This window comes from Streptomyces sp. NPDC001714, assembly GCF_042892755.1.
Lineage (GTDB): Bacteria > Actinomycetota > Actinomycetes > Streptomycetales > Streptomycetaceae > Streptomyces.
In genome coordinates, this window is record NZ_JBIAUL010000002.1 from 166,430 (window position 1) to 224,100 (window position 57,671).

General features: G+C 72.0%; 48 protein-coding genes and 1 pseudogene (2 of these 49 running past the window's edge). 21 read left to right on the top strand and 28 right to left on the bottom strand.

Annotated elements, in window-relative coordinates:
• A protein-coding gene (locus ACFY0P_RS05350; protein WP_388907609.1) for a SpoIIE family protein phosphatase crosses the window boundary here: on the bottom strand, positions 1-743 show its 5' portion. It extends 1,642 nt beyond the left edge of the window; the window shows 743 of its 2,385 coding nt (coding positions 1-743); the start codon lies at positions 741-743; its stop codon lies off the left edge, out of view.
• 272 nt (positions 744-1,015) lie between these two features.
• Between ACFY0P_RS05350 and ACFY0P_RS05355 the strand changes: the two genes are divergently transcribed.
• The gene (locus ACFY0P_RS05355) at positions 1,016-4,099 is read left to right on the top strand and encodes a glycoside hydrolase family 2 TIM barrel-domain containing protein (RefSeq protein ID WP_388907610.1); all 3,084 of its coding nucleotides are present in this window, start codon (positions 1,016-1,018) and stop codon (positions 4,097-4,099) included.
• A gap of 18 nt (positions 4,100-4,117) precedes the next feature.
• Here ACFY0P_RS05355 and ACFY0P_RS05360 read toward each other — a convergent pair whose 3' ends face one another.
• Both ACFY0P_RS05360 and ACFY0P_RS05365 read right to left on the bottom strand, forming a co-directional pair.
• Positions 4,118-4,840 (bottom strand): 2OG-Fe(II) oxygenase, encoded by a 723-nt coding sequence (locus ACFY0P_RS05360; RefSeq protein WP_388907611.1) that lies wholly within the window; start codon positions 4,838-4,840, stop codon positions 4,118-4,120.
• Between the two features lie 39 nt (positions 4,841-4,879).
• Positions 4,880-5,368 carry a methylated-DNA--[protein]-cysteine S-methyltransferase gene (locus ACFY0P_RS05365; RefSeq protein WP_388907612.1) on the bottom strand — a complete coding sequence of 163 codons (489 nt, stop codon included), beginning with the start codon at positions 5,366-5,368 and terminating at the stop codon, positions 4,880-4,882.
• Between the two features lie 185 nt (positions 5,369-5,553).
• Between ACFY0P_RS05365 and ACFY0P_RS05370 the strand changes: the two genes are divergently transcribed.
• From ACFY0P_RS05370 to ACFY0P_RS05380, 3 genes are all read left to right on the top strand, one after another.
• A complete protein-coding gene (locus tag ACFY0P_RS05370; RefSeq protein ID WP_351486516.1) occupies positions 5,554-5,796 on the top strand; it encodes a hypothetical protein in 243 nt (80 codons plus the stop codon).
• 3 nt (positions 5,797-5,799) lie between these two features.
• A complete protein-coding gene (locus ACFY0P_RS05375) occupies positions 5,800-6,177 on the top strand; it encodes a toxin Doc (protein ID WP_388907613.1) in 378 nt (125 codons plus the stop codon).
• A gap of 474 nt (positions 6,178-6,651) precedes the next feature.
• On the top strand, positions 6,652-8,283 hold the full coding sequence (locus ACFY0P_RS05380) for an RICIN domain-containing protein (protein ID WP_388907614.1): 1,632 nt from the start codon (positions 6,652-6,654) through the stop codon (positions 8,281-8,283).
• Between the two features lie 124 nt (positions 8,284-8,407).
• On the opposite strand, the gene ACFY0P_RS05385 is transcribed toward ACFY0P_RS05380, so the two are convergent.
• Positions 8,408-8,938 (bottom strand): hypothetical protein, encoded by a 531-nt coding sequence (locus ACFY0P_RS05385; RefSeq protein WP_388907615.1) that lies wholly within the window; start codon positions 8,936-8,938, stop codon positions 8,408-8,410.
• 323 nt (positions 8,939-9,261) lie between these two features.
• On the opposite strand from ACFY0P_RS05385, the gene ACFY0P_RS05390 reads away from it, so the two are divergent.
• Positions 9,262-9,684, top strand: a complete 423-nt coding sequence (locus ACFY0P_RS05390; protein ID WP_388907616.1) for a protease inhibitor — start codon at positions 9,262-9,264, stop codon at positions 9,682-9,684.
• A gap of 131 nt (positions 9,685-9,815) precedes the next feature.
• Here the strand turns inward: ACFY0P_RS05390 and ACFY0P_RS05395 are convergent, their stop codons facing one another.
• Together ACFY0P_RS05395 and ACFY0P_RS05400 are read right to left on the bottom strand one after the other, a co-directional pair.
• Positions 9,816-10,199, bottom strand: coding sequence for an STAS domain-containing protein (locus ACFY0P_RS05395; RefSeq protein WP_388907617.1), 384 nt, complete (start codon positions 10,197-10,199; stop codon positions 9,816-9,818).
• 284 nt (positions 10,200-10,483) lie between these two features.
• Positions 10,484-11,989 carry an MFS transporter gene (locus ACFY0P_RS05400; RefSeq protein WP_388907618.1) on the bottom strand — a complete coding sequence of 502 codons (1,506 nt, stop codon included), beginning with the start codon at positions 11,987-11,989 and terminating at the stop codon, positions 10,484-10,486.
• Positions 11,990-12,112: 123 nt separating this feature from the next.
• On the opposite strand from ACFY0P_RS05400, the gene ACFY0P_RS05405 reads away from it, so the two are divergent.
• The 3 genes from ACFY0P_RS05405 to ACFY0P_RS05415 all read left to right on the top strand — a co-directional run bounded on the left by ACFY0P_RS05405 (position 12,113) and on the right by ACFY0P_RS05415 (position 13,926).
• Positions 12,113-12,928, top strand: coding sequence for an alpha/beta fold hydrolase (locus ACFY0P_RS05405; protein ID WP_388907619.1), 816 nt, complete (start codon positions 12,113-12,115; stop codon positions 12,926-12,928).
• 126 nt (positions 12,929-13,054) lie between these two features.
• Positions 13,055-13,396, top strand: coding sequence for an ArsR/SmtB family transcription factor (locus ACFY0P_RS05410; protein WP_388907620.1), 342 nt, complete (start codon positions 13,055-13,057; stop codon positions 13,394-13,396).
• A 5-nt stretch (positions 13,397-13,401) separates the two neighbouring features.
• The gene (locus ACFY0P_RS05415) at positions 13,402-13,926 is read left to right on the top strand and encodes an SRPBCC family protein (RefSeq protein WP_388907622.1); all 525 of its coding nucleotides are present in this window, start codon (positions 13,402-13,404) and stop codon (positions 13,924-13,926) included.
• A 4-nt stretch (positions 13,927-13,930) separates the two neighbouring features.
• Here the strand turns inward: ACFY0P_RS05415 and ACFY0P_RS05420 are convergent, their stop codons facing one another.
• From ACFY0P_RS05420 to ACFY0P_RS05440, 5 genes are all read right to left on the bottom strand, one after another.
• A complete protein-coding gene (locus tag ACFY0P_RS05420; RefSeq protein WP_388907624.1) occupies positions 13,931-16,747 on the bottom strand; it encodes an NHLP bacteriocin export ABC transporter permease/ATPase subunit in 2,817 nt (938 codons plus the stop codon).
• A gap of 1 nt (position 16,748) precedes the next feature.
• Positions 16,749-18,971, bottom strand: a complete 2,223-nt coding sequence (locus tag ACFY0P_RS05425; RefSeq protein WP_388907626.1) for an NHLP family bacteriocin export ABC transporter peptidase/permease/ATPase subunit — start codon at positions 18,969-18,971, stop codon at positions 16,749-16,751.
• Positions 18,968-19,774: an HlyD family efflux transporter periplasmic adaptor subunit gene (locus ACFY0P_RS05430; RefSeq protein WP_388907628.1), complete on the bottom strand. Its 807-nt coding sequence runs from the start codon at positions 19,772-19,774 to the stop codon at positions 18,968-18,970. Before ACFY0P_RS05430 ends, ACFY0P_RS05425 begins: the two co-directional genes overlap by 4 nt.
• A 100-nt stretch (positions 19,775-19,874) precedes the next feature.
• A complete protein-coding gene (locus ACFY0P_RS05435) occupies positions 19,875-20,090 on the bottom strand; it encodes a type A2 lantipeptide (RefSeq protein ID WP_293991413.1) in 216 nt (71 codons plus the stop codon).
• 492 nt (positions 20,091-20,582) lie between these two features.
• Positions 20,583-20,996: a PaaI family thioesterase gene (locus ACFY0P_RS05440; RefSeq protein WP_388907630.1), complete on the bottom strand. Its 414-nt coding sequence runs from the start codon at positions 20,994-20,996 to the stop codon at positions 20,583-20,585.
• A gap of 207 nt (positions 20,997-21,203) precedes the next feature.
• Between ACFY0P_RS05440 and ACFY0P_RS05445 the strand changes: the two genes are divergently transcribed.
• Positions 21,204-22,601 (top strand): S1 family peptidase, encoded by a 1,398-nt coding sequence (locus ACFY0P_RS05445; RefSeq protein ID WP_388907632.1) that lies wholly within the window; start codon positions 21,204-21,206, stop codon positions 22,599-22,601.
• Between the two features lie 90 nt (positions 22,602-22,691).
• Here the strand turns inward: ACFY0P_RS05445 and ACFY0P_RS05450 are convergent, their stop codons facing one another.
• A complete protein-coding gene (locus tag ACFY0P_RS05450; protein ID WP_388908817.1) occupies positions 22,692-24,848 on the bottom strand; it encodes a PP2C family protein-serine/threonine phosphatase in 2,157 nt (718 codons plus the stop codon).
• A 318-nt stretch (positions 24,849-25,166) separates the two neighbouring features.
• Between ACFY0P_RS05450 and ACFY0P_RS05455 the strand changes: the two genes are divergently transcribed.
• Complete coding sequence (locus tag ACFY0P_RS05455) at positions 25,167-25,403, top strand: hypothetical protein (protein WP_388908875.1); 237 nt, start codon at positions 25,167-25,169, stop codon at positions 25,401-25,403.
• Here ACFY0P_RS05455 and ACFY0P_RS05460 read toward each other — a convergent pair.
• Positions 25,376-25,678: pseudogene (locus tag ACFY0P_RS05460) on the bottom strand (lantipeptide synthetase); the annotation flags it as partial. The gene ACFY0P_RS05455 and the pseudogene ACFY0P_RS05460 sit on opposite strands and share 28 nt — an antisense overlap.
• A gap of 197 nt (positions 25,679-25,875) precedes the next feature.
• On the opposite strand from ACFY0P_RS05460, the gene ACFY0P_RS05465 reads away from it, so the two are divergent.
• The 6 genes from ACFY0P_RS05465 to ACFY0P_RS05490 all read left to right on the top strand — a co-directional run bounded on the left by ACFY0P_RS05465 (position 25,876) and on the right by ACFY0P_RS05490 (position 32,753).
• A complete protein-coding gene (locus ACFY0P_RS05465; protein WP_388907634.1) occupies positions 25,876-28,323 on the top strand; it encodes a SpoIIE family protein phosphatase in 2,448 nt (815 codons plus the stop codon).
• Between the two features lie 53 nt (positions 28,324-28,376).
• Entirely contained in the window at positions 28,377-28,652 is a 276-nt protein-coding gene (locus tag ACFY0P_RS05470; protein WP_388907636.1) for a hypothetical protein, read from the top strand.
• 138 nt (positions 28,653-28,790) lie between these two features.
• A complete protein-coding gene (locus tag ACFY0P_RS05475; RefSeq protein WP_388907638.1) occupies positions 28,791-29,858 on the top strand; it encodes a glucose-1-phosphate thymidylyltransferase in 1,068 nt (355 codons plus the stop codon).
• Positions 29,855-30,853 carry a dTDP-glucose 4,6-dehydratase gene (rfbB, locus tag ACFY0P_RS05480; RefSeq protein WP_388907640.1) on the top strand — a complete coding sequence of 333 codons (999 nt, stop codon included), beginning with the start codon at positions 29,855-29,857 and terminating at the stop codon, positions 30,851-30,853. The genes ACFY0P_RS05475 and rfbB overlap by 4 nt, the downstream gene beginning before the upstream one ends.
• Positions 30,853-31,734, top strand: coding sequence for a dTDP-4-dehydrorhamnose reductase (gene rfbD / locus ACFY0P_RS05485; protein WP_388907642.1), 882 nt, complete (start codon positions 30,853-30,855; stop codon positions 31,732-31,734). The genes rfbB and rfbD overlap by 1 nt, the downstream gene beginning before the upstream one ends.
• A 215-nt stretch (positions 31,735-31,949) precedes the next feature.
• Positions 31,950-32,753, top strand: coding sequence for a hypothetical protein (locus tag ACFY0P_RS05490; RefSeq protein ID WP_388907644.1), 804 nt, complete (start codon positions 31,950-31,952; stop codon positions 32,751-32,753).
• Between the two features lie 52 nt (positions 32,754-32,805).
• Here the strand turns inward: ACFY0P_RS05490 and rfbC are convergent, their stop codons facing one another.
• The 5 genes from rfbC to ACFY0P_RS05515 form a co-directional block, all read right to left on the bottom strand.
• On the bottom strand, positions 32,806-33,399 hold the full coding sequence (gene rfbC, locus ACFY0P_RS05495; RefSeq protein ID WP_388907646.1) for a dTDP-4-dehydrorhamnose 3,5-epimerase: 594 nt from the start codon (positions 33,397-33,399) through the stop codon (positions 32,806-32,808).
• A 5-nt stretch (positions 33,400-33,404) separates the two neighbouring features.
• Positions 33,405-35,420, bottom strand: a complete 2,016-nt coding sequence (locus ACFY0P_RS05500; RefSeq protein WP_388907648.1) for a glycosyltransferase family 2 protein — start codon at positions 35,418-35,420, stop codon at positions 33,405-33,407.
• A 172-nt stretch (positions 35,421-35,592) separates the two neighbouring features.
• Positions 35,593-36,177 (bottom strand): hydrolase, encoded by a 585-nt coding sequence (locus ACFY0P_RS05505; RefSeq protein ID WP_388907650.1) that lies wholly within the window; start codon positions 36,175-36,177, stop codon positions 35,593-35,595.
• An 8-nt stretch (positions 36,178-36,185) separates the two neighbouring features.
• Positions 36,186-37,598 (bottom strand): MFS transporter, encoded by a 1,413-nt coding sequence (locus ACFY0P_RS05510; protein ID WP_388907652.1) that lies wholly within the window; start codon positions 37,596-37,598, stop codon positions 36,186-36,188.
• Positions 37,595-38,032 carry a MarR family winged helix-turn-helix transcriptional regulator gene (locus ACFY0P_RS05515; RefSeq protein WP_388907654.1) on the bottom strand — a complete coding sequence of 146 codons (438 nt, stop codon included), beginning with the start codon at positions 38,030-38,032 and terminating at the stop codon, positions 37,595-37,597. The genes ACFY0P_RS05510 and ACFY0P_RS05515 overlap by 4 nt, the downstream gene beginning before the upstream one ends.
• A 96-nt stretch (positions 38,033-38,128) precedes the next feature.
• Here ACFY0P_RS05515 and ACFY0P_RS05520 point away from each other — a divergent pair, with 96 nt between their 5' ends.
• A complete protein-coding gene (locus ACFY0P_RS05520) occupies positions 38,129-38,629 on the top strand; it encodes a metallophosphoesterase family protein (RefSeq protein WP_388907656.1) in 501 nt (166 codons plus the stop codon).
• Between the two features lie 9 nt (positions 38,630-38,638).
• Here ACFY0P_RS05520 and ACFY0P_RS05525 read toward each other — a convergent pair whose 3' ends face one another.
• From ACFY0P_RS05525 to ACFY0P_RS05560, 8 genes are all read right to left on the bottom strand, one after another.
• Positions 38,639-40,093 (bottom strand): hypothetical protein, encoded by a 1,455-nt coding sequence (locus tag ACFY0P_RS05525; RefSeq protein WP_388907658.1) that lies wholly within the window; start codon positions 40,091-40,093, stop codon positions 38,639-38,641.
• 121 nt (positions 40,094-40,214) lie between these two features.
• On the bottom strand, positions 40,215-40,871 hold the full coding sequence (locus tag ACFY0P_RS05530; protein WP_388907660.1) for an SRPBCC family protein: 657 nt from the start codon (positions 40,869-40,871) through the stop codon (positions 40,215-40,217).
• Positions 40,872-40,899: 28 nt separating this feature from the next.
• Positions 40,900-42,006: an XdhC family protein gene (locus tag ACFY0P_RS05535; RefSeq protein ID WP_388908819.1), complete on the bottom strand. Its 1,107-nt coding sequence runs from the start codon at positions 42,004-42,006 to the stop codon at positions 40,900-40,902.
• On the bottom strand, positions 41,999-43,171 hold the full coding sequence (locus ACFY0P_RS05540; RefSeq protein ID WP_388907662.1) for a VWA domain-containing protein: 1,173 nt from the start codon (positions 43,169-43,171) through the stop codon (positions 41,999-42,001). Before ACFY0P_RS05540 ends, ACFY0P_RS05535 begins: the two co-directional genes overlap by 8 nt.
• A gap of 6 nt (positions 43,172-43,177) precedes the next feature.
• On the bottom strand, positions 43,178-44,053 hold the full coding sequence (locus ACFY0P_RS05545) for an AAA family ATPase (RefSeq protein ID WP_388907664.1): 876 nt from the start codon (positions 44,051-44,053) through the stop codon (positions 43,178-43,180).
• 15 nt (positions 44,054-44,068) lie between these two features.
• A complete protein-coding gene (locus ACFY0P_RS05550) occupies positions 44,069-44,923 on the bottom strand; it encodes an FAD binding domain-containing protein (protein WP_388907666.1) in 855 nt (284 codons plus the stop codon).
• Positions 44,920-47,406 carry a xanthine dehydrogenase family protein molybdopterin-binding subunit gene (locus ACFY0P_RS05555; RefSeq protein WP_388907668.1) on the bottom strand — a complete coding sequence of 829 codons (2,487 nt, stop codon included), beginning with the start codon at positions 47,404-47,406 and terminating at the stop codon, positions 44,920-44,922. Before ACFY0P_RS05555 ends, ACFY0P_RS05550 begins: the two co-directional genes overlap by 4 nt.
• A complete protein-coding gene (locus ACFY0P_RS05560; protein WP_388907670.1) occupies positions 47,403-47,915 on the bottom strand; it encodes a (2Fe-2S)-binding protein in 513 nt (170 codons plus the stop codon). The genes ACFY0P_RS05555 and ACFY0P_RS05560 overlap by 4 nt, the downstream gene beginning before the upstream one ends.
• A gap of 255 nt (positions 47,916-48,170) precedes the next feature.
• Here ACFY0P_RS05560 and ACFY0P_RS05565 point away from each other — a divergent pair, with 255 nt between their 5' ends.
• Both ACFY0P_RS05565 and ACFY0P_RS05570 read left to right on the top strand, forming a co-directional pair.
• Positions 48,171-50,156, top strand: coding sequence for a GTP-binding protein (locus tag ACFY0P_RS05565; protein WP_388907672.1), 1,986 nt, complete (start codon positions 48,171-48,173; stop codon positions 50,154-50,156).
• Positions 50,157-50,223: 67 nt separating this feature from the next.
• Positions 50,224-52,080: a cellulase family glycosylhydrolase gene (locus tag ACFY0P_RS05570; protein WP_388907674.1), complete on the top strand. Its 1,857-nt coding sequence runs from the start codon at positions 50,224-50,226 to the stop codon at positions 52,078-52,080.
• Between the two features lie 60 nt (positions 52,081-52,140).
• Here ACFY0P_RS05570 and ACFY0P_RS05575 read toward each other — a convergent pair whose 3' ends face one another.
• Entirely contained in the window at positions 52,141-53,382 is a 1,242-nt protein-coding gene (locus ACFY0P_RS05575) for a YncE family protein (protein ID WP_388907676.1), read from the bottom strand.
• A 175-nt stretch (positions 53,383-53,557) separates the two neighbouring features.
• On the opposite strand from ACFY0P_RS05575, the gene ACFY0P_RS05580 reads away from it, so the two are divergent.
• Positions 53,558-54,217, top strand: a complete 660-nt coding sequence (locus ACFY0P_RS05580; RefSeq protein WP_388908821.1) for a TetR/AcrR family transcriptional regulator — start codon at positions 53,558-53,560, stop codon at positions 54,215-54,217.
• 136 nt (positions 54,218-54,353) lie between these two features.
• Here the strand turns inward: ACFY0P_RS05580 and ACFY0P_RS05585 are convergent, their stop codons facing one another.
• Positions 54,354-55,583 carry a glycosyltransferase gene (locus ACFY0P_RS05585; RefSeq protein WP_388908823.1) on the bottom strand — a complete coding sequence of 410 codons (1,230 nt, stop codon included), beginning with the start codon at positions 55,581-55,583 and terminating at the stop codon, positions 54,354-54,356.
• Positions 55,584-55,799: 216 nt separating this feature from the next.
• Between ACFY0P_RS05585 and ACFY0P_RS05590 the strand changes: the two genes are divergently transcribed.
• Positions 55,800-57,671: the 5' portion of an RICIN domain-containing protein gene (locus tag ACFY0P_RS05590; protein WP_388907678.1), read on the top strand. It continues 108 nt past the right edge of the window; only the first 1,872 of its 1,980 coding nucleotides appear in the window; its start codon is at positions 55,800-55,802; the stop codon falls past the right edge of the window.

Sequence of the window (57,671 nt, forward strand, 5' to 3'; positions counted from 1 at the left end):
CTGCCGATCCGCACGCTCGCCGCGTTGACCAGCTGGAGCCGCTCCCGGGCCAGGTAGTTCTCGGTGAAGTCGTGGGCGGCCAGACTCACGCCCCGCACCCGCCCGGCGGCGTCGGTGACCGGCGCCATCCGGGCCAGCCAGGCGTGCGCCCGGTCCTCGCCGCCGGTCCGCATATGGGTCTGGACGTCCAGCGCCCGGCCCGAGGCCAGCACCCGGAGCATGTTCCGCTCCAGGTCCGCGCTCTCCGGCTTGCCGCCGATCTCGGTGACCCTGAGCCCCTGGACCCGCTCCTCGGCCAGCCCGATGACCTCGGCCATCGCGTCGTTCATCCGGCGCAGCCTGAGCTGGTCGTCGTAGACCGCGATGGCGCACGGTGACTGCGTCAGCGCGGCCGTCGCCAGCGGATCGCCCGGAGTGCGCGGTCCGCCGCCGTCCAGCGGGGAGACCACCAGCCAGTGGCCGGGCCGTTCGTCGTGTGCCGGGTTGTGGTGGGCGAGCAGCCAGACCGGGATCGTCCGGCCGTCCCGGTGGCGGAGCCCCAGGGTGCCGTCCCAGCGGGCGCCGACGGGCGCGCGCGGTGCGACGTCCCCGGCGAGCAGCAGCGCCGCGGACCTGCCCACGACCTCCTCGGCAGGGTGGCCGAGGAGCCGTCGCGCACCCTCGCTCCACTCGGTCAGTGTGCCGTCCTCGTCGATGACAGCCCGGGCCGTCGCCGCCTCGTCGAAGGGATAGACCCGGCTCATCTCGCCACTCCCAAGCGCACACTCACAGTCAACAGGTGCACCACTCGTGTTCAGGGTAGTGCTTCGGACCCTCCCACGACCGGCAAGCGGCGGCGGCCGGTCGGTCGGGGCCGGGGTCTGTCCGGGGTGCCGAACGGGGATTGGCCGATGGGACGAAAGGGGCGGCCGGAGGTTTCCGGACCCTTGACGGACACAAGTGCCACCCCGTCAGAATCTGTTTGTTCACGATCAGTTGTGAGTAGTTCTGGGCCCTGATGAGGGAGAGCCGCACCATGACGGTCACACGCAGATCGGTTCTGGCAGCCGCCACGGCAGCCCCGACGGCCGGCGTCCTGCTGGGCGCCCCGGGCGCCGGTACGTCCTCGCAGGTCACCGGCCGCCACACGGTCGCCCTGCGGGACGGCTGGCGGTTCGCGCTGGTCAACCCGGGCGGGATCACCGACCCGACCGGCGCCTACGCGGACGCCGCCGACCCCGGGTACGACGACTCGGCCTGGCGGCAGGTCGCCGTACCGCACGACTGGAGCATCGAGCAGACCCCCACCACCGACCACGGCACCACCAGCGGCACCGGCTTCTTCCCGGGCGGCCTCGGCTGGTACCGGCTCGCCTTCACTTTGCCGCCCGGCTACGCCGGCAAGCGCATCGCGGTGGAGTTCGACGGCGTCTACATGGACTCGTATGTGTTCTGCAACGGCACCCAGGCCGGCCGTCACCCCTACGGCTACACCGGCTTCGCCTTCGACCTCACCGACCTGCTGCACACCGACGGCAGCACCGAGAACGTCCTCGCGGTCAAGGTGCAGAACCAGCTGCCCAGCAGCCGCTGGTACTCGGGCAGCGGCATCTACCGCGAGGCCCGCCTGGTGGTCACCGACCCCGTGCACGTGGCGCGCTGGGGGACGTACGTCACCACCCCGGACATCACCGCCGGGCGGGCGGTGGTGCGGGTGCGCACGGCGGTCGTCGACGAGTCCGGCGCGGGAGCGGACGTGACGGTGCTGTCCCGGATCGCCGACCCCGACGGCCGCACGGTCGCCCGCACCTCCTCCACGGTCACCGTGACCGGCTCCGGCGGGACCACCGCGACCCATGAACTGACCGTTGAGCAACCGAAGTTGTGGACCATCGAGGCCCCGCACCGCTACACCCTGCACACCGAACTCCGGGTCGGAGGCACCACCACCGACACCTACCGCACGGTCTTCGGTGTCCGCAGCTACCGCTTCGACCCCGACGAGGGCTTCTCCCTCAACGGGGTGTCCACCAAGATCAAGGGCGTCGACCTCCACCACGACCAGGGCGCCCTCGGCGCGGCGATCAGCGCCGACGCGGTGCGCAGGCAGATGACCATCATGAAGTCGATGGGCGTCAACGCCTTCCGCACCTCGCACAACCCGCCCTCGCCGCAGATGATCGAGGTCTGCGAGGAACTGGGCATCGTGATGATGGTGGAGGCCTTCGACTGCTGGAGGACCGGCAAGACCACGTACGACTACGGCCGGTTCTTCGACGAGTGGTGCGAGGCCGACGCCACCGAGATGGTCCTCGCCGCCCGCAACTCGCCCGCCGTCGTCCTGTGGTCCATCGGCAACGAGATCCCCGACTCCACCTCCACCGCCGGCCTCGCCATGGCCGACCGGATCATCGCCGTCATCAAGGCCGCCGATGACACCCGCCCGGTCGTGATCGGTTCGAACAAGTACCACGGCGTACCGGCCAAGGGTTCCGCCGCCGACCTCATGCTCGCCAGACTCGACGGACTGGGCCTGAACTACAACACGGCCAAGTCGGTGGACGCCCTGCACGCCGCCTACCCGCACCTGTTCCTCTTCGAGTCGGAGTCCTCCTCGGAGACCTCGACCCGCGGCACGTACCAGGAGCCGGAGCACCTCAACACCGGGGAGAACCACACCCCCGGCCGCCGCGCGACCTCCTCCTACGACAACAACCTGGCCTCCTGGACGATGAGCGGCGAGTACGGCCACAAGAAGGACCGGGACCGGAAGTGGTTCGCGGGCCAGTTCCTGTGGTCGGGCATCGACTACATCGGCGAGCCGACGCCGTACGACGTGTTCCCGGTGAAGTCGTCCTTCTTCGGCGCGGTCGACACGGCCGGTTTCCCGAAGGACATGTACCACCTCTTCCGCAGCCAGTGGGTGAGCGAGCCGATGGTGCATCTGCTGCCGATGAGCTGGAACCACGAGGAGGGGGAGACGGTCGAGGTGTGGGCGTACGCCAACGTGTCCTCCGTCGAGCTGTTCCTGAACGGAACGTCCCTGGGGGTGCGGGAGTTCGACACCAAGAAGACCACCGACGGCCGCACCTACCTGGAGACCACCGAGGCCACCGGCGACGACAAGACCTTCACCACCGGCCCCTACCCGGGCAGTTACACCAGCCCCAACGGCAGCGCGGGCAAACTGCACCTGACCTGGAAAGTGCCCTACCGGCCGGGCGAGTTGAAGGCGGTGGCCCGGCGCGACGGCAAGGTGGTCGCGACCGACGTCCTGCGCACCGCCGGCGCTCCGCACGCCGTCCGTCTCACCCCTGACCGCACCTCCCTGGCCGCCGACGGGCGTTCGCTGGTCTTCGTCACCGCCGAGATCGTCGACGCGCACGGCGTGCTGGTGCCCGACGCCGAGCACCTCATCTCCTTCGCCGTGACCGGAGGTTCGCTCGCCGGGCTCGACAACGGCCGCGAGGAGAGCGCCGAACGCTACCAGGCCGTCACCCGGACCGCCTTCCACGGCAAGGCACTCGCCGTCGTGCGCTCCGGCACGAAGCCCGGGGGCCTCAAGGTGACCGCCCGGGTGGACGGCCTGCGCAAGGGCGCCGTCACCGTGCACACCACCCCCGCCCGGACCGTGGCGAGCACCCCCGCCCCCGCCTTCGGCCCGGACCACCCGGCCCCGCCCGACTACCCGCACGCGGACGCCAGTTACTCCGGCCGTCCGGACACCCTCCCGGCCGCCGTGCTCGACGGCGACCCGGCCACCGGCTGGTCCAACGCCTTCGCCAAGTCGGCCACCGCCCTGCTGCCCGCGTTCGGCGGCGCCAGGACCGCGGACTGGGTGTCGGTCGACCACGGGCGCACCCGCACCTTCGACCGGGTGGAGGTCTCCTTCACCGTGGACGCCACCCACGCCCTCCCGGCGTCGGTCGAGGTGGCCGTCTGGGACGGCACGGCGTACCGGGCGGTGCAGGACACGGCGGTGGACTGGGCGACAGCCTCGGACACCCCGACCGTCATCACGTTCACCGCGGCACGCGGCTCCCGGATCCGGTTGTCGCTGACCAGCGCCCACCCGGGGAAGACCTCCGGCGCGGTACGGATCAGCCGCCTCGACACCTGAGGCGGTGTGTGACCTCGGCTAGGCCGCGTCGTGGAAGACCAGTCCCAGGGTGCGGCGGCGGCCGGAGCGGACCGTGCTCACACCGTGCCGCATCGCCCCGGCCGACCAGCCGCGCCTGGTGCGCACCGGGTGGTCGCGGGTGGTGAACACCAACCCGTGGCCCTGCCTCAGGGGCGTCGCGGTACCCCGGGACTGGGCGCGCGGGCGCTGTTCGACCATCAGGAACTCGCCGCCCGTGTAGTCCTCGCCGTACACGTCCAGCGCGACGACCACCTGGAGCGGGAAGACCAGGTCGCCGAAGACGTCCCGGTGCAGGGCGTTCCAGTCGCCGGGGCCGTAGCTCAGCAGGATCTGGGCGGAGCGGTCCTGGCCGGCCGCGTGGCAGCGCTCCAGCCACTCGTCCAGCGAGTCGGGCCAGGGGGCCGGGCGGTCCAGGCGGGCCGCCCAGTCCCGGGCGACGGGCAGCAGCCGCGGATAGAGCGCGGTGCGCAGCGCGGCCACCGCCGCGGGCAGCTGGTGGGTGAAGTAGCGGTACTCGCCGGAGCCGAACCGGTGCCGGGCGAGGTCGACCGTGGTGCGGAACAGCTCCGGCTTCTCGTACAGAGCGGCCAGTTCGCGGCACTCCGCCGGGGTGAGCAGGGGAGCGGTCGGGGCGCTGTCGAGCTCGTCAAGACCGGCGGCCACCGCCGCCCAGTCGGTGCCGGCCACGCGCCCGCGGGCCTCGGTGCGGGTGAGAGTCATGGCGGCTCCTTCCTCGTTCCTCTTTCCTCGACGTCGTCCTCAGCCGAGCATCGGCTGCAGCGCGCCCTCGTGCGTGAGCAGCCGTACCTTGTTCTCGACCCCGCCCGCGTACCCGCGCATCGAGCCGTCGGCTCCGATCACGCGATGGCAGGGCCGGACCAGCAGCAGGGGGTTGGCGCCGACCGCCGCGCCCACCGCCCTGATCTCGGTGCGGGGCACACCCAGCCGTGCGGTCAGTTCGCCGTACGTCGTCGTGGTGCCGTACGGGATGTCGTCGAGCGCCCGCCACACCCGCTGCTGGAACTCCGTGCCCCGGGCGGCGCAGGGCAGGTCGAACCGGGTGCCCCGGCCGCCGAAGTAGGCGTCCAGCTGACGCACGGCCTCGGCGAACGGGCGGTCGGCGTGGACGGCCTCGGCGTGGCGCCGCCCCGGCAGGGACAGTGACGTGAGGACGAAACCGTCGGCCGACTCCGCGCCGGTCAGGCGCAGCTCGCCGAGCGGGCTGTCGTACCCGGTGTACACGTCCATCGGACTTCCTCACTCTCGGGAGACCCCGCGGGATCCCATGTGGTCGTGACACCGAGTCTGTCGCCGCGGCGCCCCGCTGACCGGCGGAAAACGGACATGGCTCTCAGGCTCCGTAGGTACCGTGGTGGGTCCGTCTTGACCTGCGGGTATTTACGGTGGAGTACCCGCGCGGTACCGTGAAGGGCATGCCAGCTCTCAACGTGGAGTTCAGCGACCGCGAACTTGAGGACCTCAGGCAGATAGCCAAGGAGCGCGGTACGTCGATGAAGGCCCTCGTCCGTGAGGCGGCCGCCGCCGACATCGCCCGGCACCGGGCCCTGCAGGAAGGGGCGGAGGAGTTCCGCCGTTTCTTCGCGGCCCACGCCGCCGAGTTCGCCGCGGCGTTCCCGGACGACGAACAGCCGCCCGCGAAGGGCGAGGCCGCCTGACCCATGTCGCCGGTCATCCACATCGACGTGCCCTGGCTGCTCCAGCGCCACGAGGAAGTCATGCCGGAGCAGCCCACCATCAACGACTTCTCCGCGCTGGTCGCCGCCGTCGCCCGGCACCGGGTCGACCCGCCGCGGCTCGGCGTGGACTCCGATGCCGCCTGGCGGGCCGCGGCCCTGCTGCACACCCTCGCTCTGCTCAAGCCGTTGCCCTCGGCCAACGCCCGGTTCGCCTGCGCGACCGCCGTGGCCTACATGTACGTCAGCGATGTCGGCATCGACCCGCCCTACGGCGCCCTCGTCGACCTCGCCCGGGACCTGATGAGCGGTAAGGCCGACGTCTACGCCGCGGCGGACCGGCTCCGTTCCTGGCAGCTCTGACACCTGCCCGGACGTGCAGGGAGAGCCGCCCCCGCGGCCCTCGGGGCCGCCGGCCGAGGGCGGGAGGAACGGGGCCGGCGGCCTGTTTCGCGTGGAAGAGCCGCCGTTCCGCGCGGGGCCTCGTGAGGAGGGCCGGTCATCAGTGGACCACCCGTGCGGGCGGGCCGGGAGCGTGCGCGCGGGTCCGGCGCGGGCGTACGGTTCACACGGGGTGCGCGGAATGGTGAATGCGGCCATGAAGGGGCAATAGCCACCGCCGCCTTTCTGACTTTCTGTCAATGCTGTCGATGTTGTACGGGTACCTTGTTGCTTGTGTGAGACTTGTGCGAGGGTGAATACCCGCGCGGGGTAATGTCCCGGTCCAATTCGGCAGTTGAGGAACGCGACCGACACCGTACCGACACCGCGTCGGCGAATTCCCGCTCCCCGGCGCACCGACGAGGTACGCACCACCGCACCAAAGGAATCCGCTCCGTGCCCACCCCCCACCCGCCTCGCCCTTCCTATCCGCCGCCCGGCGGTGGTGCGGGGGAGTCCGACGAGTCCCTCGCCGCCCCGCTGCGAGCCGGATCGGACATCGAGGCCTCCCGGTCCGCCGCGCTGCTCATGGCCCGGCACTGGCGGCCCGTTCAGGAATACGCGGTCATCTGCCTGGCCGCCTCCGGTCCCGTCGCGCACATGGTCGCGGCCGCAGCCTTCCACCAGGTGCTCGACCGGGTGGCCCTCGGCGAGACGGCCGACGCGATCCGGCCGCGCCTGCTGGTCTCCGTCCGCGACACCGTCGCCAACTGGGCCGTGGAGGACCGAATAGCGGAGGTTCTTCCGGACCTCGGGAAACCGGCCGGCGGCCGCGGTATGCGCGCCACGAAGTCCATGACACCGGAAAACCGCACCCTCGCGGAGCGCTCATTCCTGGGCCTCCCGGCGCTCGCCCAGAGCCTGCTCTGGCATGCCGAGGTGGAGGCCGAACCGATAACCGTACCGGCCGGTCTGTTGGGCATGGACACGGCAACCGCATCGGCGGCTCTGGATGACGCCCGGGAGAAATTCCGCGAGGGCTGTGTCCGCGCCCACCGCGAACTCGCGCCGTCCCAGGAGTGCCGCTACTACAACCGGCTGCTGGACGTGCCGCTCCGCCGCGGCGGCGCCCTGCTGCCGGACGTCCAGGAGCATCTGGCGCAGTGCCCGTACTGCAGGGCCGCCGCCGAACAACTCGGCCATGTCGAGGGCGGACTGGGCGTGCTGCTGGTCGAGGCGGTGCTCGGCTGGGGAGCCCGCCGCTACCTCGACTCGCGCCCGGGACGCAAGGGCGGCGAGGACGTTCCCCGCACCCGCGCGGCGGCCCGGCGCGCCGGAGGAGGCGGGCGACGGCGTGCGTCCGCGGGGACCCGGATCCTCGCCCGCATCCCCGTGGCGGTGCGCCGCCCGCCCGGCTCCTGGTCGTCGAAGACGCTGCTGACCAGCGTCGGCGTGGCCGGTGCGGGACTGCTCGCCTCCGTCCTCGCGGTGAGCACGCTGTCCGGCGGTGGCGACAGCAGTGACGCCGTCGCCACCGCGGGCCTGGTGCCCGGCGACTCCGAGCCCGAGGCGACACCCACCTCCGGCACGGCCGGGCTGCCCTCCGCCGACCACACCACCCGGTTGCGCAACGCCGCCGCCCAGCTCTGCCTGGACATCGACGGCGAGCCGAAGGCCGGGGCGAGCGTCGTGCTCGCGGTGTGCTCCACGGCCTCGAGCCAGCAGTGGACGTACGAGAGCGACGGCGAACTGCGCAGCGCGGCCGGCCATGACCTGTGCCTGGACTCGCACGCGGACGCCGGGGTGGTCATCCTCGGCACCTGTGCGGAGGAGGGGGCCGGGCGCGGCAAGGACGTGCGCTACGACCTCACGGTCCAGGGCGAGTTGCTGCCCCGCTGGGACGAGACCCTCGCGCTCGCGACGGGCGGGGTGGACCCCGGCTCGGACATCGTGGTCAAGGTCCGCGACCACACCAGCGGCCAGCACTGGCTGACCGACGCCCCGGTACCGTCCCAGAGCCACGGCTCACTCTCCATCGCCGGAACGGGGGGCCCGTCGGCGCAGCCGGCGGAACTGGCCGGCCACTAGGCGCTCCGCGGGGGCGCCGTGGGTCGTCCGCGGCGCCGTCGCGGCTGGGCGCGCAGTTCCTCCCCCAGCCTTCGGCCGGGGGTACCCCCAGCGCCTCTTCGGGGCGCGCTGCCGAGCGGCCGGTTCAGTCCTGGGCGGCGTCCGGGCCCTGGGCGCGGACGCGCTCCACGTGCTCCAGGGATTCGCGCAGTTCGGTCAGCCAGTCGTCGGTGTGCCGTTGGACCAGCCGCACGCACCAGGCCAGCGCCTCGCTGCGGCTGCGCGCCACGCCGCCCGCGATCAGGGTGTCCAGCACCTCGCGCTCGGGCTGGCGCAGCCGGGTCATCACCGGCGCAGCCACATGCGTGAACAGCGCCCGCTGCCCGGCACACTCCACGCCCCAGGAGACCTTGCGCCGGAACTGGTGCTCCGCCTCCTTGGCCACGGCCATCCGGCTCTCCCGGGTGCGCTCCCGGAACTCCTGGATCCGGCCCTGTACGGCCGCCTCCCGCTCGGCGTCCGACGCGCCGTCCTGCAGCTTGGGTCCGGGGATGCGCCCGATGACGGTGACCTCCTCGCGGTCGACCGTCACCTCCACCAGTTCCTCGAAGAGGTCGTCGGGCAGGCGGCCGGCGAACCAGCCGCGGAGCTTGTCTCGTTGCTCTTGAGTAATCATGTAATGACGATTACTCCGTTGCAGACCAAAGGCAAGGGCTTGCCCGGAAGTCCGCCGACAGCGGAAGCGGAATGTTTCAGGACGATTAACGAGGCGATGAGATCAGGCCATCTGGCCGCTTCGGGCGATCAAGAACCGCTCCGTTGAGCGGTCGACGCGTTCGAATTCCGTGACTTCACGCCACTGTTTCAATACGCAAGGTTACTGAAACCTGTGGGTTCGATGTGTGTTTCGGCGACGGACTCGGCAGAGTGGCGCCCGCCGCCCCGGCACCCACCGGGCCGAGGGCGGCACCCGTCGAATCGAGCGGAAGGATGCACACAATGCGAACCACCGCGCGCTGGGCAGCGACCCTCGGCCTTACGGCCGTCGCCGTCTGCGGACCCCTGACGGGGGCCGCCGTCGCCGCCCCGAGCTCGCTCTACGCCCCCTCGGCCCTGGTGCTCACCACCGGCCACGGCACAGACGCGGCCACCGCCACGCCCGAGCGCGCCGTCACCCTGAACTGCGCCCCCAGCGCCTCCGGGACCCACCCGGCGGCCGCCCAGGCCTGCGCCGAACTGCGCGGCGCCGGCGGTGACTTCGACGCCCTGGCGCCCAGGAACGATGTGTGGTGTACCAAGCTCTACGACCCCGTCGTGGTCACGGTCGAGGGCGTCTGGCAGGGCAAGCGCGTCTCCTACGAGCGCACCTTCGGCAACCAGTGCATGAGGGACGCCTACGGGGCGAGCGTCTTCGCCTTCTGAGCCCGGGATCGCACGGTCCTCGTGACTGCCGGACAGGTCCGTAACTGGGGAGTGCGGCCCCTGGAGCGGGAACCTGCGATCTCGCGAGGGGGTCGGACGGGCGGAGTGGGGCCGCCCGCCGACCCCCGGTGTCACCGCCGCTCCGCGGCGTTCCCGTCCCGGGGAATGCCGGGGAGCGGCGGGAAACGTCCCAGCAGTCCCGAGGCCCGTAACAGCCGCGGAATCCGGGGCCCTTCGCACACCAGCCGCAGCCGCCCGCCCCGCTCCCTGGCCCGCGCCTCGGCCCGGCACAGCACCCGCAGCCCCGAACAGTCGAGAAAGTCCAGCCGCCGCAGATCGACGAGCACATCCGGCTCGGCGCCGGCGGTCGCGGCCAGCAGATGCTCGGCAAGCAGCTCCTCGGTGGCGATGTCGACCTCGCCGTAGACCTCCACGACGAGCTGTGCCCCGCTACGGCGGGTCCGCGCACAGGAGTTGGCGGTGGGCAGCCCGGGGCCGTCGTTTTCCGGGGTCATCTCGGAGCTCCACCTCGCCGGGGCGGATATGGGCCGAGTTGTTACCCGCTGGGAGCGCCCGTCATCCCTGATACAGGCGGCGCAAGATCAGGTTCACCCGACAGTGTGAACTTCTATGGATGGGCTTGACCTGGCTCCCCTTTGGGAGCGCTGGGGGGGACCCCGGCCCAAGGCCGGGGGAGGAACTGCGCGAACGGCCCCCACCTGCCCGCAGACGACGAACGGCGAGGGGCCACCGTCTCCCTGCTGACGGCGACCCCTCGGTCCCTGCGGCTCCGCGGAACTCACATATGGACGACGGGCGCCGCGTCCGCGTCCAGCTCCGGCACCCCGCGCCGGAACAGCAGGAAGGCGATCACCGCGCCCGCCGCGAACATCCCGGCCGACCACCAGAACGCGGTCGTGTAGCTCTCGATCGTGGCCTGCGCCTGCACCAGCTTGCTGGTCGCGTCCTTCCCGGCCAGGTAGTCCGTCGCCGCGCTCGCCGCGAGCGTGTTGAGCAGCGCCGTACCGATCGAACCGCCCACCTGCTGCATGGCGTTGACCGTCGCCGACGCGACACCCGCCTCGTCGGCCGTCACCCCGCTCGTTCCCAGCTGCATGGCCGCCGGCATGACCAGGCCCAGGCCGAGGCCGGTGATGATCAGCTGCGGCAGCACCGCGCTGACGTAGCTGGAGCCGACGCCGATCCCGGTCAGCCAGGCCATGCCGGCCGCGGAGACCGCGAAGCCCAGCGGGATCACCACCTTCGGGCCGAGCCGCGGAACCAGGGCCTGGGTGCCGATCTGTGCCGTCACCATCAGGCCGCCGATCATCGGCAGGAACGCCACGCCGGTCTTCGTCGGGCTGAAGCCGAGGTTCAGCTGCAGGTAGTAGGTGAGGAAGAGGAACACGCCGAACATGCCGCCGGCGGAGATCAGCACGGTCAGGAGCGAGGCCGCCCGGTTGCGGTCCATCAGGATGCCCAGCGGCAGCAGCGGGTGCTCGGCCTTGGTCTGCCACCAGGCGAAGGCCGCGAGGAGCACGACGCCGGCGATCAGGAAGCCCCAGGTCAGCGGCGAGCCCCAGTCGTGGGTCTCGGCGTTGGAGAAGCCGTAGACCAGCGAGAACAGACCGGCCGCGACCAGGACTGTGCCGAGCACGTCGAGCTTGGAGTTACCGGCGTCCCGGTGGTTGTGCAGCAGGGCCATGCCGCCCGCGAAGGCGACGAAGGCGATCGCGACGTTCACGTACAGGGTCGAGCGCCAGTCGAACGTGTCGGTGAGGACACCGCCGAGCAGCAGGCCCACCGCACCGCCGGCACCGGCGATGGCACCGTAGACACTGAACGCCCGGGCCCGCTCACGGGCGTCGGTGAACGTGGTGTTGAGCAGCGAGAGCGCGGTCGGGGCGAGCAGCGCGCCGAAGGCACCCTGCAGGGCGCGCGCGGTGACCAGCATCCCGAAGCCGTTCGCGGCACCGCCCAGCGCCGACACGGCGGCGAAACCGACGACGCCTATGAGGAAGGCGGTCTTGCGACCGAACAGGTCGGCGATCCGTCCGCCGAGCAGCAGCAGGGAGGCGAAGCTGAGGGCGTACGCGGTGACGATCCACTGCCGGTTGCCGTCGGAGAACCCGAGGTCGGCCTGGGCGGACGGGAGGGCGATGTTCACGATGGTGGCGTCGAGGACCACCATCAGCTGGGCGACGGCGATGACCGCGAGGATCCACCACCGCTTCGGGGAGGCGGCGGCCGGAGGGGCCTCCGCGGCACCCACGCGGGCGTCGTCGGTCAGAGTCTTCTCAGACATGGGGGAACCACTCCAGGGAAGTCGTTCGGGATTTACGGAGCCGCGAACGAAACGGTTTCGTACACATCGAGCCTAGACCACTTTCAGCGAAACGGCAACGTTTCGCTGGGGAGGAGGACGATCATGGCCGAAGGGATGCTCGCGGTGGACGGCGCGCGGCTCCACTGTGAGGTGCGGGGTACCGGTCCGGCCCTGTTGATGATCAGCGGCGCGGGCGGCGACGCCGGCTACTACTCGGCGATCGCCGGGGACCTCGCGGACGCGTTCACGGTGATCACCTACGACCGCCGGGGCAACTCCCGCAGTACCGGCCGTGACGGCACCCCGACGACCCTCGCCGAACAGGCCGCGGACGCCCGCGCGGTCGTCGACGGCCTCGCCGGCGGCCGTGCCCTGGTGTTCGGCAGCAGTGCGGGTGCGATCATCGGGCTCACCCTGGCCGCCCGGCATCCGGAAGTGGTGTCGGGGCTCATCGCGCACGAACCTCCGGCCGTGAACGTCCTGCCCGACGGCGACCCGGCCCGCGACTTCTTCCCGGAACTGGCCGCGGTGTACGCCGAGGGCGGGGCGCCGGCCGCGGGCCGCCGCTTCGCGCAGGGGGTCCGCGGTGAAGGCACGTACCGCTGGCCGGACGACCTCTGGAAGAGGTTCCTCGGCAACCAGGACCACCTCTTCGCCGCCGAGTGGCCCGCCCTGGCGTCTTTCCTCCCTGACGAGGAGGCCCTGCGCTCGGCCCCCTTTCCGGTCGTGCTGGGGGCGGGCAGTGAGGACCGCGGCACGTACTACGCCCGCCCGTCGGCCGAGATCGCCCGCCGTATCGGAGCGCGGTGGGCGGAGTTCCCGGGGATCCACATGGAGTACCTGCGCGATCCGGCGAGGTTCGCGGCGGCGGTGCGGGTGCTGGCCACGCTCCTTCGCGGGAGAGGTGTGCCCGCCTAGGGGTGCGGGGCCGTGCGGACGTGCGGCTACGCCGCGTGGGCGCGACCGGCCGCCTCAGGTGTTCTTGGCGACCGTCGGCACATATATTCCTTGACGGGAATATAACCGTGCGGGCATATTAAGCCCATGTCCGCCGACACTCTCTGGACCGCCCTGGCCGACCCCCACCGACGTGCCATAGTCGGCCTCCTCCTCACCCGCCCACGCCCCGTCGGCGAGATCGTGGACGCATGCGGCCTCAGCCAGCCGAGCACCTCCAAGCACCTCAAGGTGCTGCGCGAGGCGGGCCTGGTCCGGGTGCGGCAGGACGCGCAGCGCCGCGTCTACGCCCTCGACCCGGCCCCGATCGCCGAGCTCGACGCCTGGCTGGCCCCGTACCGCCGGTTGTGGAACCGCAGCCTGGACCAGCTGGGCCGCCGCCTGGACGAGACGGCGGACGACCCGGAAGCCCCCTCCTCGAAGGACTGATCCCCATGCCCGCCGAACTCACCGGCACCTACCTCACCCTGGACGACGGCCGCCCCGCCGTCCGCTTCAGCCGGGTCTACGGCCACCCCGTCGACCGCGTCTGGCACTTCGTCACCGACCCCGACGAGCTCGCCGGGTGGTTCCCCTCCCGCGCCGAGTTCGACCTGCGCCCGGGCGGCGCCGTCAAGTTCACCGGCGACCCGAACATGCCCGAGTCGCACGGCACCGTGCTCGCCGTCGACCCGCCCCGGAACCTGACCTTCGACTGGGGCGGCGACGAGATCCGCTTCGACCTGGAGGACGCCGGGCCCGACGGGACCCGCTTCACTCTCACACACGTCCTGGGCGAGGAGAACACCGCCGCCCGCAACAGCGCAGGCTGGGAGGTCTGCCTCGCCGCCCTCGACGCCAAGGCCCGCGGCGAGCGCTTCCAGGGCCCGCACGCCGGCGTCACCGCGCCCTGGAAGGAGTACTACCAGGGCTATCTCGACGCCGGCCTGCCCTCCGGCGCCCCCGTCCCCGGCGCCTGACCCGTCAGGCGAGCTGCCGTCGTACCAGCTCGTGCAGCCGTCCGCCGGTGTCGGCGAGCAACTGGGCCGGCGGGCCCTGCTGGGCGACCTTGCCGTCCTCCATCACGATCACCCGGTCCGCGTCCATGACGGTGGACAGCCGGTGGGCGATGACGATCCGGGTGGCGTTCAGCTTGCGGGTGCTCTCGATGACCGTGCGCTGGGTGTCGTTGTCCAGGGCGCTGGTCGCCTCGTCGAAGAACAGGATGCGGGGCCGCCGGATCAGCGCCTGGGCGATCATCAGCCGCTGCCGCTGGCCGCCCGAGATCGCGCCGCTCCCGGCGACGATCGTGTGCAGCCCCATCGGCATCCGCTTGATGTCCTCCGCGAGCCCGGCCATCTCGGCCGCCGCCATCGCCTCCTCGGGGGTGTACGGCTCGGTGCCGCAGATGACGTCCAGGATCGAGCCGGTGAACGGCTGCGCGTGCTGGAGCACCACCCCGCACTGGCGGCGGACCGCCGACTGGTCGAGGGCGCCCAGGTCCTGGCCGTCGTACAGCACGCTCCCCGAGACCGGCTTGTCGAAGCCGATCAGCAGCCGCAGCAACGTCGACTTGCCGCAGCCGCTGGGGCCGACGACCGCCACGAACTCGCCCGGGCGGATGTCGAAGGAGACGTCGTCCAGGACCAGGGGACCGTCGTCGGTGTACCGGAAGGAGAGGCGGCGGGCCTCGACGGCACCGGACAGCGGGCCGGGGCGGGTGCTGGCGGTGCGCACCTCGGGGGCGGCCTCCAGGACCGGCTTGATCTCCTCGAGGAGGGGGAGCGCGGCCACCGCCGACACGAAGGAACCGGTCAGCGAGGTGACCGCGGTGAGCAGCATCGTCACCGACGTGTTGAAGGTGAGGAAGGCCGCCGCGTCCATGGCACCCCTCGCCGGGCCCGCGAGCAGCATGAACATCAGCAGCGTGCAGACCGGGAGGTAGACCGAGCCCAGCACACTGGTGAGGTTCTTGATCCGGCCCACCTTCTGCTGGAGTTCCCGGCTGCGCGCGAACTCGCCCGCCCAGGCCGCGTACGCGTAGTTCTCGGCCGCCGCCACCCGCAGCTTCGGCAGGCCCCGCAGGGTCTGGAAGGCCTGGTTGTTCAGCTTGTTGCCGAGCACCACGAGCTTGCGCTGCCAGCGCACCTGCCACAGCCCGAGCCCGAGGAACAGCGCGGCGATGACGACGAGCATGGCAAGGGCCGCCAGCGCCATCGGCACGCTGTACCAGAACAGCAGGCCCAGGTTCATCGCCCCGACGGTCACCGACTGGGCGACCACCGGGCCGACCCCCGCCAGCAGCCGGCGGATCGCGCTGACGCCCATCGCCGCACTGGCCAGCTCACCGGTCGAGCGCTGGGTGAAGAACTTGGTCGGCAGCCGCAGCAGCCGGTCCCAGACGGCCGGTTGGAGGGTCGCCTCGATACGGCCCTCCAGACGGAGGATGGTCAGGTTCTCCAGGAGCGTGAACGCGGCCGAGACCACCGCGCTGATCATCACCGCCAGGCAGACCTGCACGATCAGGTTCGTCTGGGCCTTCGGCACGTAGTCGCCCAGCACCTTGCCGGTGGCGATCGGTACAAGGGACCCGATCGCCACCGTCACCAGTCCGGCGAGCAGCAGACTGCCCAGGTCGCCGCGGGTGCCGCGCAGACTGAAGCGGAGCAGGCCGAGCGGGCTGAGCGCCTTGTCGGGCAGCGGCCGGTAGAACATCACCGCGCGCGGCTCGAACTCCGCCGCGTTCGCCTTCTCGACCGGGGTCTCGCGGCCGGTCGCCGGATGGACGGCCACGTAGCCGCCGCGCCGCCACAGCAGCGCGACGGGAGCCCCGGACAGGGCCCGGTGTCCGACCAGCGGGCCGACGTTGTCCCGCCACCAACGGCCGTCGAGCCGTACCGCCCGGGTCCGCACCCGGGAGGCGAGGGCCACCCGCTCGACCGGGTCGATGCGGTCGCTCTCGGTGCCGCTCTGCGCGGGCTCCGAGAGTGTGATGCCCGCGGCCTCGGCGACCAGTCTGCAGGCGGCGTAGGAGGCGTCGGCGTCGGCGGCCGTGGTGCGCTTGGCCGCCTTGCCGATGGAGGCGAGCAGGGTGCGGTCGGCCTGGGCGCGGACCGCCTCACCGGCCTTGATGCCGGCCGCCGTACGCGTCTCGTGGGTGCGCTCCAGCTGCTCGATCCACCGGTCCAGGGTGGTCAGCAGCCGGTACTGCTGGTCGACCATGCTCTGCCACAGCGCGGGATCCATCAGCAGGTCGGCGGCCGCCTCCGCCCCGTACAGCGAGCCGTACTGCACGCTGCCCGGCGGCACCTGCATCCAGAAGACGTCGTCGTCGGTGGGGGCCGCGGCGCGCTCGCTGGCCGTCATCGGGGCCTGGAAGAGGATGGACAGGCCGCGGCCGACGCCGAGGGCGAGGGCGTACTCCAGGGGGCTGGTGGCCGGCGGGACGTACTGGGGGTTGCCGTACTCGTCGTAGGACCAGGTCTGGGTGCCGGCGGGCTGGTACAGCTCGCGCAGGCCGATCCGGTGGACCACGCAGTCGCGCAACGGGCGGGCCACCAGGGTGTGCTGCGGTCCCGCGACCGGGCCGAGCAGGAGGGAGCCCGCTTCGAGCCGGCCCAGGTGGTGCCAGTGGCCCTGCTGTTCGGCGTCCACCGCGAACAGGTCCAGGGCGCCGGACGCCACCAGCCACAGCGTCTGCGGGCCTTCGAGGTCGAGGCGGTTGAAGCCGGTGCAGTCGATCCGGGCGCCCAGGGAGCCGAACGCGCCGAGTACGAGGTCGCCTTGGTCCACGGTCGTCATCTCATCGCTCCCTGACCAGCGCGGCGTACGCCCCGCCGTGTGCCACCAGCTCGTCGTGCCGCCCGCGCTCCACGATCGTGCCGTGCTGGAGCACCACGATCTCGTCGCTGTCGCGGACCGTGCTCAGCCGGTGCGCGATCACCACGCAGGCGCAGCCGCGGCGGCGGAGGTTGTCCATGACGACCAGCTCGGTCTCGGCGTCCAGGGCGCTGGTCACCTCGTCGAGGACGAGGATGCTCGGCCGTCGCACCAACGCCCGGGCGATCTCCAGGCGTTGGCGCTGGCCGCCGGAGAAGTTACGGCCGTCCTGCTCGACCCTGCTGTGGATGCCGCCGGGCCGCCGCGTCACCACGTCGTACAGGGCCGCGTCCCGCAGCGCCTCCACCACCGCCTCGTCCGGGATCGACGGGTCCCACAGCGCCACGTTGTCGCGGACCGAACCCTCGAAGAGGAAGACGTCCTGGTCGACGAACGAGACGGAGGCGGCCAGCGCGCCGCGCGGGATGTCCTCCAGGCGCTGTCCGTCGATGCGGATCACGCCCTCCCAGGGGGCGTACAGGCCCGAGATCAGCCGCGAGACGGTGGACTTGCCGCTGCCCGAGCCGCCCACCAGGGCGACCTGGCGGCCGGGGCCGACCGTCAGGTCGAAGCCGGTGAGCAGGGGCTTGTCCAGCGGGCTGTAGCCGAAGCTGATGTTCTCCAGCTCGACATGGCCCTGCAGCCGCCGGGTGGAGTCGCCGGCGCCGGGGCGGGCGTAGATCGGGTCCGCCTGGAAGTTCTCCACGTCCTTGAGGCGGGCCACGTCGGCCGCGAAGTCCTGGATGCGGCCCGCGACGCCGTTGAGCCGGGTCAGCGGGGCGGTGAAGCGGGTGACCAGGGACTGGAAGGCGACCAGGAGACCGACCGAGATGCCGCCCTCGACGGCCCGCATGCCGCCGATCCACAGAATCAGCGCGCTGTTGAGGGTCGCGAGCGTCGGCGCCACCACGCCCAGCCAGGCGCTCGGCACGCCGAGCCGCTGCTGCTCCTCCAGCGTGCTCGCGTGCTGCCCGGCCCACCTGCGGAAGTAGCCGTCCTCGCCGCCCGTCGCCTTCATCGTCTCGATCAGCTGGAGACCGGTGTAGGAGGTGTTGGTGAGCCGGGCGGTGTCCGCGCGCAGCTTCGCGGTCCGGGTCGCGCGCAGCCGAACGACGAGCCGCATCGCCACGATGTTCAGCAGGGCAACGCCGATGCCGAGGAAGGTGAGCTGGACGTCGTAGGTGTAGAGGAGCACCGCGTACAGGACGACGACCACCGCGTCCACGCCGGCCGCGGCGAGGTCGCGGGCCAGGGTCTCGGCGACCTGGTCGTTGGACTGAAGGCGCTGCACCAGGTCGGCCGGGCTGCGCTGGGCGAAGAAGGTCACCGGCAGGCGCAGCAGGTGGCGCAGGAAGCGGGCGCTGGTCAGGGTGGACGAGACGATCCGGCCGTGCAGCAGGTTCGCCTGTTGCAGCCAGGTCAGCACCAGGGTGAGCAGGACGCAGGTGCCCATCGCGGCGAACAGCACGGTGAGCAGCGAGGTCTGGCCGCCGATGAGGAACAGGTCGATGTACTGGCGGCTGAGCGCGGGCACCGCCGCGCCCACGACCACGAGGAGCAGGCTGGCCAGGACCGCGGCGGGCATGGTGCCGGCCGTGCCACGCAGCCGGGCCGGCATCGCGCCGAGGATGCCGGGACGCCGGCCGCCCTTCTCGAAGCCGTCGCCGGGCTCCACCACCAGCACGACACCGGTGAAGCTGCCGTCGAACTCCTCCATGGGCACGAACCGGCGGCCCTTGGCCGGGTCGTTGATGTAGACGCCCCGGCGGCCGAAGCGGCGGCCCATGCCGTCGTAGACGACGTAGTGGTTGAACTCCCAGAACAGGATCGCCGGCCCCTGCACGTCGGCGAGAGCGGCCAGGTCCATCTGCATGCCCTTGGCGGTGAGGCCGTAACTGCGGGCCGCCTTCAGCAGGTTGCTGGCGCGCGAGCCGTCGCGGGAGACACCGCAGGCGATGCGCAGTTCCTCCAGCGGGACATGGCGGCCGTAGTGGCCGAGGACCATGGAGAGGGAGGCGGCGCCGCACTCGACGGCCTCCATCTGGAGCACGGTGGGCGTGCGGACCGTCCGGCCGCGGCCCTTGGGGACCGGTCGTTTCGGCGGGGCGGCGCGCCGGCGGCCGCGGGTCTCCTGGGCGGTGGTCACGGCAGCAGCCAATCGACGGGACGCTGGTCGGCCAGCCGGATCGAACCCGAGGCCAGGGTCATGGAGTCGAGCAGGAACGGCGGCCCGTCGGCCGAGGACCACTTGTAGCCGCTCTTCGTCCTCTTCGAGGCGTCCAGCCGGACCAGTACCGCAACCGGGCGGCCTTTCTTGGTGAACTGGTCGCCGAGCTGGCTGTCACCGAGGAACGCCGAGATCGACTGCGCCGACTGGGCGGTGCGGTCCACCGACTTCACATGGCCGCGCAGCACGCCGTACTCCTGCGTCGACACCGACGACACGGTCAGGTCGACCGGGGCGTTCGCGGGGATGGACGAGGCGTTCTCGGCGGGGACGTAGACGGTCGCGTACAGCGGGTCAGAGGCGTGGGCGATCTTCTCCACGGCGGCGACGTTCGTACCGGTCTGGATGATCTGCCCGATGGTCGCGGCGAGCGCGCTGATCCGGCCCGCGGCGACGGTGCGCACGACGGAGTCGCCCTGGCTCGTGTGCACCTTCAGGACGGGGGAGTTCGCCGGCAGCCGTTCGCCCTGCTCGGCGAGGACCGCCGTGACCTGCCCGGCGACCGGGCTCTGCAGGATGTAACTGCCCTGCCCGTGGGTGAGGATGGCCTGTGCGCTCACCGTGGAGGCGACCGAGCCGGTCACCGCCCACACCGAGGCCGCCGCCATCACGACGACCGAGACGGACAGCGCGAGCCAGCCCTGCGGACGGGCGAACCGCACCGGGAGGTCGAGCTCCTCCGGGGACTGGAGCTTGGCGAGGGCCTGTTGGCGGAACTGCACGGAACTTCCCTCACCTAGGGGAGAGGCACTGGTGTTTCAGAACGTCCGAGAGTCCCGGGGCCGGGATCCGGCTCCGGGACTCAGCGGCAACGAGGTGCGATCAGAGACCGGCGACCAGGTTGGTGACCGGCTGCGTGTTCAGGCCGGTGACACCCTCGACGGTGCCGACGACCGTGTTGACCAGGCCGGAAACCGGGGCAACGCTGTCCACCAGGCCGGTGACGGTGCCGACGGCGTTCAGGGACAGGCCGCCGGAGACGTTGTCGAGCTCGGCGTCGGAGATCTCGACGGTCTCAACCTGGGGGGTGGAGTTCATGATGGAACTTCCCTTCATATGGATATTCACAAGGGGGAGAGCGGCCCCCCGACGCCCTTCAGGGACGAACACGGCCCTTGGGGGGACGAGCGGACGGCCGCGACCGCGAGCGCCGGGCGCCCGTTTCCGGAAGCCCTTCGCGGCCCCCGCGGTGCGATGGATCAAAGCACGCCCACGGTCCGCGCTTCCAATCAACCATGCGCCTCACCTGGGCACTTGAGTCTCACAAGGGCGCAACCGTGCAGGCGTGCGCACCGCTTGTCGGCCACTCCTTCACAAGCCGCACCACATCGCCCCGGCCGCACGGCTTGCCCACCCGGTGGCGAATCCGGCACTCCGGGCCAAGGGCACGGCAGGGGGCGCGCGGTTGTGCAGATCCGCCGCTTCCCGTGACCCGCGTGGGTGGTGGATGTGCAGATTCCCTGAAGCAAGGATTCCGGTCCGTGATCGCAACAGATCGTCGCTGACCGGTTGCCGACCGTGTCGGTTGGGTCAGCCCAGAAGTGCGTAGACCGTGCTCGCCCGGGCCGCGAGCGCCCCCGACCTCTGATCGCTCATCGTGACGTCGGCGAACGCCATCCGGCGGCCCAGTTTGGTCAGCACCGCTTCGATCAGGACATCCGAACCGGTCACCGCGCGCTGGAACGAGGTCGACTGCTGCACCGTCGTCATCGGCACGAAGCCGCCCCGGGCCGCCGAGACCGCGATCACCGTCGCCGTGTCGGCCGCCGCCATCAACGCCTGCCCCGACAGCCCGCCACCCTCCCGGGACAGCCGGTCCGACCAGGGCAGACGCAGAGTCGCCCGGTCCTCGCCCAGCGCCTCGACGGCCAGCCCGAGATCGAGCACCCAGGGAGCGAAGTTGGCGGAGAGGATCTTGTCGGCTTCGGCGGTGGTCATCGTCATATGGGGGATTGTTCCCGGGCCGGCGGCCCCGCACGCGGACCTGGTTCATCACGGGCGTGCCATGGCCGATTCATCACCGGGTCAAGGAAGTTGGCAAACGGAATTGAACGCACCACGTGACCCGCCCGTACCTATGGCCATCCAGGCGCCGCTCACGAACGACTGCCCTGTTACGGCAGACACTCCGTCCCTTGGAGGTCGAGAAGTTTGAGTCACAAGCGAATTCCGAAGCGCAAGGCCGCGATCGCGGTGGGCGGTGTCGCCGCGCTCGGAGCTGCGGCGTTCCTGCTGCCGATGGCCAACGCATCTCAGGACAACGCCTCCGGCGCCACCACCGCTGCCCCCAAGACCCTGAAGGCCACGGACGCCTCGGACCTTGCCTCGCAGCTCCAGGACCTGCTCGGCCAGGCCTTCGCCGGGTCCTACTACGACAGCGGCAAGCAGCAGCTCGTCGTCAACGTCATCAGCGGCGACAACAACGTCGTCGTCCAGGCGGAGAAGGCCGGCGCGGTCGTCCGCCAGGTGCAGAACAGCAACTCCGAACTGGCGGCCGTCGCCCAGACCCTGAAGGCCAAGGCGACCATCCCCGGCACCGCCTGGGCCGTCGACCCGAAGACCAACAAGGTCGTGGTCACCGCCGACTCCACCGTCACCGGCACCAAGTGGGACACGCTGCAGTCGACGGTGCAGAGCCTCGGCTCGAACATGGCGAGCCTCAAGAAGTCGTCGGGCACCTTCAAGACCCTGGTCTCCGGCGGCGACGCGATCTTCTCCCAGGTGCAGGACGGCACCGTCCGCTGCTCCCTCGGCTTCAACGTCACCGCCTCGGACGGCAGCCCCGCCTTCCTGACGGCCGGTCACTGCGGGGTCGCGGCCAAGGACTGGTCCGACTCCGAGACCGGCCAGCCCATCGCCACCGTGGACCAGGCCCAGTTCCCCGGCGCCGGCGACTTCTCGCTCGTCAAGTACAACGACGCCACCACCCAGGCGCCCAGCGAGGTCAACATAGGCAACGGCCAGACCGTCGCCATCAACCAGGCCGTCGACGCCACCGTCGGCGAGACCGTGTTCCGGATGGGCTCCACCACCGGGCTGCACGACGGCCAGGTCACCGGCCTCGACGCCACCGTCAACTTCCAGAGCGAGACCGACCCCAACGGCGTCGACACGGTCACCGGTCTCATCCAGACCAACGTCTGCGCCGAGGCCGGCGACAGCGGCGGCTCGCTGTTCACGCAGGACGGCGGCGCGGTCGGCATGACCTCCGGCGGCAGCGGCGACTGCACCTCCGGTGGCGAGACCTTCTTCCAGCCGGTGACCGCAGCCCTGCAGGCGACCGGCGCGACCCTCGGCGACGCGGGTGCGGGCGCCGGTGACGCCGGTGCCACGGCCGACCCGTCCGCCACCGCCGGTGACGAGAACGGCGCCGGAGACCAGGCCGGCGGCGACCAGATCGGCGGCACGGCCGACCCGTCCGCGACGGCCGGCGACCAGAGCGGCACCGGTGACGCGACCGGCACCGGCGACCAGTCCGGCACGGGCGACGCGACCGGCACCGGCGACCAGTCCGGGACCGGCGCGGACAACACCTCGTCGTCCCACTGACCCGTCGCGCGACCTGCCGGCGGTTTCCCCGCAGACGGTGGACGGTCCGGCCCCCCGCCGGGGGGCCGGACCGTCCACCGTCTGCGCAGGTCAGCCCTCGGCCTCGGCCCGCAGCAACAGCACCGCGACATCGTCGACACGCTCCTGCGCCGCCGCACTGTGCCGCACGAGCGTGTCGGCGAGCCTGTCCAGGGGCTGGTCGCCGTTCTCCGAGAGCAGTTTCCCCAGGTCGACCAGGGCGTCCTCGATGTCCACACCGGGGGACTCGACCAGCCCGTCCGTGTAGAGGGCGAGTACCGAACCCGGCGCGAGCGACACCTCGGTCGTCGGGTAGGTCGCCTCCGAGTCGATGCCCAGCAGTGGCCCCCCGGCCAGGTCGAGGACGCGTACCCGCCCGTCCGGACGTCTCAGCAGGGGCGGCGGATGCCCCGCGCGGGCCATCACCGCGCGCCCCCGCTCCGGATCCAGTCGCAGGTACAGACAGCTCGCGAACAGATCGGCGCCCGAGTCGATCAGCAGCCGGTTGGTGCTGCGCATCACCTCCTCCGGCGCCTGCCCGACGCTCGTGAAGGCCCGCACGCCGGTGCGGATCTGGCCCATCAGTCCGGCCGCCGTCACGTTGTGCCCCTGCACGTCCCCGATCACCGCCGCCGCCAGCGGCCGGCTGGGCACCAGGTCGTAGAAGTCGCCGCCGATCTCCATGCCGTGCATGGCCGGCAGATAGCGGGCGGCCGCCTCGATGCCGGCCGGCGGGGCCAGCGAGTGCGGCAGCAGGGCCGCCTGCAGACCGTGTGCCAGCTGGTTCTTCGCGTCGTAGAGCAGGGCCCGCTCCAGCGCCTGCGCGATCAGCCCGCCGAGGCTGGTGAGGACGGCACGCTCGTCGGCCGGGAAGGCGTGCGGCTCGGCGTAGGCGAGAACGCAGGTGCCCACCGGGCGGCCCGACGCGATCAGCGGCAGATACGCCCAGGCGGCGAACCACTCCGGGAGCTCGTCCAGGTCCGGATACAGCCGTTCCAGCTGCTGCCTCGACTCGAAGAACGCCGGCACGCCGCTGTTCAGGGCATGGGTGCCGGGCGTGCGTTCGGCCAGCGGGAGGCCGTCGAAGCGCTCCACGGTCCGCGGGTCCTCGTACCCGCGGTGGCCCAGCACGTGCAGCCGCCCGCCCCGCGGGCCGAGGATCACCACGGCCTGGCTGCCCACGGACGGGGCGACCTCGTCCGCCACCAGCTGCACCACGTCCTGCACCCCGACAGCTTCGGTCAGCGCCCCGGCCAGGCTCAGCACCTGCGAGATGGTGACCAGCCGCTGCGCGGGCGTCGCGTCCGCGCGCGGTGCCGCCCCCACCATCTCGGCGACCGCCCGCGCCCGGCTGATCCGGGTGGTCAGCCCGGTGGTGCTCGGATACATCCGGAACGACAGCCAGTCGCCCGGCGGCCGCAGCGCCACGAACGACGTCACATGCTGGCTGATCAGCGCCGCCCGGTAGCGGTCCTCGTACATCGGGTCGTTCAGCCACGGCACCGACACCCACGGCTGGGTGCCGAGCAGATCATCGACCGGCACACCGAGCAGTTCTGCCGCCGCCGCGTTGGCGAAGGCGACCCGCCCGTACAGATCGAGCGAGGCGAGTCCGTACGGCAGCCGCCCCACCATCCGCGCCGCCTCCACCGTGCCCAGCGTGCCCGCCACTCCCGACGGCGGTGCCGCCAGCAGATCCGGCTCGGTGCGCAGGGCATGGTGCTCCCGGGCGGCCCGCTCCAGCCGCACCGCCAGCCGGTCGCAGGCCGACGTCAGCGACTCCCGCTCCCGGTCGGACAGGACGGTCGGATGGGCGCCGGGCCAGGTCACGTACACCGCCCCGTACAAGGTCTCCGCCGTCGCCACGGGCAGCGCCGCCAGCGCGAACGGATACGGCAGCACCACCGCGATGCGTGGATACCGGCGGGCCATGTCCTCCTCGCCGCCCACCCACACCAGCCGCCGTTCGCGCGCCGCGTCCGCGACCGGGATCGGCGCGCTCAGCCCGACCCGCTCCCAGGGCGCCGCGAAGGCCCGGGGCAGCCCTGCCGTCACCGCCATCTCCAGGACCGGCTCGTCGGCCGCCAGCAGGTAGACCGCACCGGAGTGAGCGTGGACCTCCTCCATCATCGAGGCCAGCGCCAGCGACAAGAGCGGCAGGCCGGACCGGGTGCCGGCGGCCGCAGGCACCCGCACGTCCGGCTCCGCTCCCGCTGGAGGCGCCCCCATCCCGTCGGACACGCCCGACCACCTCCTCGTCCGGCCGCGCGTCGCGTCCTCGGGATCAAGGCTCCTCCCTGGCGGCGACCGGCGCACGGCGAGAGCGGCGCGGACCCCCGCACCGGGGCGGCCCGGCGTACCCCGTTCGCCCCGGCACATTCCCCCGCAGTCGAAGCGCGCGGCGGGGTACGAGCGCCGGGCGTGCGCCCCTGCGCACCCTGATGGCCGGATCTTCGCGCCCATGAAGGGTGGACGGCGCCAACAATGGGGCACGCGTTCCACACCTTGAACGGAAGAACCGACGTATGTCTTGCTGAGGGGGCGGCGGTGATCCGGGTACTTCTGGTGCACGACGTGTGTCTGGTGAGATCGGTCCTGGCGGAGTGGTTACGCCGGGAACCGGGGCTGCGCGTGGACGACACGCCGTGGCACGGCGCGCGGGTGCGGGTCCGGGCGGTGCGGCCGGACGTGTGCGCGGCGGACCTCGACAGCTCCGGTACCCAGGGCGTGCCACCGCTGGCGGACCTGCGCCCGGTGAACGGGATGCGGCGCGGTACGCAGTAGTCCCACACGATCGCCGCGATCCGCTTCGCGTTCGCCCGGGTGGCCGAGGAGTGGATCTTCCAGCCCTGGGCCGGGGACGGCAGCGGCGCGCCGTCCGCGCCGATCGGGGTCATGGTCAGCCAGTCCCCGGAGCGCGCCGCGCGCCAGCCCTCGGGCACCGCGCGCCGCGCCGTGGCGAACAGCGGTTCCGCCCGCGGTCCGCCGGCCCCGAGCCGGTCGGGCGTGTCGTAGAAGTGCCCGTCGGCGAGCGCGTACACCTCGTACCGTCCGTCCATCTGTGTCCCCCTCCGTGGGCCGGCCCCGACACTTCCAGGCGCCGCACGGTCGCGGACAGTCACGCCTGTCATGAGATCCCCGTGCGGAACGCACGGGGCAAGACATGTTCGGTGCGTTTCGAGCACGCCGGCCTCCCGCCCTCCTCGGAACGGTCACAGGGGCTGCGCAGACGCCTCATAAGCGCTGTAATGGCGGCGTGGTCAGTGAGGGTGCTGCGGTACGCGGAACGAGAACGGATCGCGCCGAAATCGCCCTCGAAACGTTCACTGGCGATCGCGGCGCACCCGATCGGCTCCGTCGCGTGCTCGAACAGGCCCTGGTGTTCGCGGGCGCGGCCTTCGCCGGGGTGTACACACCCGCCGACGACGGGACCGTCCTGCGCCTCGCCGAGTCGACGGGCGTTCCTCGCACCCTGTACGGGCTGCGCGACGCGTACCCGGCGATCGGGCGGTCCCCGGCGGCCGAGGCGTACGGCACCGGACGGCCCGTCTGGCTGGGCCCCGACGAGCTGGCCGACTGCCCCGAGGCGCGCCGGACCCCCGCGCAGGAGTTCTGGCTGGCCGCCCTGCCGGTGCCCGGCGGCGCCGGGCTCCTCGTCGCCGTCAGCGAGCGCGACGACGGATTCGGTCCCGAGGACCGCGCCTGCCTGGACCTGGTGGCCGAGGCGATCGCGCTGCCCGCCCCGCTCCCGCCGGCCGCGGAGACCGGCGAACTGCCCGCCGACGCCTTCAGTCTCGCCATGGACACCGGCCGGATCGCGGTCGGCGACGGCATCCTCGGCCTCTTCCGGATGAGCCGGAACGAATTCGACGGCAAGGTCGAGACGCTGCTCGGCCTGACCCTGCCCGAGGACCTGCCCGCCCTGATGTCGGTCGTCGAGGCCGACCACATGTCCATCGGCGACCGCGAACTGGAGTTCCGGATCCTCCAGCCCTCCGGCCCGCCCAAGTGGGTGCGGCTGCGCGGCCGGCTGGTGCCCGGCGGCGAGGGACGCCCGGCCCGGCTGGCCGGTACGGTCGCCGACGCCTCCACGCTCCGCTCGGACGTCACCGACGTGACCCGCGTGCAGCAGCTCGCCGCCGCCCTGGCCACCGCAGGCACGGTCAAGGACGTCAGCCAGGCCGTCGTCAAAGCCCTGCGCGGACCGCTCAAGGCCGACCGGATCGCCCTGGCCGAGCTGGAGAACGACCGCCTGGTCGTCACCGTCCTCGACCCGCCCGAGGCCGAGTCCTGGCCCGAGCTGTGGCGCAGCGAGTGGCGCGGCGAGTGGCCCGACGCCCCGGTGCGCGCCATGCCCACCCTCGCCGCCGCCCTGCGCGAGGGCCGCGCGCAGATCTGGCCGGCCCGGGCCGCCCTGGAACCCGCCCTCGCCGAGGTCGGTCCCGGCGGCCTCGCCATCCTTCCGCTGCCCGCCGGCGGCCGGATGGCCGGCGCCTGCCTGATCGGCTGGGACACCCCGCGCGACTTCGGCCCCGACGAACGCGCCCTGCTCACCGCCTCCGCCGGGCTCGCGGGCGAGGCCCTGATGCGCGCCCACGCCTTCGACGCCGAGCACGAACTGGTCGGGATGCTCCAGCGCGCCCTGCTGCCGCCCCGGCTGCCCCGGCTGCCCGGCGGCGAGGCCGTCGCCCGCTACCTGCCCACCAGCGAGGGCGGCCTGGAGGTCGGCGGCGACTGGTACGACGTGATCCCGCTGACCGACAACCACGTCGCCCTCGTCATCGGTGACGTCCAGGGCCACAACGCGAGCGCCGCCGCCCTCATGGGCCAGATGCGGACCGCCCTGCGTGCCTACGCGGCCGAGGGGCACACCCCCGACGTGGTCGTCTCGCACGCCAACCGGCTGCTCCTGGACATGGAGAGCGACCTCTTCGCCACCTGCTGCTACGTCGACGTCGACATGGAGGACGGCACCGCCTGGTGCGTGCGCGCCGGGCACCTGCCGCCCGTGCTGCGCCACCCGGACGGCACCACGCGGATCACCGAGACCGAGGGCGGGCCGCCGCTCGGCGTACTCGGCCGGACCGAGTTCCCGATGACCCAGCTCAGCCTGCGCCCCGGCACCGTGCTCGCGCTCACCACCGACGGCCTGGTCGAGTCCCCCGACGCCGACATCGACGACGGCATGGAGCGCTTCGCCCGCGACCTCGCCGGCTCCGACCCCGCCCACCTCGGCCTGGCCGCCGACGGCCTGCTCGGCAACGCCCACCGCGCCGACGACGTCGCCCTGCTGCTGATGCGCTACGACGGCATGGCCGTCCGCCCGCTGCGGGAGAGCTGGACGGTGTGGCGGGTCCCCGAGGCGGCCCGGCACGCCCGCCGCTTCAGCAGGCGCACCCTGCGCTCCTGGGGCGTGACCGACGAGGGCATGGACGTGGCCCTGCTGGTGGTCTCCGAACTGGTCACCAACGCCCTCATCCACACCGACGGACCCGTCCGGCTCGACCTGACCCTGGTCGAGCACCGGCTGCGGATCGCCGTGGCCGACGCCTCGCCACGCAGCCCGGTGAAACCCACCAACATCGGCTGGGAGGCCACCGGCGGGCGCGGCATCCTCCTGGTGGAAGCCGTATCGGCCGCCTGGGGGACCGTGCCGGCCAGCGGCGGCAAGCAGGTGTGGGCGGATCTCGTCCTGGAGGGCTGAGCCCCACCCGCTCTCGACAGGCGGCGCGGCCCGACCGTCCTTAGTGTCTTGACGTGGCACATACCTTCGAAGAACTCGTGGCCAAGCACCGCGCGGCCGACGCGGCCCACGAGAAGGTCCTGGAACTGCGGGACAGCTACGGGCCACCGGCACGGCAGCAGCCGGGCGGCGCCCAGTCGGCGACCTACGAGACCGCCCTGCGCGCCTGGCGCGACCTGGCCCGCGACGAACTGACCGCGGTGAACGAGTACGCCCGTGACGAGGGCCGGTCGAGGGCCGAGATCGAGGCGGAGGTGGAGCGCGCGGCGGCCCGGCCGGAGGGCTCCTGACCTGCGGACAAACCAGGCGGGATGCCGCTACGGGGCACCTCGTGGTCACATGGCATCCGCACCGAGGCCATACTGTCGTAACCAGTCAGGAAAACAGAAGAACGTCTCAATCAGATGTTCACCTATAAGGTGTAGCGAATGAAGGCTTTGGTGCTCTCCGGCGGTGCCGGAACCCGGCTGCGGCCGATCACCCACACATCGGCGAAACAGCTCGTGCCGGTGGCGAACAAACCCGTGCTCTTCTACGGGCTCGAATCCCTTGCCGCCGCGGGCGTCACCGAGGTCGGGATGATCGTCGGCGACACCGCCGCCGAGATCGAGGAGGCGGTGGGCGACGGGTCGAAGTTCGGCCTGGACGTCACCTACATCCCCCAGGACCGGCCGCTGGGCCTGGCCCACGCGGTGCTGATCGCCCGCGAGTTCCTCGGCGACGACGACTTCGTCATGTACCTCGGCGACAACTTCATCGTCGGCGGCATCAGCGGACTGGTCGACGAGTTCCGCGAGACCCGCCCCGACGCCCAGATCCTCCTCACCCACGTGCCCAACCCGCGCGCCTTCGGTGTCGCCGAGCTGGACGCCGACGGCCAGGTGATCGGCCTGGAGGAGAAGCCGCAGGAGCCCAAGAGCGACCTCGCCCTGGTCGGCGTCTACCTCTTCACGCCGGCCATCCACGACGCCGTACGCGCCATCAAGCCGTCCTGGCGCGGCGAGCTGGAGATCACCCACGCCATCCAGCACCTCATCGACCAGCGCGCCGACGTGCGCTCCACGGTGATCAAGGGCTACTGGAAGGACACCGGCAACGTCGTCGACATGCTGGAGGTCAACCGGACCGTCCTGGAGGCCCAGGAGCCGCGCATCGACGGCGAGGTCGACGAGGCCAGCCAGATCGTCGGCCGGGTGGTCGTCGAGGCCGGGGCGCGCGTCACCAACTCCCGGATCGTCGGCCCGGTCGTGATCGGCGCCGGGACCGTCGTCGGCGACTCGTACGTGGGCCCCTTCACGTCGGTCGCCGAGAACTGCCGGATCACCCAGAGTGAGCTGGAGTTCTCCATAGTGCTGCGGGACTCCTCCATCGACGGGGTGGGCAGGATCGAGTCCTCGCTGATCGGCCGGCACGTCGAGGTCACCCCGGCACCCGGCACCCCCAGCGCCCACCGCCTCGTTCTCGGAGACCACAGCAAGGTGCAGATCCGTTCATGAATCTCCTCGTCACCGGCGCCGCCGGCTTCATAGGCTCCACGTACGTCCGCGGCCTCCTCGCCGACAGCGCCCTCGACGCGCCGCACATCACCGTGCTGGACAAGCTCACCTACGCGGGCACCCTGACGAACCTGCCCGAGGCACATCCCCGGCTCACCTTCGTGCAGGGCGACATCTGCGACGCCGAGCTGGTCGACAAGCTCATGGCCGACGCCGACCAGGTCGTGCACTTCGCCGCCGAGTCGCACGTCGACCGCTCCATCGACGGGGCCGGCGCGTTCGTCCGCACCAACGTGGTCGGTACCCAGACCCTCCTCGACGCGGCCCTCCGCCACGGCGTCGGCCCGTTCGTGCACGTCTCCACCGACGAGGTCTACGGCTCCATCGAGACCGGCTCCTGGCCCGAGAGCCACCCGCTCCAGCCGAACTCGCCGTACTCCGCCTCCAAGGCCTCCTCCGACCTGCTCGCGCTGGCCTTCCACCGCACCCACGGCCTGGACGTCCGCGTCACCCGCTGCTCCAACAACTACGGGCCGCACCAGTTCCCCGAGAAGGTCATCCCGCTCTTCGTGAGCAACCTCCTCGACGGCAAGAGCGTGCCCCTGTACGGCGACGGCAGCAACGTCCGCGACTGGCTGCACGTCGAGGACCACTGCCAGGGCATCGACCTGGTCCGCACCGGCGGCCGGGCCGGCGAGGTCTACAACATCGGCGGCGGCACCGAGCTCAGCAACAAGGAGCTCACCGGCCTGCTGCTCGAGGCCTGCGGTGCCGACTGGGACCGCGTGGACCGGGTCGCCGACCGCAAGGGCCACGACCAGCGCTACTCCGTCGACTGGAGCAAGATCCACGACGAGCTGGGCTACACCCCCAAGCACGACTTCACCTCGGGCCTCGCCGACACCGTCGCCTGGTACCGCGACAACCGGGACTGGTGGGAGCCGCTCAAGGAGCGCGCCGCCCTGGAGTCCCGCAAGGAGCAGGAGAAGCGCTGATGAAGTGGCTCGTCGCCGGAGCGGGCGGCATGCTCGGCCACGACGTGACCGAGGAGCTCGCCCGCCGGGGTGAGGAGGTGGTGGCCCTCGGCCGCGCCGACCTCGACGTCACCAGCGCCGACTCGGTGGCCGCCGCGCTCGCCGGGCATCGGCCCGACCTGGTGGTGAACTGCGCCGCCTACACGGCCGTCGACGACGCCGAGACCGACGAGGAGCGGGCCCTGCTGATCAACGGCGAGGGCCCGCGCCTGCTGGCCCGCGCCGCCGCCCGGCACGGCGCCCGCCTCGTCCACGTCTCGACGGACTACGTCTTCGACGGCGAGGCGCGCACCAGCCCCTACCCCGAGGACCACCCGACGGCCCCGCGCACCGCCTACGGGCGCACCAAGCTCGCGGGCGAGCGGGCCGTCCTGGCGGAGCTGCCGGGCGCGAGCGCGGTGGTCCGCACGGCCTGGCTGTACGGGACCCACGGGAAGAACTTCGTGCGCACGATGATCGAGCTGGAGTCCCGCCGGGACACCCTCGACGTCGTCGACGACCAGCGCGGCCAGCCCACCTGGAGCGCCGACCTGGCCGCCCGGATCGCCGACCTCGGCCCCCGCCTCGGCCGGGACGAGCGCGCGCACGGCGTCTTCCACGGCACCAACTCCGGTGCGGCCACCTGGTGCGAACTGGCCCGTGAGGTGTTCCGCCTGCTCGGCGCCGACCCCGAGCGGGTACGCCCCACCACCAGCGAGGCGTTCGTCCGCCCGGCACCCCGCCCCGCCTACAGCGCCCTCGGGCACGACCGGTGGGCCGAGGTCGGTCTGGAGCCGCTGCGGGACTGGCGGCAGGCCCTGGAGGAGGGGCTCCCGCACCTCCGCAAGGAGATGTCCGCATAAGGCACTTCGCAGCAACGCGCCGCAGGGCGGCCGACATGCCCATCGAGCATGCCGGCCGCCCTGCGGCGTTTGGAAATACCGGAGCCGGCCAGTCTTTTTCATGGGCCATCGTGTTCGCCCCTTGTGGAGTGCCCCGCGTCACTACGATGATGCTTTGAATGCCTTGTGAGCCGGGTAGGGAAAGGATTTGTTCCGCGATGTCGATGCGAGCGACCGTGAAGTCCGTACTGGGTGAGAAGAATGTGCGGGTCCTGCGACGACTGAAGCGGCGGCTCTCCGTCCGGCCGGCCCAGCCGGTCACGTCGGCCAAGCCGACGGGGCTCGACGCGATCTCCGGCGATCTCAACAAACTCGCCCAGCACTTCAAGACGGACAAGTGGGGAATACACCGCTACACCCAGCACTACCAGCGCCACCTCGGACACCTGAGGAACGAGTCGTTCAACCTGCTGGAAATCGGCATCGGCGGCTACAACAGGCCAGGTCAGGGCGGTGCTTCGCTGCGTATGTGGAAGCAGTTCTTCCCGAAGGCGCAGATTTTCGGAATGGACATCCAGGACAAGTCATTTGTCGACGAGGACCGCATCACGACGTTCATCGGCGACCAGTCCGACCCGTCGTCCCTGAACTCCGTCGCCGACAAGATCGGTGAGCTGGACGTCATCATCGACGACGGAAGCCACCGCAGTCCGCATGTGCTCACCACCTTCGCCACGCTCTTTCCGCGGCTCAAGGACGGTGGCATCTACATCGTCGAGGACACGCAGTCCTCGTACTGGCCAGAATGGCAGGGCAGCGAGGACCTCGACGCCGCGCACACCAGTATGGGGATGCTCAAGCGGCTGACGGACGGGCTGAATTACGAGGAATTCGTGACCGAGAACTACCAGCCGACGTACACGGATCTCAATGTCGTCGGCGTGCACTTCTACCACAACCTGGTGATCATCGAAAAAGGCCGCAATGCCGAGGGCAGCAACAAGCGCAGCGCGCTGAAGCAGCGCTACGCGAAGTCCTGACCCCGCGCCGCCCACCGGGGAGCCGGGCCGTGGCCCGGCTCCCCGCCGTTGGCTAGCCGCGCAACTGGGCGTAGTAGGCCACGCAGTCGGCGTACGACGGCAGCAGCCCCGATTCGGCCGCCTCGGCCAGCGACGGCGCCTCGGCGTCCTTCTCCGACAGCACCGGCTCCAAGCCCTCGGGCCACTCGATGCCCAGCTCCGGGTCGAGCGGGTTGATCCCGTGCTCGCGGCCCGGCGCGTACCCGGCCGAGCACAGGTACACCACGGTGGCGTCGTCGGTCAGCGCCATGAACGCGTGCCCGAGGCCCTCCGACAGGAACACGGCGTGCCGGTTCTCGTCGTCGAGCCGGACCGCCTCCCAGCTCCCGAACGTGGGGGAGCCGACCCGGATGTCCACGATCACGTCGAGCACGGCCCCGCGCACGCACTTGACGTACTTGGACTGGCTCGGCGGCACGTCGGCGAAGTGGATGCCGCGCAGCACACCCCGCCGGGAGACCGAGCAGTTGGCCTGCGCGAGGTCGAGGTCGTAGCCGAGGGCCTCGCGGAACTCCCCGGCCCTGAACCACTCGTGGAAGCTGCCCCGGTCGTCGGGGAAGACCTTGGGCTCCTGGACCCAGGCGCCTTCGATGCTCAGCGGTCGCACGGTTCTTACTTGCCTTCCTGTCGTGCGGGCTTCCTGCCCCTGCCCAGAGCCCTGACCAGCGCACGGCGCACCGGCAGCGGGAGCTTGCGGGCCAGCCGGCGGGCGACGCCCGGCCGGGGCTTCGGCGCGGCCGCGGCCGCGGGCTTCTTCGCGGCCGGCTTGGCGACCTTCAGGCCCTCGGGGGAGTTGCGGACGACGAGCGGCAGCGTGAAGAAGCGCGGCTCGGTGGCGTCCGCGACCAGGCACAGCGCGATCCGCCAGCCGCCCTGCTGAAGCGAGCGCACCGGCAGCGGGGCGTCCAGCACGGCGTGGCCGCCCTCGGCGGGCGACAGCGTGGCCGGCACCTCCAGCACCTCGGCGGCGGGCTTCGGACCGGTCAGCCGGACCGCCGCCTTCACGTCACCGGTGACGTGGAACGGCAGCACGGCGCGCAGCCGGTCGCCGGCGACGGTGAAGTCCGCCGGCTTGAGCTCGCCGAAGCCGAGCCGCTTGCTCGCCTGGTCGATGTCCAGGGCGAAGTTGTTCTTGACCGTCCAGTACGGCAGCACCCGGTGGCCGCCGACGACACCCGGGACGGGCAGCTCGGGGAGCGGGTCCTTCGACACCGGGAACAGCCGGTGCTCCCGGGTCCAGCCGCCGATGGTCAGGCGGACGAACGCGTCCCACAGCCCGGCCGGCAGCGGGGTACCGCTGGCGGCGGTGGCCGGGGCCACGGCGGCGGTGGCCTTCACGACCAGGCGGACGCGGTCCGGCTCGCCCTCGACGGGGAGGGTCTCGCGGGTGATCTCGACCGGCTGGAAGAACTGCGCGTGCGTCTCGCGCTCGCGCATCATCAGGTCGACCCTGGCCCTCGCGAAGCGCGCGGCGGTGCCGCGCTCCAGCCGGGCGATCGCGTCCGCGGCCGTGGCGGCCGGGCCCTCGGGCTCGGCGCCCGAGGTGTCGGCCGGGTAGGTCTTGGGCGCGCCGTCGACGGCGTACTCGGCGCTGAACTCGATCTTCAGGGCGTCGCCGTCCCAGGTGACGCTCCGCGCGGCCGTCGAGGGGGCGATGGCCGCCTCCCACTCGGCGACGGCGAGCACGTCCTCGTAGCGGCCGGCGCCGGCCAGCTCGGTGACCACCCGGTGGGCCGGCTCGAGGAGGGCGAACACCGAGGGGCCCATGCGTTCGGCGATCACCTTGTGGATCTCGTCGAAGAGCTCCCTGCGGTAGTCGTCCGGCAGCTTGAGGAACCGCTTGCCGCGCAGCCGCTCGCCCATCTCGCTGCGCAGCCAGCGGCGGAACATCAGGTCGCGCGTGTGGCCGGGCTCGGTGTAGCGCTCGACGACGTCGAGGGCCTCACGGAGGTTCGCGAAGTAGCCGACCGGGTCGAAGCGCTGGAAGCCGGCGTTGGAGGCGTCGTCCCGCTTGATGTGGTAGTAGCAGACGTAGTCGCTGAGCACCGAGATGTTCGACGCGCGCAGGTACGCCTCGGCGACGAAGACGTGGTCCTCCAGCCGCCTGCGGCCCTCGGGGAAGCGCAGCCCGATGCGGTCCAGGAAGGACCGGCGCAGCATCTTGTGCGGGGTCAGGCTGTCCATCAGCGGAGCGTTCTCGACGGTGGCCCGCGGGTGGTTGCGGCGGAACAGCTCCACCGGCACCGGACGGCCCTTGCCGGCCATCTTGCCGATGATCAGGTCGGCCTCGTTCTCGACGCCGTAGTCGTACATCCGCTCCAGGGCCTCGTCGCCCAGGAAGTCGTCGTTGTCGACGAACATCACGAACTCGCCCTTGGACGCGGCGATGCCCACGTTGCGGGGCTTGCCGGACCAGCCGGAGGGCTCCTGGTGGATGACGTGGATGTGCGGGTGCTCGGCGGCGAGGGCGTCGAGCCGAGCCGGTGTCCCGTCGCTGGAGCCGTCGTTCACGAAGATCACTTCGTACTCGTCGCGCGGCAGCGACTGCCGCAGCACCGAGGCGATGCAGTCCTCGATATAGGGCCCTGGGTTGTACACAGGGACGACAACACTGACCTTGACCGGCATCCGGCTTCCTAGCCCCCTGGATAAGCCGCCCATTTGCCTGGACGGCACCTACATGTGGCCGAATGCTAACCCGGTCCTGTCCTCGGGCGTGTCCCGCCTCCGGGTAAGACCGGGTTGTGAAGCGTCATCCGTGCGTCGAAGAGCCTTCTCAGAGGTGAGCTGAGCCGCGGTCTCAGCCGTGCGTCTTGGCCAGCAGCTCCAGGACCTCCGCCGTGCTGCCGGACTCGCCGAGCCGCGGGAAGATCCGCTCGACGCTGCCCCGGTGCGCCTCGCCGTCGCCGTCGGCCATGGCGTCCGTGGCGAGCGTCACGTGGTAGCCGTGGGCGTAGGCGTCGCGGGCGGTGGACTCCACGCCGATGCTGGTGGCGATGCCGGTCAGCACGATCTGGGTGACGCCCCGGCGGCGCAGCTGGACGTCGAGGTCGGTGCCGTGGAAGGCGCTCCAGTTGTGCTTGGTGACCCGGATGTCGCCGGGGTGGCCGGACAACTCGTCGACGACGAGGTCCCAGCCCTCCGGGAAGGCGAGGCCGCGCGCCTGGCGCTCGGTGCGGCCCGGGACGGCGTCGGCGAAGTCGGCCGCGAAGGAGACCCGGACCAGGACGACGGGCAGGTCCCGGTCGCGGAAGGCGTCGGCGAGCTCCACCGTGCGGGCCACCACCTCGGCGCCGGTGTACGGCTGGGTGGGCATGCCCACGATGCCCTGCTGGAGGTCGATGACGACGAGGGCGGTGCGCGGGTCGAGCGTGCTCAGAGACATGGGGTGGATCAGGCCTTTCGGGGGGCTTGACGGGGTTCGGGGGTGAGCCGGGCCAGGGAGCGGTCCGGCAGGGTGATCGCCAGCAGCAGTGCCGAGCCGGCGAGCATGAACAGGGCCAGGCCGTGCAGCCCGCCCGTGTCGGCGCGGTGCGGGTAGAACGCCGCGGTGGCGGCGGAGGCACCCAGCGCGCCGAGGTACATGAACGTGCGCAGCAGTCCGGCGGCGGAGCCGATCCGCTCCGGGTCGGCCTGCCGGTACAGCGCGGTCTGCGCGGCGAGTCCGAGCAGGCCCTGCGGGATGCCGAGCAGCGCGCCGACCGCGAGCAGCAGCCAGACCGGGCTGCCGGCGCCGACCAGCAGCAGGGCGGCGCAGCCCGCGATCTGCAGCACGGAGCCGAGCACCAGCTTGGCGCGGACGGCCTCCCGGCGGCCGGTGAGCGTGGCGGTGACGAGCGCGGCCGCCGACAGCGGGAGCAACGCGAGCCCGGCCGTGGAGGCGCCGAGTCCACGGCCCTGCTCCAGCCACTGCGTGTAGCCGTACAGGAAGGCGTACGAGGTCGTGTACGCGAGCAGTTGGCGCACATAGGTGACGATGAGCGGGACGTTGCCGCCGAGGACCCGCAGGTCGACGAACGGATCGGGCACCCGCAGCTCCCGGGCCGCGAAGACGGCGGCCGCGACCGAGGTCAGCGCCGGCAGGTACCAGCGGTCGGGCCGCGGGCTCATCAGGAACAGCATCAGCGAGACCAGCTGGACGGCGAAGAGCGCCATGCCGGGCAGGTCCATGCGCTGCCGGTGCGCGGCGGTCGCGGTCCTCGGCAGCCACTTCACACCGAGCACCAGACAGGCCGCGGAGAGCGGCACGTTGACGGTGAACACCAGGTGCCAGCCGCCGGCGCCGATCAGTATCCCGCCCAGCGTCGGACCGATCACGGCCACGGTCTGGGCGGACACGGCGAGCGCGGTCAGCACCCCGGCCGGGCTGTCCTGCCCGGTGCGCTCGGCCTCGCTCCGGGTCAGCCGCATCGCCGCCGGGTACGCCGCCGAGGTACCGAACCCGAGCAGCACCCGCGCCGCGATCAGCACGCCCAGCGAGGGCGCCAGCGCACCCATCAGCCCGGCGACGCCCACCAGGCCGGTACCGGCGAGGTACAGCCTGCGCGGCCCGTACATGTCCACCAGCCGGCCGATCACCGGCTGGCCCACGGCGGTCGCCAGATACAGCGCGGTGACCAGCCACGCCGTCTCGGCGGGCGGAGCCCCGAAGGCGATGCCGATCGGCACCAGGGCCACCGCGATCATCGAGGAGTTGATCGGGTTCAGCACGGAACCCAGGACCATCGGCGCGATCAGCCGCCGGTCGAATCCGGTGGGGGCCGGGCGGGTGTCCTTGCGGGTTCCTGCGGTGAGCCTCGGTATCACGGGCGCGACAGCCGTTCGAGCAGCTCGATCGCGGTGCGGAGGGTCTGGCGCTCGTCCTCGGTGTACCGGTCCTGGAAGGCGCGGGCCAGCCATTCGTCACGCGCCTGCCGGTTGCCCTCGACGCGGGCCTGGCCGGCCTCGGTCAGCGTGACCAGCTGGCGGCGGCCGTCGCTCGGGTCGGGGCTGCGGCGGATCAGTCCCTGCTGGTCGAGCGCGGCCAGGGTGGCCGCCATCGACTGCGGCCGCACCCCCTCGGCGGAGGCCAGCGCACTGGCCGTGGCCGCGCCGTGCTTCGACACCAGGGTGAGGGCCGACTCCTGCGAGGGGGTGAGGTCCGCGTCCTGGGCGACCTCCCGGATGCGGCGGCGCAGCCGGCTGAACATCACGCGGAGGTCGCGTGCCGCGCGGGTCGCGGAATCGGAGATCTCTGCCATGCGTCCACCGTAGAACCATCAGTCAGAACTGTCCAGTCGAAACTGTTAAGTCTGAACTGAAGATCTCGAGAAGGCCCTCTGCCCTACGCTGGCCGGGTGCGCCTGCTCCTGACCTCCGACACGCACCTCCCACTGCGCGCCAAGCGGCTCCCCGACCAGCTCCTCGCCGAAATCCCGCGCGCGGACGTCGTCCTGCACGCCGGCGACTGGGTCGACGAGGCCACCCTCGACCTGCTGGAGAGCCGCAGCCGCCGACTCATCGGGGTGTACGGCAACAACGACGGTCCGGGCCTGCGTGCCCGGCTCCCCGAGGTGGCCTACGCCGACCTGGGCGGCCTGCGCTTCGGGGTGATCCACGAGACCGGTCCCGCCCAGGGCCGCGAGGCCCGCTGCGCCGCGCGCTTCCCGGACCTGGACGTCCTGGTCTTCGGGCACAGCCACATCCCCTGGGACACCACGGCCCCCGGCGGTCTGCGCCTGCTCAACCCCGGCTCCCCCACCGACCGCCGCCGCCAGCCGCACTGCACCTACCTCACGGCCACCGTCGCCGAGGGGACCTTGACGGAGGTGACCCTGCACCGGCTGCCGCCGCGCTGACCGGACCCGTCAGGGCGCGATCCCGACCCCGTCGATCCTGCTCCACCGCTTCTCCTGCGCCGCCGTCATGGCGGGCCAGCGCAGCCCACCCGGCCGTGGCCGGACCCGGGAGGCGTAGGAGGCGGGGTGGAAGTCCGGGTCGTAGAAGCACCCCGTGGCATAGGCGCGGTCGAACGCGGCGCAGGAGTCCGCGATCGTCCGGGGCGTCGGCTTCCGGCCCGAGCGCACCCAACTGTCCAGTGCCGCGATCGAGTCGGCGTACTCGGCATCGCTCAGCGCACTGTGCTCGGACTCGTGGGTGAACGTCTGCACGAGGTAGCGGTCCCGGTGCGCGCCGCGCAGGGTGGCCCGGTAGGCCGCCTCGTGCTCCACGAACGCCGTCGGGTCGTCGATCGCGTGCATCGTGAGCACCGGGATCGACACCTTGCCGGTGAGATCGCTGTCGTACGACAGGTCGCGCACCGCGGTCGGATCGGCGGTGAACCGCTCGACCCCGGCGTTGAGCGCCTCGTCGTCGTGCGACCCCGAGTACCGAACGCCCTGGTTCGAGAAGGGATTACGGCCGCCGAGCCGGTCGTGCACGATGTCCCGGAACGTGAAGACCGAGAACCGCAGATGCGACTCCAGGGTGCGCTCGGGGACGCCGGTGACGGCGAGGATGTCGTCGAGGTTGCGCTGCTGGAGGGCGGTGCGGTCCTGCGGGGCCGAGGCGTAGCCCGTGCACTCCTGGAGCCGGGCGCGCAGTCCGGCCGTCGTCAGCGTCGAGTCCGCGCGCAGACCCTGCCACAGCGGGTACGGGGGTTCGGCCGGCCGCGGCATGTTGTGGCAGTAGTACTGGTAGACGACACGGAGGTCGACGCGGTAGTCGTACCCCCGGGACCCGCCGCCGAGGACACCGCTGGTCAGCAGCGCCCCGTCGTACGCTCCGCCCCGGCGGCCGTACACCTCGACGACCTTGGCGGCGACGTCCCCGCCCCAGGACTGGCCGTGCACGTAAGTCCGCCGCGGCTTCCCGAAGTTCTCGACGAACAGCCGGCGCACGCTCTCGGTGTCCGCGGCGGCCATGCGGGTGCCGTAGCCGCCCCTGCGGTACGACGAACCCGCCCAGGCGTACCCCTCCTTCACCATCACCGACCAGCGGGCCAGGTCGTCGACGCTGCGCGCCGGGTCGGAGCCGGCGCCGAGGTCGGGGCCGCCGTGGGCGTGCACGACCAGGGAGCCGTTCCAGTGCTCGGGGACGGCGATGGCGTAGGAGGCGCCGTGGGCGTCCTGACCGGTGTAACAGGTGGCCTCGCCGTCGAGTTCCGCCGGGCAGGAGATGACGGCCGGGGGCGGTGTCTCGGCCTGCGCGGGAGGGGCACCGGCGAAGGCGGCGGCGAGGGTCGCCGCCAGCGACGCGAGCAGTCCGGTACGCCGGCTGCGGCTCGTCCGGCGGACCCGTGCGGGGGTTCTCGACCTGTCCAAGGCGCGGCTCCCTGTCGTCGTCGGCGCTCCTTCGCGCCGTCCGCGGCGATGCTAGGGAGCGGGCCGGGACCGGAACCATGGCTCGGGCGTTGTGTTCATAGTGTTCGACGGACGGAACACGTCACCGGTGTCGGGTGCGGTGTCCGGGGCGGCGCCGCACGCACCGGCGCAGCCGTACCGCCGCCACGGTGAGCACGGCGAGCACGCCGGCCACCGCCGCGGCCCGCTTGGCCACCGGAACCCCGGCCGTGCGCAGCAGGTCGAGCGGCTGTGCCGGTTCGGCGTCCCCGGCCTCCTCGCCCAGCCGCTCCGGTTCGCCGCCGGAGCCGGGCGGGCGCTCGGCCAGCCTGGTCGCGAGGCAGTCCGCGAACTGCCCCACCAGCCGGTCGCCCACCTCCGACAGCACGCCGCGGCCGAACTGCGCGGGACGGCCGGTCACCGTGAGGTCGGTGCCGACCGACACCGCCGTACCGCCGTCGCGTTCGGCGAGCGTCGCGGTGACCGTCGCCCGGGCCGTGCCCTGACCGCGGGTCTCCCGGCCACTCGCGACCAGCACCATCCGGTGCGCGTCCTGGTCCTGCTCCTCGAAGACCGCCGTGCCCCGGTAGGTCACCGTGACCGGGCCGACCCGGACCTTCACCGAGCCGGTCACCGTCCTGCCGTCGTAGTCCTCGACCGCCGCGCCGGGCAGGCACGGCGCGACCCGTTCGATGTCGAGGAGCGCGCGCCAGGCGTCCTCGACCGGGACGGGGACGCTGAACTCGTGGTGCAGTTCCATGACTCACTCCTCCTGGCGGTCCGCCCGGTCAGCGGACGGCGGGTGCGTGGATGGCGCCGGTGGTCGTGGCCAGCGGCGCGCCGCTGCCGCCCCAGCGCAGGGCGACGATCTCGGCGGCGACGGACACGGCGACCTCCTCGGGGGTACGGGCGCCGAGGTCGAGGCCGAGCGGTGAGCGCAGCCGGGACAGTTCGGCCTCGGTGAGACCGGCCGCGGCCAGCCGGGCGCGCCGTTCGTCGTGGGTCCGGCGGCTGCCCATCGCCCCGATGTAGGCGGCCGGCCGGCGCAGCGCCTCCTCCAGCAGCGGCACGTCGAACTTCGGGTCGTGGGTGAGGACGCAGATCACCGTGCGGTCGTCGGTCACGGTGCCGCTGAGATAGCGGTGCGGCCAGTCGACGACGACCTCGACGGCGGCCGGGAAGCGCTTCGGGGTGGCGAAGACCGGGCGGGCATCGCAGACGGTGACCCGGTACCCCAGGAAGTCACCGATGCGGGCCACCGCGGCCGCGTAGTCGATCGCGCCGAACACCAGCATCCGGGGCGGCGGCGCGAACGACTGGAGGAACACGGTGACCGCGTCCTCGCGGCGTTCGCCGTGCGGGCCGTAGTGCCGCAGGACGGAGGCGCCGAGCGCGAGTTCGCCGCGCGCGTCGGCGGTGACGGCGACGTCGAGGCCGGTCGTGCCGAGGGTGCCGGCCGTCCGGTCCGGCCAGACGGCGAGCGTGGCGCCCTGCGGTGCGGGTCCGTCCACCACCGTGGCGACGGTCACCGGCTCGCCCGCGGCGACGGACGCGGCGACCGCGCCGAACGCCGGGTCGGAGCCCGCGGTCACCGGACGGACCAGCAGGGTGATCTCGCCGCCGCAGGTCAGCCCCACCGCGAACGCGTCCTCGTCGCTGTAGCCGAAGGTCTGCAGCGACGGCTCGCCGGTCGCGACGACCTCCTGCGCCAGCTCGAAGACGGCGCCCTCGACGCAGCCGCCGGACACGCTGCCCACCACCTCGTCGTCCGGCCCCACGGCCATGGCCGCACCGGGTCCGCGCGGCGCGCTGCGGCTTACCGCGACCACCGTGGCGAGGCCGAACGGGATCCCGGCCGCGTGCCAGCCGGCCAGCGTCGGCAGAATCTCACGCACCATCCGCTCCCTTCCCGGGCACCGCACCGGCTCGTGCTCCGCGCACCACGGCGGCGAGCCGCTCCAGCGCCGCCAGGCTGTGCCCCGCCACGAAGGCGTCGACGCTGGGCAGCGCCGCAGCCATCCCGGCCGCCGACGGCGCGTATCCGGGCCGCGCCTTGCGTGGGTTCGCCCAGACCACCTGGTGGGCCAGGGCGTGCAGCCGGCGCATCTGCTGCCCGAGCAGCTCCGGGTCGCCGCGCTCCCAGCCGTCCGAGAGCAGGACGACGATCGCGCCCCGCGCCATGCCGCGCTGCCCCCACCGGTTGAGGAACTCGCGCAGCAGCTCGCCGAGCCGGGTGCCGCCGCGCCAGTCGGGGACCGCGGCCGCGACCTCCGCCATCGCCAGGTCGGGGTCCCGGTGGGACAGTTCGCGGGTGACGCGGGTCAGCCGGGTGCCGACGGTGAACACCTCGGTGCGGCCCGCGCGCACCGCCGCGTGCGCGAACCGCAGCAGCGCGTCGGCGTACGGCCCCATCGAACCGCTCACGTCGACGAGCAGCACCACCCGGCGCGGCCGGGCCACCCGTGCGTGCCGCCGCAGCAGGGCCGGTTCCCCGCCGCGCCGCAGCAACTCCCGTACGGTACGGCGCGGGTCGACCTCCCCGCGCCGGGCCGGCCGCCGCCGCGCCGAGCGCCGGGTCTGCCCCTCCAGCGTGAACGCGGCGAGCAGGCGGCGCAGTTGGGCCCGTTCGGCGGCGTCGAGCTCGGTGACGTCGCGGTGCCGCAGGACTTCGGCCGCGCTGGCGAGGACGGCGGTGGGCGGGCCCGGCGGCTCGCTCTCGCCACCGGTACGGGGTGCCGTGGCCGCCTCCCGTGCGACGAGCCGCAGCCGCGGCGGGGGAGCGGTGCGCACCGGCTGCCGGGCGGGGGCGCCGGACGGGCCGAAGTACGCGGCGAACACCCTCTCGTACCGCTCCAGGTCGTCATGGCCGCCGCACAGTGTCGCCCGCCCCGCCCAGTACACGTCCGAGCGCACCTCCGGCCGCAGGACGGCCACGGCCCGCAGGAACGCGTACCCGCGCTCCGCGCTCGCGTCCACCCCCGCAGCCCGCAACGCCCGCACGAAACCGAGCAGTACGGCGTCCGCCGGCACTCCGGCCGTCCTCGACAGCGCCGCGCCCATCTCCGGTCACCCGCCCCGGGCCGCGAGGACCGCCGAGAGGTCGAGCCCCCGCGCCCGCTCCGTGTCCTCCCGGTACTTCAGCACCGAACCCAGCGTCGCCACGGCCAGTTCGGCGTCCACCTCGCTCGCCCCCAGCGCGTCCAGCGCCTCGGCCCAGTCCAGCGTCTCGGCCACTCCCGGCGGTTTGACCAGGTCCGCGCCCCGCAGCGCCTGCACCAGGGCCGTGACCTGCTCGGCCAGCCGGGCCGACACCTGCGGCAACCGGCTGCGCACGATGGCCAGTTCGCGGGCGAAGGAGGGGTGGTCGAACCAGTGGTAGAGGCACCGCCGCTTCAGCGCGTCGTGGACCTCCCGGGTCCGGTTCGAGGTCAGGACCGCCACCGGCGGCACCTCGGCCCGCAGCGTGCCCAGTTCGGGGATCGTGACCGAGTACTCGGACAGCAGCTCGAGGAGGAACGCCTCGAACTCGTCGTCGGCCCGGTCGATCTCGTCGACCAGCAGCACCGACGGGTGCTGCTGGAGGGCCAGCAGCAGGGGCCGGGCGATCAGGAAGCGCCGGTCGTACAGCTCGCTCTCCAGCCGGTCCGCGTCCTGCACGCCCGCCGCCTCGGCGGCCCGCAGGTGCAGCAGCTGGCGCGGGAAGTCCCAGTCGTACAGGGCCTGGGAGGCGTCGATGCCCTCGTGGCACTGCAGCCGGATCAGCGGTGCGCCCAGGGCCTCGGCGAGGGCGGCGGCGAGCGCGGTCTTGCCCACGCCGGCGTCACCCTCGCAGAACAGCGGCCGGTGCAGTCTGAGGGCCAGGAAGCAGGTGACGGCCAGTCCTTGGTCGACGAGGTACCCCGTCTCCGCAAGGCGGGCCCCCACCTGCTCCGGGTCGTCCATCGGGGAAATCGGCGCTCACCCCATTCCGCCGGCGGTCAGCACGGCCCGCCTGGTCAGCACCCGTGCGAGGTGCTCCCGGTACTCGGGCGAGGCCGACAGATCCTGGGAAGGCCGGGTGCCTTCGGCGGCGGACTCGGCGGCACGCGCCACCGCCTGCGGGCCGTCGGCACCGGACAGGGCCTGCTCGGCCGCCGTGGCCCGCAGCGGGGTGGAGCCCATGTTGGTGAGCCCGATGCGCGCCTCGGCGATGTGCCCGTCGTCGCGCCGCACCAGCGCGGCGACCCCGACGATGGCCCAGGACTGCGCGACCGCGTGGAACTTCTCGTAGTGGAAGCCCCACCCGTCCGTCTTCGGGATCCGTACCTCCACCAGGAGTTCGTCGGGCGTGAGCGCCGACTGGAGGTAGTCCACGAAGAACTCCCAGGCCGGGATCGTGCGCCGGCCGCCCGGTCCGGCGACGACCAGTTCGGCGTCGAGGGCGAGCGCCACGGCGGGCAGGTCCCCGGCCGGGTCGGCGTGCGCGAGGGAGCCGCCCAGGGTGCCGCGGTGCCGTACGGCGGGATCGGCGACGGTGGCGGTCGCCACCGCCAGCAGCCCGGCGTACCGGCGCACCAACGGGTCGTGGACGACGTCGTGGTGGGTGGTCAGCGCGCCGACGGCGAGCGTGTCGCCGTCCTCTCGGACCCCGCGCAGCTCCGGGATCCGGCCGACGTCCACCACCAGCTCCGGGAAGGCGAGCCGCAGGCGCAGCAGTGGCAGCAGGCTCTGCCCGCCGGCCAGCACCTTCGCCTCCTCGCCCGCCTCGGCGAGGGCGCCCACCGCCTCGTCGACGGTGGCCGGGCGGACGTAGTCGAACGCGGGGGGAATCATGCCGAGCCCTCCTCACCGTACTGACCGAGGTCACCGGAGCGGGCGGCCTGCCCGGACTGTCCCGACTGCGCGGGACCGGTCCCGCCGGCCTCCTCGCCCGCACCGCCCCGGCCGGCGCGGGCGGCCCGCACGGCCTGCCACACCCGGTGCGGCGAGCACGGCATCCGCACGTCGGTGACGCCCAGCGGACGCAGCGCGTCCACCACGGCGTTGACCACCGCGGGCGTCGACGCGATCGTCCCGGCCTCGCCGACTCCCTTGACCCCCATGGCGTTCGAGGCCGCCGGGGTCTCCGTCCGGTCGGTGACGAAGTCCGGCAGGTCCGCCGCCGACGGCACCAGATAGTCGGCCATGGTCCCGGAGACGAGGTTGCCCTCGTCGTCGTAGACCGCCTCCTCGTACAGTGCCTGCGCGATGCCCTGTGCGAGACCGCCGTGCACCTGGCCCTCGACGATCATCGGGTTGACGACATGGCCGACGTCGTCCACGCAGACGTACGACCTGATCTTCGTCTTCCCGGTCTCGGTGTCCACCTCGACCGCGCACAGGTGGGTGCCGTGCGGGTAGGAGAAGTTCTCCGGGTCGACCACCGTCTCGGCGTTGATGGACGGTTCGACGCCGTCGGGCAGGTCGTGGCCGGTGAACGTCTCGAAGGCGATCTCCTGGATGGTCTTCCGCGCCTCCGGCGAGCCCTTCACGGCGAACACGCCGTCCGTGAACTCCAGGTCCTGCTCGCTGGCCTCCAGCAGGTGCGCGGCCACCTTGCGCGCCTTCTCGACCACCTTCGTCGCCGCGCGGTGCACGGCCTCGCCGCCGACGGACAGCGACCGCGAGCCGTAGGTGTCCATGCCCTGCGGGGAGGACTGGGTGTCACCGTGCACCACCTCGACGTCCTCGAACGGCACGCCCAGCACGTCGGCCGCGATCTGGCTCCAGCAGGTCTCGTGCCCCTGCCCGTGCGGACTGGTCCCGGTGACGACCTCGACCTTGCCGGTGGGCAGCATGCGGATGCTCGCCGCCTCCCAGCCGCCGGCCGCGTAGCGCAGGTCGCGCAGGACCCGGCTCGGGGCCAGCCCGCACATCTCCGTGAACGTGGACACGCCGATACCGAGGCGTACGGTGTCGCCGCGTTCGTTGCGCTTCTGCTGTTCGGTGCGCAGGTCGTCGTACCCGAACAGGGCGAGAGCCTTGTCGGTGGCCGCCTCGTAGTCGCCGCTGTCGTAGGTCAGCCCGGCGATGGTGGTGTACGGGAACTCCTCGTGCCGGATCCAGTTCCGGCGCCGCAACTCCACCGGGTCCAGGCCGAGTTCGGCGGCCAGCTCGTCCATGATCCGCTCGATGGCGAAGGTCGCCTCGGGGCGTCCGGCGCCGCGGTAGGCGTCGGTGGGGGTGCGGGTGGTGAAGACGCCGGTGCAGGTGAAGTCGTAGGCGTCCATCTTGTAGATCGCCGGGTACATGAAGGCGCCGAGGATCGGGATGCCCGGGGTGACCAGCATCAGGTAGGCGCCCATGTCGGCGATCAGGTCGACCTTCAGGCCGAGCAGCCTGCCCTCGCGGGTGGCGGCGACCTCGATGTCCTGGATCATGCCGCGGCCGTGGTGGGTGGCGAGGTAGCCCTCGGAGCGGGACTCCGTCCACTTGACCGGGCGGCCGAGTCTGCGGGCGACCGCGAGTGCGAGGGCCTCCTCGCCGTAGACCTGGAGCTTGGAGCCGAAGCCGCCGCCGACGTCCGGGGCGATCACCCGGAGCTTGTGCTCGGGGATGCCGGTGACGGTGGCCAGCATGATCCGCAGGATGTGCGGGATCTGGGTCGCCGAGTAGACCGTGTACTCGCCCGAGGCGGCGATCGGGGTGACCACGACCGCGCGCGGTTCCATGGCGTTCGGGATCAGCCGTTGCTGGTGGTACCGGCGCTTGACGGTGACCTCGGCGCGCTGCCGTACGGAGTCGAAGCTCTCGCCGGTGGCGAGCGGCCAGGTGTAGCAGCGGTTGGTGCCCTTGTCGGAGTGGACCAGCGGGGCGTCGTCGGCGAGGGCGGCCTCCAGGTCGAGGACCGGGGGCAGCGGGTCGTAGTCGACCTCGACGGCCTCCAGCGCGTCGGCCGCGGCGTACCGGTCACGGGCCACCACGACGGCCACCGGGTCGCCGGCGTGGCGGACCTCGTCGACGGCGATCGGCGGGTGGTCGGGCAGCACGATGTCCTCGGTGACCGGCCAGGCGCAGGGCAGCGAGCCCAGGCCCTCGGCCAGGTCGGCGCCGGTGAACGCGGCGACGACCCCGGGGCGTTCGAGGGCGGGGGAGACGTCCACGCGGGTGATGCGGGCGTGCGCCATCGGGCTGCGCAGGACGGCCAGGTGGAGCAGTCCGGCGACCTGGATGTTGTCGGTCCAGTTGGTCTGGCCGGTGATCAGCCGGGCGTCCTCCTTGCGCAGCCGGGCGCGGCCGATCTCGTGTGCTGCGGCTTCTACGGCCTGGTCGGTCATGCCGTGGCCTCCTCGGGTACCTGTTGCCCGGAGGCGTCCTGCTGTCCGTCCTCCTGTCCGGACGCGGCGAGCACCGCGCGGACGATGTTCTGGTAGCCGGTGCACCGGCACAGGTTGCCCTCCAGGGCCTGCCTGACCTCGTCGGAGGTGGGGTGCGGGTTCTCGCGCAGCAGATCCCGTGCGGCCATGATCATCCCCGGGGTGCAGTAGCCGCACTGCAGGCCGTGCCGCTCGTGGAACGCCGTCTGCAGCGGTGTCCACTCGCCGTCCCGGGCCAGCCCCTGCACGGTGGTCACCGTGCAGCCGTCGGCCTGGACGGCCAGCACCGAGCAGCTCTTGGCGGTCGCTCCGTCGAGGTCGACCGTGCACGCGCCGCAGTTGGAGGTGTCGCAGCCGATCGGGGTGCCGGTCAGGCCGAGACGGTCGCGCAGGTAGTGGGCCAGCAGCAGGCGGGGTTCCACCTCGTCCTCGTAGGGCGTGCCGTCCACCGTCACCTTGATGTGGGTCATGTGGCCTCCAGACCGTGCGGCGGGACCTCGGGATTTCAGCCAGGCGGCGTGATGTACGTCACTCTAGAACCGCTCCGGGAGGGCGGCGAGTGCTGCGCGGCGGGGCTTTTGTTGAGCATTAATCCATTGCCCTCGCCGGGGCCGCCCTGCTGCACTGCTCCTCACCCGACGTCACAGAGAGAGGGCCACCGATGCGCGCTGCGTGCATGTCCACCCAGGAAGGAATCCCACCCATGCCGAAGGACATCACGCCCAGTGCATCTGCTCAATCTCGGAATTCTCGCGCACGTCGACGCAGGTAAGACCAGTCTGACCGAACGGCTGCTGCACACGGCCGGCGTCACCGACGAACTCGGCAGCGTCGACGACGGCAGCACCCGCACCGACACCCTCGCCCTGGAGCGGCAGCGCGGGATCACCATCAAGTCCGCGGTCGTGTCGTTCCCCCTCGACGGTGTCACCGTCAACCTCATCGACACCCCGGGCCACCCGGACTTCATCGCCGAGGTGGAGCGGGTCCTCGGTGTGCTGGACGGCGCGGTCCTGGTCGTCTCGGCCGTGGAGGGCGTCCAGGCGCAGACCCGCGTCCTGATGCGGACGCTGCGGCGGCTGCGCATCCCCACGCTGCTCTTCGTCAACAAGATCGACCGGCGCGGCGCCCGCGACGACGCCGTGCTCGCCCAGCTGGCCCGCAGACTCGCCGTCCCGCTCGTCCCCATGGGCCGGGCCACCGCGCTCGGCACCCGTGCCGCCCGCTTCCTGCCCGGCCTCGGCCCGGCCGCGCTGGACACGCTCGCCGACCACGACGACGCACTGCTCGCCGCCTACCTCGACGGTGGTGTCCCCGAGCCCCGGCTGCGCGCCGCCCTCGCCGAGCAGACCCGGCGGGCACTGGTCCACCCGGTGTACTTCGGATCCGCCGCCACCGGCGCCGGTGTGCCCGACCTGATCGCCGGCGTCGAGCGGCTGCTCCCGGCCGCCGGCGGCGACCCGGCAGGCCCGTTCTCCGGCACGGTCTTCAAGGTGGAACGGGGCCCGGCGGGGGAGAAGGTCGCGTATGCGCGGATCTTCTCCGGGACGCTCGGGGTCCGCGACCGGGTCCCGTTCGGGAATCGAGCCGCGGCCGGCGGCCGGCCGGAGGGCCGGGTCACCGGGCTCAGCGTCTTCGAGGGCGGTACGGACCTCCGGCAGGACAGCGCCGGTGCCGGGCGGATCGTCAAGGTGTGGGGGCTCGGCGGCATCCGCATCGGCGACGCCCTCGGGCTGCCGGGCCGGGCGTACGAGCACCACTTCGCGCCCCCGACCCTGGAGACCGTCGTGGTCCCCGGGCCGGGTACCGACCGCCGCTCCCTGCACGTCGCCCTCACCCAGCTCGCCGAGCAGGACCCGCTGATCGACGTCCGGCACGACGAGGCGCGCCAGGAGACCTCCGTCTCCCTCTACGGCGAGGTGCAGAAGGAGGTGATCCAGGCGACCCTCGCGGACGGGTACGGCCTCGACGTCACCTTCCGGGAGACGACGACCGTCTGCGTCGAACGGCTCACCGGCACCGGGGCCGCCGTCGAGTTCAACAAGAAGGACGGCAACCCCTTCCTCGCGACGGTCGGCCTGCGGGTGGAGCCGGCCCCGCCGGGCGCCGGCGTCGGCTTCCGTCTGGAGGTGGAGCTGGGCGCGATGCCGTACGCCTTCTTCAAGGCCGTCGAGGACACCGTGCGCGAGTCCCTCGGCCAGGGGCTGCACGGCTGGCGGATCCCGGACTGCGCGGTGACCATGACCCACTCCGGCTACTCGCCCCGGCAGAGCCATGCCCACCAGGGCTTCGACAAGAGCATGTCGAGCACCGGCTACGACTTCCGCGGTCTGACCCCGCTGGTGCTGACCGAGGCCTTGCGACGGGCCGGCACCCGGGTGCACGAGCCGATGCACCGCTTCCGCCTGACGGCCCCCGTGGACACGCTGGGCGCGCTGCTGCCGGTGCTCGCCGGGCTCGGCGCGGTGACGCAGGGGACCGGGACCGAGGGGATGCTCGCGGTCCTGGAAGGTGCGGTGCCCGCGGCCCGGGTGCACGGACTGGAGCAACGGCTGCCTGGGCTGACCCGCGGCGAGGGCGAGCTGGAGACCGCCTTCGACCACTACGCGCCGGTGGTGCGGGGGCCGGTCCCGGAGCGGCCGCGGACCGACCACAACCCGCTGAGCCGCAAGGAGTACCTGTTGAACGTGACGGGTCGAGTGACCGGCTGAGGGGACCGGTACTCAACTTACTCGTGAGTCAGAAGTATTGACTGTGTCCGGAAATCACCCGACTGTAATGGACATGACGAATATCCGGGCACGTCTGATCGTTGTCCTGGTTGTCCTCTGTGGATTCCTCGCGGTGGCGGGCGCCCCGTCCGCCACCGCCGCCACCCCGTCCGACTCCCTCTGGTTCGACGGCACCGCGCTCACCGTGCAGAACGGCCGTTTCGTCGACGGCCAGGGCCGTGAGGTCGTGCTGCGCGGCTACAACGTCTCCGGCGAGACCAAGCTGGAGGAGCACAGCGGCCTGCCCTTCGCCTCGGTCGCCGACGCGAAGAAGTCCGCCACCGCGCTGCGCGCCCTCGGCGGCGGCAACGACGTGCGCTTCCTGCTCTCCTGGGCACACGCCGAACCCGTCCAGGGCCAGGTCGACACCGCCTACCTGGCCAACGCGACCGCGCAGATGCAGGCGTTCCTGGACGCAGGCATCCGCGTCTTCCCCGACTTCCACCAGGACCTGTACTCCCGCTACCTGTTCAACTCGGGCAGCTGGTACACGGGCGACGGCGCTCCGAAGTGGGCGGTGGACCTCGGGAACTACCCGGCGGAGTCCTGCGGCATCTGCCTGTTCTGGGGCCAGAACATCACCCAGAACGCGGCCGTCCAGGACGCCCAGTACGACTTCTGGCACAACAACCACGGCCTCCAGGACGCCTTCCTGGCCACGGCCCAGACCACCATGACCTACCTGGCCCAGCACCTGACGTCCGACGAGTTCGCCGGCGTGGTCGGCTTCGACCCGTACAACGAGCCGTACGCCGGCTCCTACGACTCCGGCGAGACCTCCCGCACCTGGGAGCAGAACCGGCTGTGGCCCTTCTACCAGAAGTTCCGGGCCCGGATGGACGCGGCCGGCTGGAGCGGCAAGCCCGCCCTGGTCGAGCCCAACCTCTACTGGAACGGCAACGTCACCAACCAGGAGGGCGGCCTGCTGGACGCGGGCACGCTCGGCTCCCGCTACGTCTTCAACACCCACTTCTACGACCAGAAGGCCATCTCCGGCATCCTGATGTGGGGCAACGCCTCCGACGGCCAGTACTCGACCGACTTCGGCACCATCCGCGACCGTGCCTCGGCCGCCGGAACGACGGCGATCGTCAGCGAGTTCGGGCATCCGCTGTCCGGTACCACCTCCGGCAAGGCGCCGACCGTCGACAAGGCGATGTACCAGGCCCTCGACTCCCGCCTCTCCGGGGCGAACTGGTGGTCCACCCCGGCCTCCTCCGGACCGGTCCTCTCCGGCACCCAGTGGCAGTGGGACATCTACAACGGCCGCCACCACGAGCTGATGAACGGCAACCCGGACAAGGTCCTCACCTCGGGTGACGCCTGGAACGACGAGGACCTCTCGGCCGTCAACATGACCGCCTCCGGCACGGTGACGCTCCGTCAGGACGCCCGGCTGCTCGACCGGATCTACCCGTCCGCCACCTCGGGTGCCACCCTCGCCTTCACCTACGAGGACCGCTCCCGGGACGGCTCCACGACCCTGACCTGGAACCCGGTGCCCAGCTCGCTGCCGAACGTGGCCGCGCTGGTCGGCTCCGGACAGTACGCGGTCCAGGTCTGGCGCTCCGGCAGCGCCACCGCACCGACCGAACTGCACCTCCCGGCCTCCTTCGCGACCGCGTCCACCACCGTCGTCTCCGACCTGGGCACGTCCTACGCGCCCCCGGCGTACACGTCCTCGACCCCGGTCGGCGTGGCGGCGGAACCGGGTGGGACGGGCAGCCGCCGACTGCTGCTCACCGACTCGGACTCCGGCGTGCTGCACTTCGCGCTGGTGACCAACGGGGCGACCTCGCCCGGCTCCACCGTGCTCAACGCGGCCAAGGCGGAACTGGCCGCCTGGGTGGCGGCGAAGTTCTGAGCACCGCTTCGGCCTCCGGAGTGCCGCGCACCCCCGGAGGCCGAAGGCCCGGATGGACTGTCAACTCCCGGACGCGCCCGTCCAGCCGGCCTGCACATGGCCGAGCCGGACGCGCTGCGGGTGGTCGCCGACGGGCACCGAGGTCACCTTCTGGCCGGTGCCGAAGTCGATGGCCGTCACCTGGTCGGCGCCGCTCTCCGAGATGATGCAGTCCTTGCCGTCGCCGCTGACGGTGGCCCAGTACGGCGTGGACGCCGTGACGAGCGGCCCCTCCTGGAGGGTGGCGCGGTCCACGATCGTGGCGTAGTTGTCCATCGTCCCGGCGACGCACAGCTTGGTGCCGTCCGGCTTCATCGAGATGCCGTGGTGGCGTGAGTCCAGGAGCCAGGTGGTGCGGTCGGTGCTGGTCGCCGGGTTCGCCGGCAGGGTCTTCACCCGGGTGATCTTGTCGGTGGTGATGTCGTACTCCAGGAAGCCGTTGAAGAACGACACCTGGAAGTACATCTTCGACCAGTCGGGGGTGAAGGCCGCGGGCCGGACCGCGTCCGAGAAGTTCGTCAGGCCGATCGCGTTCAGCCGGTCCCGCATGTCGATGGTCTTGACCTGCTTGTAGGTGGTGGCGTCGGCGACGGTGATGTGACGGTCGCCCTTCGTCCAGTCCCAGATCGGATCGTCGAGCGAGGTGGTGACCTCGCCGATCGACATGTTCCAGATGTACTTGCCGTCGGGGCTGAAGACGTTCTCGTGCGGCTTGTCACCGGTGGCGAACTCGCCCAGCTCCTTACCGGTGTTGATGTCCAGCACCTGCACCTTGTTCGCGGTGGACGCCGAGACCGCGACCTTCGTGCCGTCGGGGGAGACAGCCATGTGGTCGGCGCGGTAACCGGCCACCGGGAAGCGCCAGTTGATCGTGTCGGTGGCGAGGTCGATCGAGACGACGTCGGCGAAACTCGGGCGGGAGACGACCACGGACTTGCCGTCCGGCGTGGAGTACATGTCGTCCACGTACTGGTCGTGGCCCTGGCCGACCTCGTTGCGGATCGACGTGTAGTAGATCCACTTGATGGGGTCGGCGTTGATCTCGGCGATCCGCGCGTCCTTGTCGGGGATGACGTTGATCTGGCCGACCTTTGCGAAGTCGCCGGACGAGTTCAGGACGGTCGCGGTGCCGTCCCAGTTGTTGCCGACGAACAGCACCTCGCGCAGCGAGGCGTCGGCGGTGGCGGCGGTCGCCGGCGCCGCGACGGTCAGGACGAGGGCGGCGGCTACGGAGCAAAGGTGCCTGGGTCTGAAAGCAGGCATGAGTGCTCTCTCCTCTGAGGGGGGTGGGGACGCGCGCGTGCGGGCACAGGCTCACGGAATCTGAACACGGGCGCGTTCAAACGGAACTTACTGAAAAGTAAGGAGGGGGTGGATGACTCCACAAGAGGCGTACGCGAGAAAATTGGTCATCGGGCGGTCGACGGAGGGGGCAATCTTGGTGGGCAGGCTCAAGGCACCGACGGGTCGCTACGGCGGCCGGTCCGCCGAGGAACGCAAGGCCGACCGGCGTCGGCGCTTCCTGGAGGCGGCGCTCCAACTCTTCGGCGAGGCACCGGGGTTCCGCGCCACGACCGTCGCCGCACTGAGTCAGGCGGCGGGTCTGTCGACCCGTCAGTTCTACGAGGAGTTCCACACGCTGGAGGACGTGCTCGCCGCGTTGCACCTGGAGGTCAACGGGTGGGCGGAGGCGGCGGTGGCGGCCGCGTTCGCCGAGGCGGAGTCGCTGCCGCTGGTCGAGCGGGTGACGGTGCTGTTCCGGGCGTACGCCCGTGACGTCACGTCGGATCCGCGGCGCATCCGCATCGCCTTCGTGGAGATCATCGGGGTGAGCCCGCGACTGGAGGAGCAGCGGCTGGCGCGGCGGGCGCGGTGGGTGGAGCTGATATGCACCGAGGCGGATGCGGCCGTTGCGCGTGGGGACGCGGCGCCGCGTGATTACCGGTTGGCCGCGACGGCGTTCATCGGCAGCGTCAACGGGTTGCTGCACGACTGGAGTGCGGGGTGGGTGGACGCGAGTCTGGACGAGGTCGTGGAGGAGTTGGTGCGGTTGCTGGTGGGGATCTTGCGGCCGGAGGGGTGGACGCCGAAGGGGTGAGCCGAGTGGGGTCGTATTGCGGGTGCGGGTGCGGGTGCGGGTGCGGGTGCGTTGTGGCTGGTCGCGCAGTTCCCCCCCGGCCTTCGGCCGGGGGTGCCCCCAGCGCCCCCTGAGGGGTGCGTACGCCTCTCGGTGTCTAATGGGCTAGCTCGCCGAGCGACTCAGTCACCGGAGCCACGCCGTCCTCCGCCCGGATCCGCTCACCCAGCTCCTGTGCCCGCTCGGCGAATCCAGGATCCTGCGTCGCTCGGCGCACCGCCTCCGCGAGCGCGTCGACGCTCAGCCCCCGCAGCGGGACAGCCGTCGGTGCCACCCCGAGGCCCACCAGCCGAGCCGCCCAGAAGCCCTCGTCGAACTGGATCGGTACCGGTACCGACGGCACCCCGGCTCGTAGCCCCGCCGCCGTCGTGCCCGCGCCCGCGTGGTGGACCACCGCTGCCATCCGGGGGAACAGGACCGAGTGCGGCATCTCGCCGATGGTCAGCATGTCGTCGCCGTCGGCCGCCAGACCGCCCCAGCCCTGCTGGATCACCCCGCGCAGTCCGGCCTTCCGCAGCGCTGCCACGACCTGCCCGCTCAGGTGCTCGGCGTCGGGCACCGTTGCGCTGCCGAGGCCGACGAACACGGGTGGCGGCCCGGCGTCGAGGAACGCCCGTACGCCGTCGGGGAGTTGGGGCTCACCGTCGTACGGCCACCAGTAGCCGCACACCCCGAGGCCCTGGCGCCAGTCGCGCGGGCGGGGGACCACCTGGGGGCTGAATCCGTGCTGGACGGGCCACAGCCGGCGCTCCCTGGCCCGGCGGGCGGCGCCGGAGCGCTGCGGGGGCAGGTCCAGGCGGGTGCGCAGCGCGGGGACGGTGGACGCGAAGACCTGCTCCACCGCCATGTTCACGCCGTGCCCGGCGATCCGGTTGCCGGTGGCGCCCCAGGTGCCGCCGCCGAGTACGGGAGGTGCGAACTCCCGCGTGCCGGCGAGTGGCTGGAGGTAGACGCCCATGCTCGGCAGTCGTAGGCCCTCCGCGATCGTGTGGCCGATCGGGGCCAGGGAGGCGGACAGCAGGAGCACCTCGCTGGCTTGTGCGGCCGCGAGCAGGTCGTCGGTCATCCGGCCGACCAGCCGCCGGGCCATCTCCACCACCCGGAGCAGTTTCCCGACCCCGCTGGTGCTGCGGTGCAGCCCGCGCCCCCGGGTGGACTCCAGCTCGGTCCGGGGATCGACCGGCAGGGGGTGGAAACCGACTCCGGACCCTTCGACCAGCCCCGCGAAGCGGCCGTGGGTGACCAGGGTGACCTCGTGTCCGGCACGGCTCAGCCCGTACCCGAGTCCCGTGTAGGGGGCCACATCGCCCCGCGAGCCCGCCGTCATGATCGCTACGCGCACGACCAGCAGTATGGCGGCGCGCATGCCCTCGTGGGGTGAACGACGCGATGGCCAGGGCGACTTCACGCCTGTCACAGCCGTTGACTTCACCCTCCGGCGGCTCTACGGTCGGCGCGCTGACACGTTCGGGTCACCGATCTGTGTTCGAAGTTCCGAACGCGAGTGAGCCGTACCCCCTCGTGCACCCCGTGGAGGAGCCGCATGTACCCCCCGCCCAGATCGACCGGCAGCGGTCTCGTACGACACCTGTGGGCCGCTGCCGTACGCACTCTCGCCCTGACCCTGACGGCCGCGGCCGCGCTCCTCTTCGCCGCCCCGGGGCCGGCCCGGGCGGCGACGGTTGCGCAGGTCTCGGTGCCCACCGCCCCGATGGGCTGGGCCTCCTGGAACAGCTTCGCGGCGAAGATCGACTACGACGTCATCAAGGCGCAGGTCGACGCGTTCGTCGCGGCCGGGCTCCCGGCCGCCGGCTACAAGTACGTCAACATCGACGAGGGCTGGTGGCAGGGCACCCGGGACAGCGCAGGCAACATCACCGTCGACACCGGTGAGTGGCCCGGCGGCATGAGCGCCATCGCCGACTACATCCACAGCAAGGGCCTGAAGGCCGGCATCTACACCGACGCGGGCGCCAACGGCTGCGGCTACTACTACCCGACCGGCCGCCCCGCCGCCGCCGGCACCGGCAGCGAGGGGCACTACGCCCAGGACATGCTCCAGTTCTCGGAATGGGGCTTCGACTTCGTGAAGGTCGACTGGTGCGGCGGCGACGCCGAGGGCCTGGACGCGGCCACCACGTACAAGTCGATCAGCTCGGCCGTCGCCACGGCCGCGGCCACCACCGGCCGCCCGCTGACCCTGTCCGTCTGCAACTGGGGCTACCAGAACACCTGGAACTGGGCGACGGGCCTCGCCCCCATGTGGCGGACCAGCACCGACATCTACTACTACGGCGGCACGGCGTCGCAGTCGGCGGTGCTGTCCAACTTCGACCAGACCCTGCACCCGGCCGCCCAGCACACCGGCTACTACAACGACCCCGACATGCTCACCGTCGGCATGTCCGGTCTCACGGCGGCCCAGAACCGCACCCACATGGCCCTGTGGGCGATCTCCGGCGCCCCCCTGCTCGCCGGCAACGACCTCACCACGATGACCAGCGAGACGGCCGCCATCCTCAAGAACTCCGACGTCGTCGCCGTCGACCAGGACCCGCGCGGCCTCCAGGGCGTCAAGGTCGCCGAGGACACCACGGGCCTCCAGGTCTACGGCAAGGTCCTCTCCGGCACCGGCAACCGCGCGGTCGTCCTCCTCAACCGCACCTCCGCCGCCCAGAACATCACCGTCCGCTGGTCCGACCTCGGCCTGACCGGCGCCTCCGCGACCGTCCGCGACCTGTGGGCGCAGACGAACCTCGGCTCGTACGCGACGAGTTACACCGCCGGCGTCCCGGCCGGCGGCTCGGTCATGCTGAAGGTGAGCGGCGGTACCGAGGCGTCGAGCACGAGTTACAGCGCGTCCTCCACCGGCAAGTACACCGGCGTCGGCGCCGCGAGCACCGGCCTGGACGTCGTCGACGTCGCCTACACCAACACCGGCGCCACCGCCGTCACCGGCACCCTCCAGGTCAACGGGCAGACGGCCACGACGGTCTCCTTCCCGCCGACCGGATCCTCGCAGGGGACCGTGTCCGTGCAGGTCGACCTGAGCAAGGGGTCGGCCAACGCGCTGACGTTCAGTGGGAGTTCGCTGCCGGCACTCGGTGCGGTCACGGTCAGCCCGATCCCCGGCACCAACGGCAGCCTGCTCGTCGGCAAGCAGTCCGGCCGCTGTGCCGACGTCTACGACAACACCATCACCAACGGCACGCAGGCCGAGATCTGGGACTGCAACGGCGGCCAGAACCAGGCCTGGACGTACACCTCCCGCAAGGAGTTCGTGGTGTACGGCAACAAGTGCCTGGACGCCTACAACCAGGGCACGACCAACGGCACCAAGGTCGTCATCTGGGACTGCTACGGGCAGAACAACCAGAAGTGGAACGTCAACTCGGACGGGACGATCACGAACGTG

Coding starts and splice junctions, on each gene's coding strand:
- ACFY0P_RS05355 (WP_388907610.1), top strand. CDS start 1,016: ATGACGGTCACACGCAGATCGGTTCTGGCAGCCGCCACGGCAGCCCCG.
- ACFY0P_RS05500 (WP_388907648.1), bottom strand. CDS start 35,420: ATGCCGGTCAAGGTCAGTGTTGTCGTCCCTGTGTACAACCCAGGGCCC.
- ACFY0P_RS05585 (WP_388908823.1), bottom strand. CDS start 55,583: ATGACGGCGGGCTCGCGGGGCGATGTGGCCCCCTACACGGGACTCGGG.
- ACFY0P_RS05385 (WP_388907615.1), bottom strand. CDS start 8,938: ATGATTACTCAAGAGCAACGAGACAAGCTCCGCGGCTGGTTCGCCGGC.
- rfbD (WP_388907642.1), top strand. CDS start 30,853: ATGAAGTGGCTCGTCGCCGGAGCGGGCGGCATGCTCGGCCACGACGTG.
- ACFY0P_RS05390 (WP_388907616.1), top strand. CDS start 9,262: ATGCGAACCACCGCGCGCTGGGCAGCGACCCTCGGCCTTACGGCCGTC.
- ACFY0P_RS05375 (WP_388907613.1), top strand. CDS start 5,800: ATGTCGCCGGTCATCCACATCGACGTGCCCTGGCTGCTCCAGCGCCAC.
- ACFY0P_RS05360 (WP_388907611.1), bottom strand. CDS start 4,840: ATGACTCTCACCCGCACCGAGGCCCGCGGGCGCGTGGCCGGCACCGAC.
- ACFY0P_RS05415 (WP_388907622.1), top strand. CDS start 13,402: ATGCCCGCCGAACTCACCGGCACCTACCTCACCCTGGACGACGGCCGC.
- ACFY0P_RS05420 (WP_388907624.1), bottom strand. CDS start 16,747: ATGACGACCGTGGACCAAGGCGACCTCGTACTCGGCGCGTTCGGCTCC.
- ACFY0P_RS05395 (WP_388907617.1), bottom strand. CDS start 10,199: ATGACCCCGGAAAACGACGGCCCCGGGCTGCCCACCGCCAACTCCTGT.
- ACFY0P_RS05435 (WP_293991413.1), bottom strand. CDS start 20,090: ATGAACTCCACCCCCCAGGTTGAGACCGTCGAGATCTCCGACGCCGAG.
- ACFY0P_RS05545 (WP_388907664.1), bottom strand. CDS start 44,053: ATGGACGACCCGGAGCAGGTGGGGGCCCGCCTTGCGGAGACGGGGTAC.
- ACFY0P_RS05475 (WP_388907638.1), top strand. CDS start 28,791: ATGAAGGCTTTGGTGCTCTCCGGCGGTGCCGGAACCCGGCTGCGGCCG.
- rfbB (WP_388907640.1), top strand. CDS start 29,855: ATGAATCTCCTCGTCACCGGCGCCGCCGGCTTCATAGGCTCCACGTAC.
- ACFY0P_RS05440 (WP_388907630.1), bottom strand. CDS start 20,996: ATGACGATGACCACCGCCGAAGCCGACAAGATCCTCTCCGCCAACTTC.
- ACFY0P_RS05405 (WP_388907619.1), top strand. CDS start 12,113: ATGGCCGAAGGGATGCTCGCGGTGGACGGCGCGCGGCTCCACTGTGAG.
- ACFY0P_RS05530 (WP_388907660.1), bottom strand. CDS start 40,871: ATGGAACTGCACCACGAGTTCAGCGTCCCCGTCCCGGTCGAGGACGCC.
- ACFY0P_RS05370 (WP_351486516.1), top strand. CDS start 5,554: ATGCCAGCTCTCAACGTGGAGTTCAGCGACCGCGAACTTGAGGACCTC.
- ACFY0P_RS05570 (WP_388907674.1), top strand. CDS start 50,224: ATGGACATGACGAATATCCGGGCACGTCTGATCGTTGTCCTGGTTGTC.
- ACFY0P_RS05400 (WP_388907618.1), bottom strand. CDS start 11,989: ATGTCTGAGAAGACTCTGACCGACGACGCCCGCGTGGGTGCCGCGGAG.
- ACFY0P_RS05550 (WP_388907666.1), bottom strand. CDS start 44,923: ATGATTCCCCCCGCGTTCGACTACGTCCGCCCGGCCACCGTCGACGAG.
- ACFY0P_RS05365 (WP_388907612.1), bottom strand. CDS start 5,368: ATGGACGTGTACACCGGGTACGACAGCCCGCTCGGCGAGCTGCGCCTG.
- ACFY0P_RS05410 (WP_388907620.1), top strand. CDS start 13,055: ATGTCCGCCGACACTCTCTGGACCGCCCTGGCCGACCCCCACCGACGT.
- ACFY0P_RS05515 (WP_388907654.1), bottom strand. CDS start 38,032: ATGGCAGAGATCTCCGATTCCGCGACCCGCGCGGCACGCGACCTCCGC.
- ACFY0P_RS05540 (WP_388907662.1), bottom strand. CDS start 43,171: ATGGGCGCGGCGCTGTCGAGGACGGCCGGAGTGCCGGCGGACGCCGTA.
- ACFY0P_RS05505 (WP_388907650.1), bottom strand. CDS start 36,177: ATGTCTCTGAGCACGCTCGACCCGCGCACCGCCCTCGTCGTCATCGAC.
- ACFY0P_RS05450 (WP_388908817.1), bottom strand. CDS start 24,848: ATGGGGGCGCCTCCAGCGGGAGCGGAGCCGGACGTGCGGGTGCCTGCG.
- ACFY0P_RS05560 (WP_388907670.1), bottom strand. CDS start 47,915: ATGACCCACATCAAGGTGACGGTGGACGGCACGCCCTACGAGGACGAG.
- ACFY0P_RS05575 (WP_388907676.1), bottom strand. CDS start 53,382: ATGCCTGCTTTCAGACCCAGGCACCTTTGCTCCGTAGCCGCCGCCCTC.
- ACFY0P_RS05555 (WP_388907668.1), bottom strand. CDS start 47,406: ATGACCGACCAGGCCGTAGAAGCCGCAGCACACGAGATCGGCCGCGCC.